Source organism: Kaistia defluvii (assembly GCF_026343955.1).
GTDB classification, from domain to species: Bacteria; Pseudomonadota; Alphaproteobacteria; order Rhizobiales; family Kaistiaceae; genus Kaistia; species Kaistia defluvii.
This window is the reverse complement of record NZ_JAPKNI010000012.1, coordinates 1-57,102: the sequence shown is the minus strand read 5'-3', so window position 1 is coordinate 57,102 and position 57,102 is coordinate 1. Positions and strand designations below refer to the sequence as shown.

The 57,102-nt window shown below is 66.1% G+C and carries 48 protein-coding genes and 2 tRNA genes (1 of these 50 only partly in view); 14 read left to right on the top strand and 36 right to left on the bottom strand.

What is annotated here, in order from left to right; genetic code table 11:
* From OSH10_RS21635 to OSH10_RS21590, 10 genes are all read right to left on the bottom strand, one after another.
* Positions 1–372: the 5' portion of a tripartite tricarboxylate transporter TctB family protein gene (locus tag OSH10_RS21635; protein WP_266334614.1), read on the bottom strand. Its footprint begins 156 nt before the window's first position; 372 of the gene's 528 nt are visible here — the first part of the coding sequence; the start codon lies at positions 370–372; the stop codon falls past the left edge of the window.
* Between the two features lie 54 nt (positions 373–426).
* Positions 427–1,404, bottom strand: a complete 978-nt coding sequence (locus tag OSH10_RS21630) for a Bug family tripartite tricarboxylate transporter substrate binding protein (protein WP_266334612.1) — start codon at positions 1,402–1,404, stop codon at positions 427–429.
* A 468-nt stretch (positions 1,405–1,872) separates the two neighbouring features.
* Positions 1,873–1,948: transfer RNA gene (locus OSH10_RS21625), tRNA-Asn, on the bottom strand.
* A gap of 95 nt (positions 1,949–2,043) precedes the next feature.
* Positions 2,044–2,119 (bottom strand) — tRNA-Asn (locus tag OSH10_RS21620).
* A gap of 379 nt (positions 2,120–2,498) precedes the next feature.
* Positions 2,499–2,732 carry a formate dehydrogenase subunit delta gene (locus tag OSH10_RS21615; protein ID WP_266334610.1) on the bottom strand — a complete coding sequence of 78 codons (234 nt, stop codon included), beginning with the start codon at positions 2,730–2,732 and terminating at the stop codon, positions 2,499–2,501.
* Complete coding sequence (fdhD, locus tag OSH10_RS21610; protein ID WP_266334608.1) at positions 2,725–3,540, bottom strand: formate dehydrogenase accessory sulfurtransferase FdhD; 816 nt, start codon at positions 3,538–3,540, stop codon at positions 2,725–2,727. The genes OSH10_RS21615 and fdhD overlap by 8 nt, the downstream gene beginning before the upstream one ends.
* Positions 3,541–3,543: 3 nt before the next feature.
* On the bottom strand, positions 3,544–6,390 hold the full coding sequence (gene fdhF / locus OSH10_RS21605) for a formate dehydrogenase subunit alpha (RefSeq protein WP_266334606.1): 2,847 nt from the start codon (positions 6,388–6,390) through the stop codon (positions 3,544–3,546).
* Between the two features lie 112 nt (positions 6,391–6,502).
* On the bottom strand, positions 6,503–8,059 hold the full coding sequence (locus tag OSH10_RS21600; RefSeq protein WP_266334604.1) for a formate dehydrogenase beta subunit: 1,557 nt from the start codon (positions 8,057–8,059) through the stop codon (positions 6,503–6,505).
* Positions 8,056–8,529 (bottom strand): formate dehydrogenase subunit gamma, encoded by a 474-nt coding sequence (locus tag OSH10_RS21595; RefSeq protein WP_266334602.1) that lies wholly within the window; start codon positions 8,527–8,529, stop codon positions 8,056–8,058. Before OSH10_RS21595 ends, OSH10_RS21600 begins: the two co-directional genes overlap by 4 nt.
* 172 nt (positions 8,530–8,701) lie before the next feature.
* On the bottom strand, positions 8,702–9,373 hold the full coding sequence (locus OSH10_RS21590; protein ID WP_266334600.1) for an invasion associated locus B family protein: 672 nt from the start codon (positions 9,371–9,373) through the stop codon (positions 8,702–8,704).
* Positions 9,374–9,622: 249 nt separating this feature from the next.
* Between OSH10_RS21590 and OSH10_RS21585 the strand changes: the two genes are divergently transcribed.
* Positions 9,623–11,455, top strand: a complete 1,833-nt coding sequence (locus tag OSH10_RS21585) for an extracellular solute-binding protein (protein WP_266334598.1) — start codon at positions 9,623–9,625, stop codon at positions 11,453–11,455.
* A 139-nt stretch (positions 11,456–11,594) separates the two neighbouring features.
* Here OSH10_RS21585 and mfd read toward each other — a convergent pair whose 3' ends face one another.
* Both mfd and OSH10_RS21575 read right to left on the bottom strand, forming a co-directional pair.
* Positions 11,595–15,098: a transcription-repair coupling factor gene (gene mfd, locus OSH10_RS21580; protein ID WP_266334596.1), complete on the bottom strand. Its 3,504-nt coding sequence runs from the start codon at positions 15,096–15,098 to the stop codon at positions 11,595–11,597.
* A 5-nt stretch (positions 15,099–15,103) separates the two neighbouring features.
* Positions 15,104–15,391, bottom strand: a complete 288-nt coding sequence (locus tag OSH10_RS21575) for an FAD assembly factor SdhE (protein ID WP_266334594.1) — start codon at positions 15,389–15,391, stop codon at positions 15,104–15,106.
* 493 nt (positions 15,392–15,884) lie between these two features.
* Between OSH10_RS21575 and OSH10_RS21570 the strand changes: the two genes are divergently transcribed.
* Entirely contained in the window at positions 15,885–16,469 is a 585-nt protein-coding gene (locus OSH10_RS21570) for a DUF6101 family protein (protein ID WP_266334592.1), read from the top strand.
* A gap of 7 nt (positions 16,470–16,476) precedes the next feature.
* Here the strand turns inward: OSH10_RS21570 and OSH10_RS21565 are convergent, their stop codons facing one another.
* Positions 16,477–17,502, bottom strand: a complete 1,026-nt coding sequence (locus OSH10_RS21565; RefSeq protein WP_266334590.1) for a class I SAM-dependent methyltransferase — start codon at positions 17,500–17,502, stop codon at positions 16,477–16,479.
* A gap of 133 nt (positions 17,503–17,635) precedes the next feature.
* Positions 17,636–18,562 carry a 4-hydroxybenzoate octaprenyltransferase gene (ubiA, locus tag OSH10_RS21560; RefSeq protein WP_266334588.1) on the bottom strand — a complete coding sequence of 309 codons (927 nt, stop codon included), beginning with the start codon at positions 18,560–18,562 and terminating at the stop codon, positions 17,636–17,638.
* Between the two features lie 216 nt (positions 18,563–18,778).
* On the opposite strand from ubiA, the gene purD reads away from it, so the two are divergent.
* The 4 genes from purD to OSH10_RS21540 all read left to right on the top strand — a co-directional run bounded on the left by purD (position 18,779) and on the right by OSH10_RS21540 (position 22,887).
* Positions 18,779–20,041, top strand: a complete 1,263-nt coding sequence (purD, locus tag OSH10_RS21555) for a phosphoribosylamine--glycine ligase (RefSeq protein ID WP_266334710.1) — start codon at positions 18,779–18,781, stop codon at positions 20,039–20,041.
* 116 nt (positions 20,042–20,157) lie between these two features.
* Complete coding sequence (locus OSH10_RS21550; RefSeq protein WP_266334586.1) at positions 20,158–20,382, top strand: alkylphosphonate utilization protein; 225 nt, start codon at positions 20,158–20,160, stop codon at positions 20,380–20,382.
* Between the two features lie 184 nt (positions 20,383–20,566).
* Entirely contained in the window at positions 20,567–22,393 is a 1,827-nt protein-coding gene (mutL, locus tag OSH10_RS21545) for a DNA mismatch repair endonuclease MutL (protein ID WP_266334584.1), read from the top strand.
* A gap of 269 nt (positions 22,394–22,662) precedes the next feature.
* Positions 22,663–22,887 (top strand): DUF2093 domain-containing protein, encoded by a 225-nt coding sequence (locus OSH10_RS21540; protein ID WP_266334582.1) that lies wholly within the window; start codon positions 22,663–22,665, stop codon positions 22,885–22,887.
* Positions 22,888–23,110: 223 nt separating this feature from the next.
* Here OSH10_RS21540 and OSH10_RS21535 read toward each other — a convergent pair whose 3' ends face one another.
* The 14 genes from OSH10_RS21535 to OSH10_RS21470 all read right to left on the bottom strand — a co-directional run bounded on the left by OSH10_RS21535 (position 23,111) and on the right by OSH10_RS21470 (position 39,860).
* Positions 23,111–24,772, bottom strand: a complete 1,662-nt coding sequence (locus tag OSH10_RS21535; protein WP_266334580.1) for a hydantoinase B/oxoprolinase family protein — start codon at positions 24,770–24,772, stop codon at positions 23,111–23,113.
* Positions 24,772–26,850 (bottom strand): hydantoinase/oxoprolinase family protein, encoded by a 2,079-nt coding sequence (locus OSH10_RS21530; protein WP_266334578.1) that lies wholly within the window; start codon positions 26,848–26,850, stop codon positions 24,772–24,774. Before OSH10_RS21530 ends, OSH10_RS21535 begins: the two co-directional genes overlap by 1 nt.
* Position 26,851: 1 nt before the next feature.
* Positions 26,852–27,409, bottom strand: coding sequence for a GAF domain-containing protein (locus tag OSH10_RS21525; RefSeq protein ID WP_266334576.1), 558 nt, complete (start codon positions 27,407–27,409; stop codon positions 26,852–26,854).
* A gap of 12 nt (positions 27,410–27,421) precedes the next feature.
* Positions 27,422–28,252, bottom strand: coding sequence for an ABC transporter ATP-binding protein (locus OSH10_RS21520; protein WP_266334574.1), 831 nt, complete (start codon positions 28,250–28,252; stop codon positions 27,422–27,424).
* Positions 28,249–29,154 carry an ABC transporter ATP-binding protein gene (locus tag OSH10_RS21515; protein ID WP_266334572.1) on the bottom strand — a complete coding sequence of 302 codons (906 nt, stop codon included), beginning with the start codon at positions 29,152–29,154 and terminating at the stop codon, positions 28,249–28,251. Before OSH10_RS21515 ends, OSH10_RS21520 begins: the two co-directional genes overlap by 4 nt.
* Before the next feature lies 1 nt (position 29,155).
* A complete protein-coding gene (locus tag OSH10_RS21510) occupies positions 29,156–30,028 on the bottom strand; it encodes an ABC transporter permease (protein ID WP_266334570.1) in 873 nt (290 codons plus the stop codon).
* A gap of 1 nt (position 30,029) precedes the next feature.
* A complete protein-coding gene (locus OSH10_RS21505) occupies positions 30,030–31,058 on the bottom strand; it encodes an ABC transporter permease (RefSeq protein WP_266334569.1) in 1,029 nt (342 codons plus the stop codon).
* A gap of 253 nt (positions 31,059–31,311) precedes the next feature.
* Positions 31,312–32,910 carry an ABC transporter substrate-binding protein gene (locus tag OSH10_RS21500; protein WP_266334567.1) on the bottom strand — a complete coding sequence of 533 codons (1,599 nt, stop codon included), beginning with the start codon at positions 32,908–32,910 and terminating at the stop codon, positions 31,312–31,314.
* A gap of 4 nt (positions 32,911–32,914) precedes the next feature.
* A complete protein-coding gene (locus OSH10_RS21495) occupies positions 32,915–33,571 on the bottom strand; it encodes a helix-turn-helix domain-containing protein (RefSeq protein ID WP_266334565.1) in 657 nt (218 codons plus the stop codon).
* A gap of 432 nt (positions 33,572–34,003) precedes the next feature.
* Complete coding sequence (recJ, locus tag OSH10_RS21490; protein ID WP_266334563.1) at positions 34,004–35,818, bottom strand: single-stranded-DNA-specific exonuclease RecJ; 1,815 nt, start codon at positions 35,816–35,818, stop codon at positions 34,004–34,006.
* Between the two features lie 10 nt (positions 35,819–35,828).
* A complete protein-coding gene (gene glpX, locus OSH10_RS21485) occupies positions 35,829–36,830 on the bottom strand; it encodes a class II fructose-bisphosphatase (RefSeq protein WP_266334561.1) in 1,002 nt (333 codons plus the stop codon).
* 15 nt (positions 36,831–36,845) lie between these two features.
* Entirely contained in the window at positions 36,846–38,171 is a 1,326-nt protein-coding gene (locus OSH10_RS21480; protein WP_266334559.1) for a homoserine dehydrogenase, read from the bottom strand.
* 24 nt (positions 38,172–38,195) lie between these two features.
* Positions 38,196–39,416 carry an LL-diaminopimelate aminotransferase gene (locus OSH10_RS21475; RefSeq protein WP_266334557.1) on the bottom strand — a complete coding sequence of 407 codons (1,221 nt, stop codon included), beginning with the start codon at positions 39,414–39,416 and terminating at the stop codon, positions 38,196–38,198.
* A 90-nt stretch (positions 39,417–39,506) separates the two neighbouring features.
* On the bottom strand, positions 39,507–39,860 hold the full coding sequence (locus OSH10_RS21470) for a hypothetical protein (protein WP_266334555.1): 354 nt from the start codon (positions 39,858–39,860) through the stop codon (positions 39,507–39,509).
* Between the two features lie 178 nt (positions 39,861–40,038).
* Here OSH10_RS21470 and OSH10_RS21465 point away from each other — a divergent pair, with 178 nt between their 5' ends.
* Entirely contained in the window at positions 40,039–41,871 is a 1,833-nt protein-coding gene (locus OSH10_RS21465) for a PHA/PHB synthase family protein (protein WP_266334553.1), read from the top strand.
* A 209-nt stretch (positions 41,872–42,080) separates the two neighbouring features.
* Here the strand turns inward: OSH10_RS21465 and OSH10_RS21460 are convergent, their stop codons facing one another.
* From OSH10_RS21460 to OSH10_RS21445, 4 genes are all read right to left on the bottom strand, one after another.
* Positions 42,081–43,367, bottom strand: coding sequence for an O-acetylhomoserine aminocarboxypropyltransferase (locus OSH10_RS21460; RefSeq protein ID WP_266334551.1), 1,287 nt, complete (start codon positions 43,365–43,367; stop codon positions 42,081–42,083).
* 160 nt (positions 43,368–43,527) lie between these two features.
* Entirely contained in the window at positions 43,528–43,956 is a 429-nt protein-coding gene (locus tag OSH10_RS21455) for a CoA-binding protein (RefSeq protein WP_266334549.1), read from the bottom strand.
* Positions 43,957–43,960: 4 nt separating this feature from the next.
* A complete protein-coding gene (locus OSH10_RS21450) occupies positions 43,961–44,776 on the bottom strand; it encodes an SH3 domain-containing protein (protein ID WP_266334547.1) in 816 nt (271 codons plus the stop codon).
* On the bottom strand, positions 44,773–45,222 hold the full coding sequence (locus tag OSH10_RS21445; RefSeq protein WP_266334545.1) for a VOC family protein: 450 nt from the start codon (positions 45,220–45,222) through the stop codon (positions 44,773–44,775). The genes OSH10_RS21450 and OSH10_RS21445 overlap by 4 nt, the downstream gene beginning before the upstream one ends.
* Before the next feature lie 703 nt (positions 45,223–45,925).
* Here OSH10_RS21445 and rplM point away from each other — a divergent pair.
* From rplM to gfa, 4 genes are all read left to right on the top strand, one after another.
* A complete protein-coding gene (gene rplM, locus OSH10_RS21440) occupies positions 45,926–46,390 on the top strand; it encodes a 50S ribosomal protein L13 (RefSeq protein WP_266334543.1) in 465 nt (154 codons plus the stop codon).
* 2 nt (positions 46,391–46,392) lie between these two features.
* Complete coding sequence (gene rpsI / locus OSH10_RS21435; protein WP_266334541.1) at positions 46,393–46,863, top strand: 30S ribosomal protein S9; 471 nt, start codon at positions 46,393–46,395, stop codon at positions 46,861–46,863.
* Positions 46,864–47,018: 155 nt separating this feature from the next.
* Entirely contained in the window at positions 47,019–47,969 is a 951-nt protein-coding gene (gene argC / locus OSH10_RS21430; protein WP_266334539.1) for an N-acetyl-gamma-glutamyl-phosphate reductase, read from the top strand.
* A 188-nt stretch (positions 47,970–48,157) separates the two neighbouring features.
* Positions 48,158–48,733: an S-(hydroxymethyl)glutathione synthase gene (gene gfa / locus OSH10_RS21425; RefSeq protein ID WP_266334537.1), complete on the top strand. Its 576-nt coding sequence runs from the start codon at positions 48,158–48,160 to the stop codon at positions 48,731–48,733.
* A gap of 16 nt (positions 48,734–48,749) precedes the next feature.
* Here gfa and OSH10_RS21420 read toward each other — a convergent pair whose 3' ends face one another.
* The 4 genes from OSH10_RS21420 to OSH10_RS21405 are packed head-to-tail and all read right to left on the bottom strand — an operon-like array spanning position 48,750 to position 51,980.
* Positions 48,750–49,100 (bottom strand): VOC family protein, encoded by a 351-nt coding sequence (locus OSH10_RS21420; protein WP_266334535.1) that lies wholly within the window; start codon positions 49,098–49,100, stop codon positions 48,750–48,752.
* A gap of 11 nt (positions 49,101–49,111) precedes the next feature.
* The gene (locus OSH10_RS21415) at positions 49,112–50,308 is read right to left on the bottom strand and encodes a BaiN/RdsA family NAD(P)/FAD-dependent oxidoreductase (RefSeq protein ID WP_266334533.1); all 1,197 of its coding nucleotides are present in this window, start codon (positions 50,306–50,308) and stop codon (positions 49,112–49,114) included.
* Positions 50,305–51,066 (bottom strand): pseudouridine synthase, encoded by a 762-nt coding sequence (locus OSH10_RS21410; protein WP_266334531.1) that lies wholly within the window; start codon positions 51,064–51,066, stop codon positions 50,305–50,307. The genes OSH10_RS21415 and OSH10_RS21410 overlap by 4 nt, the downstream gene beginning before the upstream one ends.
* Positions 51,063–51,980: a class I SAM-dependent methyltransferase gene (locus OSH10_RS21405; RefSeq protein WP_266334529.1), complete on the bottom strand. Its 918-nt coding sequence runs from the start codon at positions 51,978–51,980 to the stop codon at positions 51,063–51,065. The genes OSH10_RS21410 and OSH10_RS21405 overlap by 4 nt, the downstream gene beginning before the upstream one ends.
* A gap of 101 nt (positions 51,981–52,081) precedes the next feature.
* Between OSH10_RS21405 and recG the strand changes: the two genes are divergently transcribed.
* The 3 genes from recG to OSH10_RS21390 all read left to right on the top strand — a co-directional run bounded on the left by recG (position 52,082) and on the right by OSH10_RS21390 (position 56,941).
* Entirely contained in the window at positions 52,082–54,190 is a 2,109-nt protein-coding gene (gene recG / locus OSH10_RS21400; RefSeq protein WP_266334527.1) for an ATP-dependent DNA helicase RecG, read from the top strand.
* A 51-nt stretch (positions 54,191–54,241) separates the two neighbouring features.
* Positions 54,242–56,020: a chloride channel protein gene (locus OSH10_RS21395; protein ID WP_266334525.1), complete on the top strand. Its 1,779-nt coding sequence runs from the start codon at positions 54,242–54,244 to the stop codon at positions 56,018–56,020.
* A 126-nt stretch (positions 56,021–56,146) separates the two neighbouring features.
* Positions 56,147–56,941, top strand: a complete 795-nt coding sequence (locus OSH10_RS21390; RefSeq protein ID WP_266334523.1) for an outer membrane protein — start codon at positions 56,147–56,149, stop codon at positions 56,939–56,941.
* Positions 56,942–57,102 lie beyond the last annotated feature (161 nt).

Sequence of the window (57,102 nt, the reverse complement as noted above, 5' to 3'; positions counted from 1 at the left end):
ACTCATCGGAATGAAACCGACCGTCTCGGCAAACAGGATGTAGCAGGCGATGACCGCAATGCAGCCAAGCGCTGCGATCGCTAGACGCGGCTTGCGCACCCAGTCGGCCAAATGCGGCCTCAGCATCTCCGGCAGGTTCTTCAGGCTCGTCGCCACCATGAAGCAACCGAGCAGAATGGCGCACCAGCCGATCAGCCTCGGCATGGTGCCGGCGCCATAATCCTGTCCGGGAAGGGCGCCGAAATTCGCCGACGCAAAAAGCAGGATCATGCCGCCAAGAGCGGTCAAAAATCCCAGATGAAGTTCACTGAGCTTGATCATGGCCGTTCCGTGCAAAGTTTTCCGGTCGAAACCGGGGAAGCGGCGCGACAAGGGCTATCTGCCCTCGCCGCGCCGCAAGCATGGAGATCGAAGAACCGAGGCCGCCTATTTGGCGAGACCGGCTTCCTTCATGATGTTGCCGAGGGTCGCGTCGTCTTCGGCGACGATACGGGTCGCTTCCTTGCCGTCAGCCCAGCGCATGCCGAAGCCGCGCTCGGTCATGAACTTCTTGTATTCTGGGCTGTTATAGGCCTTCTCCAGCGCCGCTTCGAGCTTGGCCTTGACGTCATCCGGCAAGCCGGCAGGTGCCGCGACGGTACGCCAGACGGCCAGCGTCCAGTCGGAATCGACCGCTTCCTTCAGCGTCGGCACGTCCGGGAAAAGTTCCTGGCGCTCGGCCGACATCGAGCCGAGACCCACGACGCGCTTGGCGTCGATCATCGAACGGCCTTCCGCAAGCGCGGCGGGTACGAGGTCGACGCCGCCGGCCACCATGTCGGTGATCCCGGGAGCTGCGCCCTGGCTCGGCACCCAGGTGACCTGGTCCGGCTTCAGGCCGTGCGACATCATCCAGCCGGCAAGGCCGAGATGCCAGATGCCACCCTGGCCGGTGCCGGAGGCCTTGAAGGTGCCAGCCGGCTTCTCCTTGATGGCGGCCAGCAACTCGGGAAGCGTCTTGAACGGCGAATCCACCGACACCATGACGCTGCCGGGATCGGCATTGACCATGGCGAGGAAGTCGAAGTCCTTGTAGGTCAGGTCCGTCAGGCCCTGCCAATGCATCATGTCGATCTCGATCGTCACGACGCCGATGGTGTAGCCATCCGGCTTGGCCTTGGCGATGGCGCTATGGCCGACGACGCCCGATCCGCCGGTGCGGTTGACGACATTGACCGGAACGCCGAGTTCCTGCTGCAGAAGCGTGCCGAGAATGCGCGCCACGGCGTCGGTGCCACCGCCGGCGCCCCACGGCACGAGCATCTGGATCGGCCGGTCGGGATAAGACGACTGTGCCATCGCAGGGGCAGTGACAGCGACCGACGCAAAGGCGAGCGCGGTGCAAAGAAGTGTACGTCGCAGCATGGTATCCTCCCAGAATGCTGACAATACCGAACCATCGCGATCGAGCCGCCTGCCCGAGTCGCCGGAAAACCCGATCGATCGTCCGGAATGTATGATCAAACTATTCAGTCCATGCGGTTGTCTGTCAACGCAAACATCGTATTACGGAACGGCAAGACACAATCTATCTTGCCGCGCCGCAGGGGATACGCGCGCTGAACTGTCTAAGAAATAGACAGTTTTTCCGATACTGTGCACTGCGGAAATTTGTACTGCAATGCAGCGTAGCCGTGGAAAAAGTGGCGGGATCTGGGCCGGCCGCGCACCGATCGATGCGTCGCGGCCCCAGGCGTCCGGTGCGGGATTCGAATCCGCCCCAAGGGACACGACCGGGACGCCGTGCCCGGCAGGACTTCCACCGCCCCGATTTCAGCAGTTGAAAACAATCAAGGGGCCGGATGGCAACCCATCCGACCCCTTGATCAAAACTGGCTCCGCGAGTTGGACTCGAACCAACGACCCGGTGATTAACAGTCACCTGCTCTACCAACTGAGCTATCGCGGAACAGCGTTTGCGGCCCCTGCCCCAAAGCCTCGGCGCCGAGGCATGGAAACAATCAAGGGGCTAGATGGCGATCCATCTAACCCCTTGATCAAATTTGGCTCCGCGAGTTGGACTCGAACCAACGACCCGGTGATTAACAGTCACCTGCTCTACCAACTGAGCTATCGCGGAACAGCGTCGCCGCTGCTGTGAGCGAGGCTATAGCAAAGCCTGTGTCGGCTTGCAAAGTCCTAAAACGCATGTTTTCCGCGCCAGGGCGGCCGAACGCCCGAAAACGTAGCGTTCCTGCCGGTTTGGCGTGGGGATAACTCGGGCGGGGCTACAGGGTGCGAGCCGTTGAATTTCACACGGACGGTTCATGGCAGATTCTCGAAGAGCCGCGCCGGCCGGTCGCGGTTTGGCTCCCCGTTCCCAATCCACTGGCGTCATCCCGGGCGAAGCCCCGGGATCCCTACTTCCCGGCGTGCGGGATGACGACGGAGCGCGTGGGATCGGACTGGACCACTCCCTAACGCAACTCGCCTCACTCAGCCCTGGCGCCGTGACCGCGTCACCGGGCCGCCGTCATCGTCCGCAGCCGCTCGACCGCCTGGCGCACCAGCGGGTCCAGGTCGGCGCCGCCGGCTTCCAGATGGGCCAGGATTCCGGCCCGCATCCTGGGGTCCCAGAACTTGCGCAGATGATCGGCGATCGCGGCCGGCGCCTGCTCCGCGCCCTGGCTGGCGAAGAACGTTCCAATCTGGTTCGCCATGTGGACGAGCTTTTCGGACGAGCGCTCAGACATGGGCGGCGGCTTCCTCGGCAATGCGGTCGGGGTGGGTGAAAACTTCAAAGCCGTCGCCCCGTGCGATGGCGACAAGCGTGATGCCGGCGGCATCGGCCGTGCGGACGGCAAGCGCGGTCGGCGCGGAGACGGCGACAATCAGCGGCGCGCCGATCATCGCGGTCTTCTGCACCATCTCGACCGAGACGCGGCTGGTCAAAAGCACCATGCCCGAGGACGCGTCGAAGCCGCCGCGCGCCAGCGCGCCGCAGAGCTTGTCGAGCGCATTGTGGCGGCCGACATCCTCGCGCAGCGCCACGACGCCTTCGCCGGCCCGCACAAAGGCGGCGGCATGCATCGCGCGGGTCTCGCGGTTGAAGCGCTGGAGCGGCCCCAGCGCGGCCAGGGCGGCCCGGATTTCCGAAGCACTCACACGCATCGCCTCGCCAAGGACAGGCAGAGGGCGCATCGCCTCGCTGAGGCTGTCGATGCCGCAGAGGCCGCAGCCGGTAGGCCCGGCCATGTAGCGCCGGCGGCTCGCCAGCGCCTGGCCGCGCGAGGCTGCGAGCCACATGCGCAATTCGACGCCGATCGCCTGCTCCACGATCTCGAAGCGCTCGATCTCGGAGGGATGCTGAATGATCCCCTCCGACAGGCTGAAGCCGACGGCGAAATCCTCCAAATCCGACGGCGTCGCCATCATCACGGCCTGGGTGCTGCCGTCATAGGTCAGCGCGACGGCGACCTCCTCGGGAATCGCGCGCTCGCCGGCCGACGCGCCCTCGGCGCGCCAGAGCGTTCTCGGCACGCGGAGAAAGGGCGGTTGCATCCCCTACTCCGCCGCCTCGACATGCGGCGCGATCCGGCGGCTTTGGCGGGCCTGCTCGTCATAGTCTTCCTGCCAGGCGGTCGGACCGTTGGAAGGCATGACCTGTACCGCCGTCACCTTGTATTCCGGGCAATTGGTGGCCCAGTCGGAGAAGTCGGTGGTGACGACATTCGCCTGGGTGCCGGGGTGATGGAAGGTCGTGTAGACGACACCCGGCGCGACGCGCTCGGTGATCAGCGCGCGCAGGCTGGTCTCGCCGGACCGGCTGGCGAGCTTGACCCACTGGCCGGCCTGGATGCCGCGCTGCTCGGCGTCGTGCGGATGGATCTCCAGCCGGTCCTCGCCATGCCAGACGACATTCTCGGTCCGCCGCGTCTGCGCGCCCACATTGTATTGCGACAGGATGCGCCCGGTGGTGAGCAGCAGCGGGAAGCGCGGGCCGGTGCGCTCGTCGGTCGCGACATATTCGGTGACCATGAAGCGGCCCTTGCCGCGCACGAAGCCATCGATATGCATGACCGGCGTGCCCAGCGGCGCCTTCTCGTTGCAGGGCCACTGCACCGAGCCCTCGGCGTCGAGCTTGGCGTAGGAGACGCCTGAAAAACTCGGCGTCAGCGCCGCGATCTCGTCCATGATCTCGGACGGATGGGCGTAGTGCATGTCGAAGCCCATGGCCTGGGCGATATCGAGCGTGATCTCCCAGTCCGCCTTGCCGGATTTCGACGGCATTACCTTGCGCACGCGCTGGATGCGCCGCTCGGCATTGGTGAAGGTGCCGTCCTTCTCCAGGAAGGTCGAGCCCGGCAGGAAAACATGCGCGTAATTGGCCGTCTCGTTCAGGAACAGGTCCTGCACGACGACGCATTCCATCGCCGCGAGGCCGGCCGCGACATGGCGGGTGTCCGGGTCGGACTGCAGGATGTCCTCGCCCTGGACATAGAGGCCCTTGAAGATGCCGTCGACGGCTGCGTCGAGCATGTTGGGGATGCGCAGGCCCGGCTCGCTGTCCAAGGCCACGCCCCAGAGCGATTCGAACAATTGCCGCGTGTCGTCGCCCGAGACATGGCGATAGCCGGAGAACTCGTGCGGGAACGAGCCCATGTCGCATGCGCCCTGGACGTTGTTCTGGCCGCGCAGCGGGTTCACGCCGACGCCGGGGCGGCCGATATTGCCGGTTGCCATGGCGAGGTTGGCGATCGCCATCACCGTGGTCGAGCCCTGGCTGTGCTCGGTGACGCCGAGGCCGTAATAGATCGCGCCATTGCCCCCGGTGGCGTAGAGCCGGGCCGCCGCGCGAATGTCCTCGGCCGGAACGCCGCAAAGCTCGGCGATCGCCTCCGGGCTGTGGCGCGGGTCGGCGACGAAACTGGCCCAGTCCTGGAACTCGTCCCAGTCGCAGCGCTCGCGCACGAAGGCCTCGTCGGCCAGCCCCTCGGTCACGATGACATGGGCGAGTGCCGTCAGCACGGCGACGTTGGTGCCAGGGCGCAGCGGCAGGTGATAGGACGCCTCGACATGCGGCATGCGCACGAGGTCGATGCGGCGCGGATCGAGCACGATCAGCTTCGCGCCCTCGCGCAGACGCTTCTTCATGCGCGAGCCGAAGACGGGATGCGCGTCGGTCGGGTTGGCGCCGATCAGCAGGATGACGTCGGACTGCTCGACCGAATCGAAATCCTGCGTGCCCGCCGAGGTGCCATAAGTCTGGCTCAGGCCATAGCCGGTCGGTGAATGGCAGACCCGGGCGCAGGTATCGACATTGTTGTTGCCGAAGCCGCCGCGGATCAATTTCTGGACGAGGAAGGTCTCCTCGTTGGTGCAGCGCGACGAGGTAATGCCGCCGATCGACAGCCGGCCATATTTGGCCTGGATGCGCTTGAACTCGGACGCCGTGTGGGCGATCGCCTCTTCCCACGACACTTCGCGCCAGGGCTGGTCGATGCTTTCGCGGATCATCGGGTTGAGGATGCGCTCCTTGTGGCTGGCATAGCCCCAGGCGAAGCGTCCCTTGACGCAGGAATGGCCCCGGTTCGCCTTGCCGTCCTTCCAGGGCACCATGCGGACGACCTCGTTGCCGCGCATCTCGGCCTTGAAGGTGCAGCCGACGCCGCAATAGGCGCAGGTGGTGATGACCGAATGCTCGGGCTGGCCGATCTCGATCACCATCTTTTCCGTCAGGGTCGCGGTCGGGCAGGCCTGCACGCAGGCGCCGCAGGAAACGCATTCCGAGCCGAGGAAGCTCTCTTCCATGCCGGGAGAAACGACGGAATCAAAGCCGCGCCCGGCAATCGTCAGCGCGAAGGTGCCCTGCACCTCCTCGCAGGCGCGCACGCAGCGCGAGCACACGATGCATTTGGACGGGTCGTAGGTGAAATAGGGGTTCGACTCGTCGAGGCCCGGATTGGGGTGGTTGTGCCCCTCATGGCCGTAGCGAACGTCGCGCAATCCGACCGCGCCCGCCATGTCCTGCAGTTCGCAATCGCCATTGGCGGCGCAGGTCAGGCAGTCGAGCGGATGGTCGGAGATGTAGAGCTCCATCACGCCCTTGCGCAGCCGCTTCAGCCGGTCCGTCTGGGTCTTCACCACCATGCCTGGCATCACCGGCGTGGTGCAGGAGGCGGGCGTTCCCGCCCTGCCCTCGATCTCGACCAGGCAAAGGCGGCAGGAGCCGAACGCCTCGACCATGTCGGTGGCGCAGAGCTTCGGGATCGCCGTGCCCATCTCGCTGGCGGCGCGCATGATCGAGGTGCCTTTCGGCACGGTCATGGTCTCGCCATCGATGGTCAGCGTCACCATCGTTTCGGACTTGGAGCGCGGCGTGCCGTGATCGATCTCGTGGATGAGCGACATGGCGATCTCCTAAAAGCGTTTTCAAGCGAAGTGTGTAACGGTTCGCGTGAAGAAAACGCGTCAAAGCAAGGAGCTAGATTATCTCGCCGTTTCTCCGAAACGGCGAGATAATCTAGCGTGCGGCTTCGAGGACCGGCGTCGTGGCGCCGAAATCCTCGGGGAAATGGTGGAGCGCACTCATGACAGGATAGGGCGTAAAGCCGCCAAGTGCACAGAGGGACCCGAATTTCATCGTGTGGCAGAGGTCTTCGAGCACGACGAGGTTCTTCTCGCGGTCTTCGCCACGCATGATCCTGTCGACCGTCTCGACCCCGCGCGTCGAACCGATGCGGCAGGGCGTACACTTGCCGCAGGATTCGAGCGCGCAGAATTCCATCGCGAAACGCGCCTGCTTCGCCATGTCGACCGTGTCGTCGAAGACGACGATGCCGCCATGGCCGATCAGGCCGTCCTTGCCCGCGAAGGCTTCGTAGTCGAACGGCGTATCGAACAGGGCGCGCGGGAAATAGGCGCCGAGCGGCCCGCCGACCTGCACGGCCCGAACCGGCCGGCCGGACGCCGTGCCACCGCCGATCTCGTCGACCAGTTCGCCGAGCGTGACGCCGAAGGCGACCTCATAGAGGCCGCCATGCTTCACATTGCCGGCGATCTGGATCGGCATCGTCCCGCGCGAGCGGCCCATGCCGAAATCGCGATAGGCCGCAGCGCCCTCGGCGAGGATGATCGGCACGGTGGCCAGCGAGATGACGTTGTTGATGACGGTCGGCTTGCCGAACAGGCCCTTGTGCGCCGGCAGCGGCGGCTTGGCCCGCACGACGCCGCGCCGGCCCTCGAGGCTCTCGAGCAGCGCGGTCTCCTCGCCGCAGACATAGGCCCCTGCACCGACCCGCACTTCCATGTCGAAGTCGAAGGCGGAGCCGGCAACCGCCCGGCCCAGATAGCCCGCCGCGCGGGCAGTCCGGATCGCTTCTTCCATCCTCGCGACGGCATGCGGGTATTCCGAGCGGATATAGAGATAGCCGCGCGTCGCGCCGACGGCGATACCTGATATCGTCATGCCCTCGATCATCACGAACGGATCGCCCTCGATGATCATGCGATCGGCGAAGGTGCCGCTGTCGCCCTCATCGGCATTGCAGACGATGTATTTCTGCTCGGCTTGGGTCGCGGCGACCGTGCGCCACTTGATTCCGGTCGGGAAGCCTGCGCCGCCGCGACCGCGCAGGCCGGATTGAACGACCGCCTCGATCGTCGCTTCCGCGCCAAGGGCGAGCGCGTTCTCCAGCCCCTTGTAGCCGCCATGGGCGCGATAGTCCTCCAGCGAACGGGGATCGACGATGCCGCAGCGCGCGAAGGTCAGGCGCGTCTGGCGCTTCAGCCAGGGGATCTCTTCCGTTGGCCCGAGCAGAAGCGCATGCGGCTCACCGGCTAGCATGGCCTCGAGCAGCGCCGGGACGTCGTCGGCCGAGACCGGGCCATAGGCGACGCGGCCGGCGGCCGTCTCGACCTCGACCATCGGCTCCAGCCAGTACAGGCCGCGCGATCCGTTGCGGACGATGTCGAGCGTCAGCCCCTTGGCCGTCGCCGCCGCCTCGAACGCCGTGGCGACCTCGTCCGCGCCGACCGCGACCGCACCGGCATCGCCGGGAATGAAGAACCGCGCGCTCACGCCTGCGTCTCCGAAACCAGGCGATCCAGCCGCCGCGCGTCGAGCCTGCCGATCACGCGGCCATCCAGCATGGCGGAGGGCGCGGTGGCGCAAAGCCCGAGGCAATAGATCGGCTCCAGGGTGACGCGACCGTCCGGCGTGGTCTCGCCGAACCGGATGCCGAGCGCCTGTTCCGCGCGGGTCGCGAGCGCATCGGCGCCCATCGACTGGCACGCCTCGGCCCGGCACAGCTTCAGCACGTGGCGCCCGGCCGGCTTGCGGCGGAAGTCATGATAGAAGGTGACGACGCCATGCACCTCGGCGCGCGACAGGTTCAGCGCTTCGGCGATCATCGGTTCGACGGCTTCCGGCACGAAGCCGAACGTCGCCTGGATGGCATGGAGGATCGGAAGGGCCGGACCCTCGCAATCCAATTGGGCTGCGATGATCTCGGCGGCGCGCGCTGCGCTCCATGGCTCGGGGGAATTCACGACGAACGACCACTCCCAAATTAGAATCGTCGCAAGGTGCCGCTAATCCCCGACGCAATCAACCGTCCGATCGCTCCGGCAAGCGATGCGACGCCAGGTTGTACCCTGTTGGCCCTGAAACAAAAAAGGCGCGCCCTCGCGGACGCGCCTTTTCGATCGAGGGATCGGCGGCTCAGTTGGCGGAGCCGCGTTCCTTGTTCTGCTGCTCGATGAGCTTCTTGCGGTTCTCTTCGGCGTTCTTCTGCAACTGGTCCTGCAGGGCGTCGCGGCGCGCCTTGCCGGCAGCGCGGTCGAGGCCCTCGCCATCCACCACCTTGGTGAAGCCGGCGAGCGAGAACGGGAAGACCATCGGCTTGCCCTGCGGGTTGAGCGAGATCGCGGTGACCTTGCCGCCCTTCTTCATCGATGCGACGAAGGCCGCGTCGATCTCGGCCTGGGCGTAGCAGACGCTCGGCTCGCAGACGACGTATTTCAGCTCGGCCGGCTTGTTCTGGTCAACCTGAACGCGCAGGCCCGGCTGGATCAGCTGGCCGGTGAGCACGACGGCGGTCAGCGCCATCTTCGGCTCGCCCTCGAGCTGGCGGATCTGCAGCGAAGCGATGAACTGGTTCGTCTCGGCGCGAAGTTCCTGCGAGGTGATGCAGAGCTTCTTCTTGGACTGCGGGTCCTGGCCGCACTCCTTGACCCAGGGAGACGCCGGCGGCGCTGCGTTGGCAGCAGCGGCGGGCGCCTTGGCGGCGGGAGCGTCCTGGGCGAAAGCCACCGGAGCGGACAGCGCCATGATCAGCGCGGCAGCAGCCAGATGCGGCACCCGAACCAGGCCAGAATTCCAACGATGCGACATCGAGCGTGTCCTTGCGTTTATCTCAAAACCCTGCGCTTCGGCGACCGACGGTTCCTGCTGATGTCACAGGCTGCCATGCGCCGAGGCTGGATGACCAGCAATTGAGGCGACACGGTGACGGAGAAGCTTCGGCGCATCAATAGCCGGACCACGCTTGGATTTCTAGCTGGCACAAGATTGCCCCAGTGCTCGTGCTACGCTTTTTTTCATTCGATTCGAGGCCCGAGGCCTTTTCGGGAGGAGTTTGTCATGCCGATCGGCACCCTTTGGCCCAAGGCCGCTATCCTTGCTTTCGCAGCTTTTGCTACCTTGCCGTGCGTCGGGACCGCCCTGGCGGAGCCGCGCCATGGGCTCGCCATGCATGGCGAGCCCAAGCTGCCGGCGGATTTCGACCACCTGCCCTATGCCGATCCCGCCGCGCCGAAGGGAGGCAGAATCACCTACGCCTTCGTCGGCAGCTATGACAGCCTCAACCCGTTCATCGTGAAGGGCGCGGAGACGACGGCGCGCGGCATCTGGGACGTTTCGCTCGGCAACAACGTGTTCGAGGCGCTGATGACGCGCAACCGCGACGAGGCCTTCACGCTTTACGGCCTGCTGGCCGAGAGCGTCGACGTCCCGGATGATCGCAGTTCGATCACCTTCAACCTCAATCCCAAGGCGCGGTTCTCGGATGGCCAGCCGGTGACGCCCGAAGACGTCATCTTCACGCTCGAGATCCTGCGCGACAAGGGGCGCCCGAACTACCGCTCCTGGTATTCCAAGGTGAAGACGATCGAGAAGGTCGGCGAGCATGGCGTCCACATGACCTTCGGCGACGGCGCCGACCGCGAATTGCCGCTGCTGATCGGCCTGATGCCGATCCTGCCGAAGCACGCCACCGACGTCGAGAATTTCGACCGCTCAACCCTGAAGCCGCTGATCGGCAGCGGCCCCTATCTGATGGGCGACATCAAGCCCGGCGAGCGCTTCACGCTGAAGCGCGATCCGAACTACTGGGGCAAGGACCTGCCGATCAAGCGTGGCTTCGACAATTTCGGCGAGATCCGCATCGACTATTACCGCAGCCGCAGCTCGATGTTCGAGGCTTTCAAGAAGGGCCTTTACGACGTCAACGCCGAGGCCGACCCGGCCACCTGGCGCAGCGGCTATGACTTCCCGGCCGTCGCCGACGGGCGCGTGGTCAAGGAGAGCTTCGAGACCGGCGTGCCGAAGGGCATGCTCGGCTTCGCCATGAACACTCGCCGGCCGATCTTCGAGGATGTGCGCGTGCGCAAGGCGCTGGCCTCGCTGCTCGATTTCGAATGGCTCGACAAGAACCTGTTCTTCGGCGTCTACCAGCGCAATGCCAGCTATTTCGAAGGTTCCGAGCTGTCGTCGATCGGCATCCCGGCTTCCGACAAGGAAAAGGCGCTGCTGGCCGAATTCCCAGGCGCGGTGGAGCCCGACGTGCTCGACGGCACCTACCGCCCGGCGAAGAGCGACGGCACCGGCGGCGACCGCAAGCTGCTGCGCTCGGCGCTCGACCTGCTGCAATCCGCCGGATACGAGCTGAAGGGCAATACGCTGATCAACACGGCCACCGGCCAGCCGCTGGCCTTCGAGCTGCTGCTCAAGGACCGCGAGCAGGAGCGCGTCGGCCTCGCTTATGCCCGCACGCTGGCGCGCGTCGGAATCAAGGCGACCATCCGCACGGTCGATTCGGCGCAATACGAGCGCCGCGTGCAGGAATTCGACTTCGACATGATCATGACGTCCTGGCCATCTTCGCTGTCGCCCGGCAACGAGCAGAACTTCCGCTGGTCCAGCACCCAGGCGGACGTGATCGGCTCCTACAATTATGTCGGCGCCAAGAGCCCGGCGATCGACGCGATGCTGAAGGACATTCTCTCGGCCGAGAAGCGGGAGGATTTCATCGAGTCGGTCCGCGCGCTCGATCGCGTGCTGATCTCGCAGCACTATGTCGTGCCGCTCTATTACCTGCCGGAGCAGTGGGTCGCCCGCTGGGCCCGCGTCGACCACCCCGAAAAGCAGGCGATCGCCGGCTACACCTACCCGACCTGGTACCAGACGGCGCCGTGAGGCGGGCCTGGACGCTTTCTCAGCCTGGGCGGACGTGGCGGCATCGTCAGTGCCGGACCTTCACCTCTCCCTGAGGGATAGGTGAAGGTTGTGCCCGGTACGGACCCGCCGTGCGTCCCACGCTTATCTGTAGCCAAGCCTAAGCTGCCTTCTTGCGGCCTTCCTCGGCCATGCGGGCGAGCTGGGTCAGGATCACGGCGGTGCCCTTGAGGCGCTGCTCCGGCTTTTCCCAGTCGCGGATCAGCACGATCTTCTGGTCCGGGCGAACCTTGGCCAGGCTGCCCTGCTCGCCGATATAGCGGATCAGACCGGCCGGATTGGCGAAGGTCGAGTTGCGGAAGGCGATGACGATGCCCTTGGGGCCGGCATCGACCTTCTCGACATTCGCCTTGCGGCACAGCGCCTTGATGTAGACGATCTTGAGCAGGTGCTCGACCTCGTCCGGCAACGGGCCAAAGCGGTCGATCAGCTCCGCGCCGAAGCTGTCGATCTGCTCCGGCTCTTCCAGGTCGCCAAGGCGGCGATAGAGCGACAGGCGCAGCTGCAGGTCCGGCACATAGGTCTCCGGCAGCATGACCGGCGTACCGACCGTGATCTGCGGCGACCAGCGGCCATCGGATTCCGTCTCCTCCGTGCCGCCATCGCGAAGCGCCGCCACGGCCTCCTCCAGCATCTGCTGATAAAGCTCGAAGCCGACTTCCTTGATATGGCCCGACTGTTCCTCGCCGAGCAGATTGCCGGCGCCGCGAATGTCGAGATCGTGGCTCGCCAGTTGGAAGCCGGCGCCCAGCGTGTCGAGCGACTGCAGCACCTTGAGCCGGCGATCCGCCATCGCCGTCAGGCGCTTCTCGGCCGGCACAGTGAACAGCGCATAGGCGCGCGTCTTCGAGCGGCCGACGCGGCCGCGCAGCTGGTAGAGCTGCGCCAGGCCAAACATGTCAGCGCGGTGCACGATCAGCGTATTGGCGGTCGGAATATCGAGCCCGGATTCGACGATCGTGGTCGAGAGCAGCACGTCATAGGCGCCCTCGTAGAACGCCGTCATGATGTCCTCGAGCTCGGTCGGCGGCATCTGGCCATGCGCAATGGCGACCTTCACCTCGGGCACGAACTTTTCCAGGAATTCCTTGCGGTCGGCGAGGTCGGAGAGGCGCGGACAGACATAGAAGCTCTGGCCGCCGCGATAGCGCTCGCGCAGCAGCGCCTCGCGAACCACCAGCGCGTCGAACGGCGAAATGAAGGTCCGGACCGCCATGCGGTCGACCGGCGGCGTGGTGATCAGCGACAGCTCGCGGACGCCCGTCAGGGCCAGCTGCAGCGTGCGCGGGATCGGCGTGGCGGACAGCGTCAGCACATGCACGTCGGCGCGGATCTCCTTCAGCCGCTCCTTGTGCTTGACGCCGAAATGCTGCTCCTCGTCGATGATCAGCAGGCCGAGGTCGCGGAACTCGATGCCCTTGCCAAGCAGCGCATGCGTGCCGACGACGATATCGACCTGGCCTTCCTTGATGCCCTTCTTGGTTTCCGCCAGATCCTTGGCCGAGACGAGGCGCGAGGCCTGCTCGACGCGGATCGGGAAACCGGCGAAGCGGGCCTGGAAGGTGCGGAAATGCTGGCGCGACAGCAGCGTCGTCGGCACGACCACCGCCACCTGCTTGCCGCTCATCACCGCGACGAAGGCCGCGCGCAGCGCCACTTCCGTCTTGCCGAAGCCGACATCGCCGCAGATCAGACGGTCCATCGGCGTGCCGGCGCCGAGATCCGAAATGACCGCCTCGATGGCGGCGAGCTGGTCTTCCGTCTCCTCATAGGGGAAACGGGCGGCGAACTCGTCATAGAGGCCATCGGCCGGCGCCAAGGGTTCGGCATGACGCATGGCACGCTGCGCGGCGACCTTAATCAGCTGCCCCGCCATGTCGCGGATGCGCTGCTTCAGCTTGGCCTTGCGCGCCTGCCAGGCGACGCCGCCGAGCTTGTCGAGCGTCGCCTCGGTATCTTCCGAGCCATAGCGCGACAGCAGCTCGATGTTCTCGACCGGCAGATAGAGCCGGTCGCCGCCCTGATAGACGATCTCCAGGCAATCATGCGGCGCGCCGGCGGCCGTGATCGTCTTCAGCCCGGTGAAGCGGCCGATGCCGTGGTCGACATGGACGACGATGTCGCCCTCCGAAAGGCCGGTCACTTCGCTGAGGAAGTCGGAGGCGCGCTTCGAGCGCTTGCGCGGGCGCACCAAGCGGTCGCCCAGGATGTCCTGCTCGCCGATGATGACCATGTCCGGCGTCTCAAAGCCGGCTTCCAGGCCGAGCACGCCAAGTCCGACGACGCCCTTGCCGAGCTTTTCGGCAGAGGCCCAGTCGTCGATCCGCTCCACCCGCTTCAGGCCGTGATCGTCGAGCACCTGGGCCAGGCGGTCGCGCGCGCCGTCGCTCCAGGAAGCGATGATGACGCGCTTCTTCTCGCGCAGCCCGCCGATATGGGCGATGACCGCGTCGAAGACGTTGACGTCGCCGGCGGTGCGTTCGGCCGCGAAGGTGCGGCCATGCCGGCCGCCGAGATCGGCGACCATGGTGTCGTCGGGCTCGGCGAACGGCGTCATGCGCAGCAGCGGCGCCGTCTTCTCGCGGTCCTGCCATTCCTCGCGGGTCAGATAGAGCTGGTCCGGCGGCACCGGCCGGTAGGGCACGCCGCCCTGCGCCTGCCCCATGCCGCTCTTGCGCGCGTCGTAATGGTCCTTGATGTCGTCGAAACGCTCGGCGATCGCTTCCTCGACCAGATGGTCGAGCACCAGCGGCGCATCGGGCAGGTAGTCGAAGATCGTGTCGAGACCGTCGACGAACAGCGGCAGCCAATGCTCGACGCCGGTATAGCGGCGGCCATCGCTGACGGACTGGTAGAGCAGGTCTTCGCGGTCGGTCGCGCCGAACATCGCCACATAGCGCGCGCGGAAGCGGGCGATCGCCTCGGGCGAGAGCACCAGTTCGCTCATCGGGACGAGGTCGAGGCGCTTCTTCTGCGCCACGGTGCGCTGGCTCTCGACATCGAAGGAGCGGATCGAATCAACGGTATCGCCGAAGAAATCGACGCGGACCGGCTCGCCCTGACCGGCGGCGAACAGATCGATGATGCCGCCGCGCACGGCATATTCGCCGGCCTCGCGCACGGTCGAGGTACGCAGGAAGCCGTTGTCCTCCAGCCAGCCGACAAGCCGGTCCATCGACATCTGGTTGCCGCTGGCGATCGAGAGGCTCTGGCGCGCGACCTGGTCGCGGCGTGGCAGGCGCTGCACGGCGGCATTGACGGTGGTGAGCACGACCAGCGCGCGCCCCTTCACCGGCTGGTAATTGGCGAGATAGGAAAGCGCCGCCATGCGTTGCGCCACGACAGCCGTATTCGGCGACACGCGGTCATAAGGCATGCAGTCCCAGGCCGGCAGCGCCACGACCTCGGTCCCGGGCGAAAAGAAGCGCATCGCCTGTTCGAGATCGGCCATGCGGTTGCCGTCACGCGCGACGACCAGGACGAAGGGCAGCCCTTCGCGTGCGGCGAGCGCTGCGATATCGGCGACGACCTTACCGTCAAAACCGTCGGGAACGCCCGAAAGCACCGTCGACGGACGGCCGAGAATGTACGGGAATGTGACCATTACGCCTAACGGGGAGTGGCGCCGGTAAAGGCGGCGAGCTTCTGGAAGAATGCGGTATTGACGTCGTCCGGCGTCGGGGCTTCTCCCGTCAGCCAGATCAGCAGATCGCGATCCTGTTCCTCCATCAGACTTTCCAGGAGGTCGAGTTCGCCATCATCAAGCGTTGCGATATGGGCATCGGCGAAGCGGCCGAGGATCAGGTCCATCTCGCGCATGCCGCGATGCCAGCAGCGAAAATGGGTACGCCGGCGGCGAACGTCCAGCCCGTCGCTCGACAATGTCGTGCCGCTCATCCTTCACTCCGCCGCTCATGTCCGATGCGGCGTGATATAGCCCCCCGGCAGCCCGTTGTCAGCCTCGCAGGCCCGATGCCGATCAACGCCGCTGCGCGAGCCTCGGGCATTCACGCATCGAAGGCGGGTCCGCGACAAAAGTTGACGCTCCCCGACCGGCAGCCGGCCTTGCCCACAGGCACGGCGCGAGAGACGTCCCCCACCCCTCGCCTTGTCCCCCGCCAGACCATAGGAAGCGCCTCCCGGCGCAAACCGCAGGCTACCGCCATTGCCGCGCCGCGCGCCTTATTTCAGCAAGTTTTCGTCAACCGTCTTCGATCACCAGACGCTAACCCTGCCCGTCATCGCCGGGCCGTTAACCATGTCTCTTAAGCTCTGGGGGGCGGATCGCATGGCATTGTCGCTTCAACGAAGAGCGGCCCAGCCAACCGGGCCAACCCCTTTAAGGTTCCGTTAACCGGACCGAAGCGAGGCAGTGATGGAGTGCAAGGCAATGGCAAACGCAACGGTTCAGGCGGCACATGGCGCTCGTGGCAACGACCTGCGCCTCGACCCCTTCGCGCTGCCGGTCCGCTACTCCGCCACTCTCGCCGGTCCGGCTTCCGCCACCACGCCGGCCGTCTACATCGATCGTGAACTCGCCATCGTCAAGCGTCGCCTCGGCGGCATCCCGACCACCCTCTCCACCCCGGTCAGCGCCTTCCGCGGCGTCGCCGTGCGGATGACCGGCGATGCCGAGACCGGGGCGATCCGCACCACCGTCGAACTGATGCACCGCGATCCCGCCATGTCGCTGCCGCTGGTCGTCGTCGAAGACCTCGGCGATGGCGAGGACGTGGCCGCCGATTGGCAGGCCTGGGGTCGCGCGCTCGGTCTGCCGCTGCTGATCGTCGACACGGACGGCACGATTCGCGCGCCGCTCGACCAGATGGGTCCGCTCGTGGTCGGCCAGCCCAAGTCCCGCCGCGCACCCTCCTCGCTCAAGGGGCGCCGCCCGCGCTTCCTCAAGCGTCGCAAGACCGGCTTCTACAAGGAAGTCGAGACGCTCTACGGCCGCGAGATCATCGCCCGCGACTGAACGTTCCCTACGGTTCGAACAGCACCAGGCTCGCGGGCGAATGCGCCAGCGGGCGCACGGAGACGCCGCTGAAGCCGGCGGCCCGCGCGATCTCTCCCAGTCCGCTCGCCGTATAGGCGTCCCCCTGCGGCGTCGTCGCCAGCATCACCAGCGCAAAAGCCGCCGGGAATGGCGGCGAGACCCGATCCTCGTTCGGCACGAATTCGACCGCGAGCACCCGGCCGCCCGGCGCGAGACTGGCCCGCACCTTCTGCATCAGCCTGGCGCAGGTCGCGATGTCGAAGTGGTGCAGGAAGTTCGGCAGCATCACGAGATCGTAGCCACTGCCCCAATCGACATCGAAGGCGCTGCCCGCGACCGTCCGGTAGCGGGACGCCACGCCGGCCCGTTCGGCATTGCTCCGGGCGAGTTCGAGCACGGCCGCCCAGTCGACGGCGGTGATCTCCGCATCCGGCAGCGCCTTGGCGACCTCGATACCGAACATGCCGTGGCCGGCGGCAATATCGAGGATTTTGCGCGGCCGATCCGGCCAGCTTGCCACCTCGGCGGCGACGCCGCCGGCGCTGGCGACCACGACGGGAATCATCGCCTCGGCAAATTTCAGCCATATCGGATGATCCGGCGCCATGTTGGCGAGACCCATGGAGCCGCCATGGCGCACATAGGTCACCGGATCTTCCAGGAAGAGATCGAGTTGTTCCGGCGCGCTCAGGAAATCGACGACGCTGCCCATATAGGCGGGCGACCTGCGGTCGAGGAAAACCTGGCTGGATGGCGTCAGCCGGTAGTGCGCGCCGGTCTTGCTCATGAAGCCATGCGCGGTCAGGAAATCGCACAGGATGCGGACGCCGCGTTCCGAAGCCCCGGACTTCGCCGCGATCCGCTCGCTGGTATCGTCACCCGCCGCGATCGCCGTGAACAGTTCCAGATCGATCGCCGCCTTCAGCGCGGCTGTCTTGTGGAAGCCGAGAATGGCGTCGACGATGGCGGCGGGATTGATATCGGCGACGGCTGCATCGGGCATTGCGGACATGCGCATTCCCTCCCACACAAATCGGTTCTGAAGATCCGTCCAGCACTGCAATCTGTCGCGCAATTAGCGCGCCAGCCCCGCTGGATCTTCAAGTGACGTGTTCGTGAAGGCGCGGCGCGGTCTCGCGTGGCGTTCAAACGAGGCCGTTGATCACCAGGCCGGCGAACAGGATCAATCCGGCCTCGCGGTTGGACTTGAACAGGCGCAGCGCCAGCGCCTCGTTGTCGAGCCGCACGCGTGCGACCTGCCAGCCGAGATGGGCGGCGGCGAGCGCCAGCCCGAGCCAGGCGACCCAGCCGATGCCGGCGGCCCAGAAGGCCCCCGCCCAGAGCAGCACCGCGCCGGCATAGAGCAGGCCGACGATCTGCGGCGCGCGGTCGCCGAACAGCCGCGCGGTCGAGCGCACGCCCATGATCTTGTCGTCCTCGATGTCCTGCAGCGCGTAGATCGTGTCATAGCCGATCGTCCACAGCACGCCGCCGGCATAGAGCAGCACCGGCGCCAGCGCCAGGCTGCCGAACCAGGCCGACCAGCCCATCAGCGCGCCCCAGGAAAAGGCGAGGCCGAGCACCAGCTGCGGCCAGTCGGTGATCCGCTTCATGAACGGATAGGCGGCGACGACCAGCAGCGAACAGAGCGCCAGCACGACCGAAAACCAGTTGAACGACAGGAGCACCGCAAGCCCGGCCAGCGCCTGGAGCACGAGGAAGATCTTGGCGCCGCGAACGCTGACCTGGCCGCTCGGGATCGGCCGCGACCGCGTGCGGGCGACGCCGGCATCCAACTCGCGGTCGACGATGTCGTTATAGGTGCAGCCGGCGCCGCGCATCGCGACCGCGCCGATCCAGAACAGGACGAGATGCGCCAGATCGGGCCAGGTCGCGCCGGCGACGTTGCTGGCCAGCGCCGACGACCACCAGCAGGGCAGAAGCAGCAGCCACCAGCCGATCGGCCGGTCCCAGCGCGCCAGCCGCGCATAGGGACGCAGCCAGGCCGGCGCATGGCGATCGACCCAATTGCCCCGGGCGGCGTCGGCGACGGTTCCAGGACTGAGGCTCATCGGGACTCTCTCGCGATTTCGGATTTCCTGGCCTGTCATACCGCCAGTTGCGAAGCCGCGCCAAGCCCATGCGGCGCTACCGCCGCGCCGGATCGCCGCGCGACGGGGAGGAAAACCCACCGCGCCAGCGCTTTCCGGATTCGACAAGCGAGCCCCTGCTTGCTAAGCGCCGCGCTAGGAATTCAACCACGGGCAGCTGGCATGACCGAGACGCGCATCAACATTCTCCTGATCGGATCGGGCGGCCGCGAGCACGCGCTGGCCTGGGCGCTCCGGAAATCGCCTCGTCTCGGCCAGCTTTTTGCCGCCCCCGGCAATCCCGGCATCGGCGCGCTCGCGGAACTGGTGCGGCTCGATCCGTTCGACCATCACGCGGTGATCGACTTCTGCCGCCACAACATGATCGATTTCGTCATCGTCGGCCCGGAAGCGCCGCTGGTCGCCGGCCTTGCCGATGCGCTCGACGGCGCGAACATCCGGGTGTTCGGCCCCGGCCAGGAGGCAGCCCGCCTCGAAGGCTCGAAGGGCTACACCAAGGATCTCTGCGCCGAGGCCAACATCCCGACCGCCGCCTACCAGCGCTTCACCGAGGCAGCGCCCGCGCGCGACTATGCGACCAGGATGGGCGCGCCGATCGTCGTCAAGGCGGACGGCATCGCCGCCGGCAAGGGCGTCGTCGTGGCGGAAACGCTGGACGAAGCGCATGCGGCGATCGACGCCTGCTTCGACGGCGCGTTCGGCTCGGCCGGCGCCGAAGTCGTGGTCGAGGAATGCCTGGTCGGCGAGGAGGCGAGCTTCTTCGCCATCTGCGACGGCGTGAACGCCGTGCCGCTCGCAACCGCCCAGGACCACAAGCGCGTCGGCGACGGCGACACCGGCCCCAACACCGGCGGCATGGGCGCCTATTCGCCCGCCCCGGTGATGACGGAAGCGATGATCGAGCGCACCATGGCCGAGATCATCCGCCCGACCATGGCCGCGATGGCCGCCCGCGGCGCCCCGTTCAAGGGCGTGCTGTTCGCCGGCCTGATGATCACCGCCAAGGGCCCCGAACTGATCGAATACAATGTCCGCTTCGGTGACCCGGAATGCCAGGTGCTGATGATGCGGCTGGAGAGCGACCTGCTCGAACTGCTGCTCGCCGCGGCCGAAGGCAGGCTCGACGGCGTCACGACGCAGTGGCGGGACGAAGCCGCGCTGACCGTCGTCATGGCCGCCAAGGGCTATCCGGGCGACTATGCCAAGGGCACGCCGATCGCCGGCATCGACGCCGCCGATGCCCTGCCCGGCACCAAGGTGTTCCAGGCCGGCACCGCGCTGGTCGACGGCAGGCTGGTCGCCAATGGCGGCCGCGTCCTCAACGTCACCGCGCTTGGCGCGAGCGTCGCCGAAGCGCAGAAGCGCGCCTATCAGGCCGTCGACACGATCGACTGGCCGGACGGCTTTTCCCGCCGCGACATCGGCTGGCGCGCCGTCTAGGCACTCGCGGCGGGAGACGGTTTCCCGATCCCGCCCGACCCGTTCCCTACCCCTCACCCGGAGCGTCGCTCCACCCCTGTCTTTGGGAGAGGTGAAACAGAGCAAGGAGATACCCCATGTCGGACGAGATCATCGTGCGCGACAGCAACGGAACACAGCTCAAGGACGGCGATTCCGTCTCGCTGATCAAGGACCTCAAGGTCAAGGGCACGTCGGAGACGATCAAGCGCGGTACGGTGGTGAAGAACATCCGCCTGACCGACGACCCCGACACCTTCGAGTGCAGCACCAAGCAGGTAAAGGGCCTCGTGCTGCGCGCCGAGTTCGTCAAGAAGGCCTGAGTTCGCCTCGACATCGGACCAGCAAGACCCTCGGGACCAGCAAGACCCTCGCCGCATGCGGGCGAGGGTCGGTGCGAAGGCCTTGCCTGACGCCCGCCACAGGCGATCCGCGTCCCTCGCATGTCGGCTTCCCTCGCCTTGGCGAATCCGGCACGATCGCCGGCCAACAGCCAGATTGACCGCCATGACCACCGTTCGCCGCCTGACCGAAGACATGATCAACCGCATCGCCGCCGGCGAGGTGGTCGAGCGGCCGGCGAGCGTCGTCAAGGAACTGGTCGAGAACGCCATCGACGCCGGCGCGAAGCGGGTCGAGATCGTCACGGCCGGTGGTGGTGCGTCGCTGATCCGCGTCACCGACGATGGCGGCGGCATGACCCATGACGATCTCGGCCTCGCCATCGACCGCCACTGCACTTCCAAGCTCACCGACGATCTGCTCGATATCCGCACGCTCGGCTTTCGCGGCGAGGCGCTGGCCTCGATCGGCGCGGTGGCGCGGCTGTCGATCGCCTCGCGCCATGCCAGCGAGCCGCATGGCTGGGAGATCGTGGTCGAGGGCGGTCTCGTCCATCCGCCGCGCCCGGCCGGCCTCAATTCCGGCACCCGGGTCGAGGTCACGGACCTTTTCTTCTCGACCCCGGCCCGACTCAAGTTCCTCAAGGGCGAACGGGCCGAATCGAGCGCCATCACCGACATCGTCAAACGCCTCGCCATGGCGCATCCCGAGGTGCGCTTCTCGCTCGCCGGCAGCGACCGGGGCGCGATCGACTATCCGGTGGCCCATGGCGACGAGCCCTTCGTCGAGCGGCTCGGCCAGATTCTGAGCCAGGACTTCGTCGACAATTCGCTGGCCATCGAGGCGGAACGCGAGGGCGTCCGCCTTTCCGGCTATGCCGGCCTGCCAACCTACAACCGCGCCAACGGGCTGCAGCAGTTCCTGTTCGTCAATGGCCGACCGGTGCGCGACAAATTGCTGATGGGGGCGCTGCGCGCGGGCTATGCCGACGTGATGTCCAGGGACCGCCATCCCGTCGCGGCGCTCCGCATCGACCTCGAGCCGCATGGCGTCGACGTCAACGTCCACCCGGCCAAGTCCGACGTGCGTTTCCGCGACCCGGGCCTGGTGCGCGGGCTGATCGTCGGCGCGCTGCGCAACGCCATCCACCAGGCCGGCCACCGTTCGGCGACGACCGGCGGCGGCGCCACCATCGCCGCCTTCCGTACCGGCGCACCGTCATCCTCCACCGCATGGCGTCCCTCGGCGCCGATGCCTTCGTTCGGCAACACCGCCGCCGCGCCGTCCTGGCGCGACTGGGCCACCACGCCCGCGCCCCAGTTCAGCGAAGCGGCGCAGCCGGCTTTTGCAGCCGTGAGCCAGCCCTCGGCCGATGCGCGCGCCAATGCCGTCGCCGCCAACGACCCGACCGATCGGCCGCTGGGCGCCGCCCGGGCGCAGGTGCATGAAAACTACATCATCGCCCAGACCGACCACGGCATCGTCATCGTCGACCAGCACGCCGCGCATGAGCGCCTCGTCTATGAGCGGCTGAAGACAGCGCTCGCCCGCTCCGGCGTGGCGCGGCAGATCCTGCTGATCCCCGATGTCATCGACCTGCCCGAGGACGACGTGGCGCGGCTTTTGAAGCGCGCCGACGAACTGGCCGAACTCGGCCTCGCCATCGAGAGCTTCGGCCCCGGCGCGGTCGCCGTGCGCGAGACGCCGGCCCTGCTCGGCGAACTCGACACCCGCTCGCTGCTGGTCGACCTCGCCGACGATCTGGCCGAATGGGACGACACGACGCGGCTCAAGGAAAAGCTCGACCATGTCGCCGCAACCATGGCCTGCCACGGATCGGTCCGCTCCGGCAGACGCCTGCGCCCCGAGGAGATGGACGCGCTGCTCCGCGAAATGGAAGCAACGCCCGGCTCCGGCCAGTGCAACCACGGCCGCCCGACCTATGTCGAGCTGAAGCTCGCCGACATCGAGCGCCTGTTCGGGCGAAGGTAGGCTCCGCCGTGTCTTTCTTCACCTCCGCCTGAGGATCGCGTCTGGGCATGAACCTCGATCGCCCCGGCGAAGGCCGGGGCCCATGAACACCGTCCGACGAATCCTTGGCTCAGCCCATTGGCCCTATGCCAGCACGCCTGGATGCCGGGCTCCGCCGGGATGACGCCAGAGCTTGTGTCCGACATGCCCATGCCGAAAAACGACACAGGTCGTGCAAAGCGAGATCCACGCTGTTGCACATGGCGGCGTTCCGCACGATATTCCCGCTCATGAACCGTATTGATCCAGCCGGGCGCGGCGGCGAAGCGCGCATTCGTTATCTCGATGGCGACTACCAGATCCTGTCCCCGGGCGCCTTTGTGCGTTGCGCGGTGACCGGCGGCGTTATTCCGATCGACGAGCTCAAATACTGGAACGTCCAGCATCAGGAGGCCTATATCGACCCGGCCACCTGCGTCGCACGCCACAAGCAGCTCGGCCTGACCTGGCGCTGAGACCCGTCGCGGGCCCTTTGAGCCCGCGCCATTTCGCCGGCAAGCAAGCCCCTCACCCAACCCTCTCCCGCAAGCGGGCGAGGGCTTTTTTTTGTGCCCGTGCGGTTACAGCAGCGGGCTCGACCTGCCCCCTCTCCCGCGCGCGGGAGAGGGCTGGGGTGAGGATCTTCCCTAACGACAAAACCGGTGCGGCGAACCCCACCGGCCCCTGCTCACTCCGATATCAGACCTCGACGCCGTAGACCGTTCTGGCCCGTTCCACGCTCAGATAGCCGTTCTTGACGTCCTCGATCACCGCCGCACGGTCGCGCTTTTTCGGGTCGCCATAGCCGCCGCCATTGCCGGTCACCACCCGCACGATGTCGCCCTGGTTCAGTTCGACGCCGGTCGCAAACGCGTAGCGCTTGCGGCTGCCGTCGGTCTTGATGACGTCGACATGGTTTGCCGTGCCGTCATGGCCGCCTTCCATGCCCCAGGGCAGGATGCGCGAGCGCGTATAGCCGCAGGTCAGGAAATTGCCGTCGGCACGGACGCGGTAATCCATGCGGATGCCCTTGCCCCCGCGCCACTGACCCTCGCCGCCCTCTTCCGGGTTCAGCGCCAGCTGGTCGACGAACAGGCCGTAACGCGCCTCGGCGATTTCGGCCGGGCAGTTGAACGTCTCGCCGTGGAAGCCGGAGAAGATCGCATTGTTGCCATCGCGGCCGGGCATGGCGCCCCAACCGCCGATCTCCGGCTCGACGATCGTGTAATGACGGCCAGTATCGGGATGCGGGCCGCCGACGACGGTGCCGCAGATCGAGGCGAAGCTGCCGGCCGAGAGCTTTTCCGGCAGATGCTGCGCCAGGCAGCGCAGGATCAGGTCGAACACCCGGATCTCGACCTCGTAGTAGAAGGCGTGCGCCGCCGGCTCCTGCGCGTCGAAGATCGAGCCGGGGCGCGTCTTGACGACGAGCGGACGGAACGATCCGCCATTGGCAGGGGCCGAAACGTCGGTCACCGCCTTGATCGCCATCTGGCAGGCGACGATGACGCCGTCGCGGCTGGCATTGTTGGGCGTCGGCGTCTGGTCGGGGTTGTCGATCAGGTCGACGATGAATTCGTCGTCGGTGATCTCGACCGTCACCTTGTAGATCTGGCCGCTATCCTGTTCCTCGGCGAAGGAGAACTTGCCCTTGGGCAAGTCCTTCAGCGCCTTCAGCGTCACCTGCTCGCCATAGTCCATGAAATGGTCCATGGCGGCGACGAAGGTGTCCTTGCCGTATTTGTTGACGAGATCGAGGATGCGCTTGTCGCCGATGCGAACGGCCGCGATCGCCGCCCACATGTCGCCCTTGAGATAGGCCGGCAGGCGGGAATTGACCATCATCAGGTCCATCACCGCCTGGTTGGACACGCCCTTCTCGATCAGCTTGATCGCCGGGACGCGCAGGCCTTCCTGGAAGATCTCCTTGGCGTCGGTCGACATCGAGCCCGGCACCATGCCGCCGACGTCGTTCCAGTGCGCGATGTTCGCGGTCCAGGCGACGATCTCGCCCTCGGCGAAGACCGGCATGACCAGGACCATATCGTTCAGATGGGTGACGCCGCCATAGAACGGGTCGTTGGTGGCGAAGACGTCGCCCGGATAGATCGCGGTGACGGGATGCTTGCGCAGCACCGCCTTCACCGCCTTGTCGAGCACACCGATGAAGGCCGGAATGCCGGCGCCGGACGAGGCGATCTCGCCATCGGCGGCACAAATGCCGGTGCCCATGTCGAGCACCTCGTAGATGATGGCGCTCATCGCCGTCTTGCGCATCGCCGCGAACATCTCGTCCGAAATTGCCTGCAGCGAGTTCTGGATGATGTCGAAGGTGACGGGATCGTGGGTCGGGTTGCTCATCACTTGGCCCCCAGTTCGATGTGGGTGTTGCCGTAGGCGTCGATCGACACGCGATTGCCCGGATGGATCACCACCGTGGTGCCGGGGTCCTCGAGGATGGCGGGGCCGGCAAACGACATGCCGGGCCCCAGCTTCTCGAGGTCGTAGATCACGGCCTCGTGGACGCCTTCGAGCGCATAGTCGACGTCGCGGCGGCCCTTGACCGCCTGCTCGATCGTCGCGCCGGTCTTCGGCAGTGCGATCATTTCCAGCTTGCCGACCTCGGCGGAAGCCACGAGATGCAGGCCGACGATCTCTACCGGCGCGTCGAGGCGATAGGTGTATTCGCGCTCATAGGCGGCGTGGAAATGCTCGATCATCGACTGGATCGCCGCATCGTCGACAAAGGTCGCCGGCAGCTCGACCTCGACGGCGTGTTCCTGGTTCTGGTAGCGGCACTTGATGAAGGGCACGAGCTTGACCTTGTCGGCCAAGACCCCTTCCGCCTCGAACTGGCGCAGCGCCCGGTCGCGGGTCTCGCCGACCAAATTCGCCAGCGCCGTGGTGCGACCGTCGCCACCCTCGATCAGGCGGGTGACAAAGTAATCGCGGCGCAGGTCGGACATCATCATGCCCCAGGCCGAGAATACCGACGCGCCGCGCGGGATCACGACCTTTTTCATGCCGAGCTCGGTGGCGAGCGCCACCGCATGCATCGCGCCGCCGCCGCCGAAGGCGACGAGCGTGAAGTCGCGCGGGTCGTGGCCGCGGTTGAGCGAGACCAGCTTCAGCGCGTTGATCATGTTGTTGTTGGCGATGCGGACAATGCCGCGCGCTGCTTCGATCGGCGACAGCCCGAGCTTCCCAGCCAGGGCGCCGAGGGCGCCGTTGACCGCGGCCATGTCGGCCTGGATGGTGCCGCCGCAGAAATAGTCCTTGTCGATGCGGCCGAGCGCCAGATTGGCGTCGGTGGTCGTCGCCTGCGTGCCGCCGCGCGCATAGGCGGCGGGACCCGGCTTGGCGCCGGCCGATTGCGGGCCGACATGCAGCTTGCCGAAATCATCGACCCAGGCGATCGAGCCGCCGCCATTGCCGATCTCTACGAGATCGACCACGGGCACCATGATCGGATAACCGGAAGACGTGCGATCGCGCTCGATCCAGTAGTCGGTCATGATCTTGACGTGGCCGTTCTCAATCAGCGAGCACTTCGCCGTCGTGCCGCCAATGTCGAGCGCCAGCACGTTGGGCTCGCCGATGATGCGGCCAAGCTCGGCCGCGCCCCAGAAACCCGAGGCCGGGCCGCTCTCGACCATGGTGATCGGGATCTCGCGCGTCGCCGAAAGCGAATCGACGCCGCAATTCGACTGCATGACGTAGAGCTGGCCGCCGAAATTCTTGGAAGCCAGGCCGTCTTCGAGCCGGCCGAGATAGCGGCTGGCGACGGGCTGGACATAGGCCGACAGCACGGCCGTCGAGGCGCGCTCATATTCGCGCCATTCGCGGGTGATCTGGTGCGAGGCGACGACGGAGACTTCCGGCCAGAGCCGGCGGATCTCGGCCGCGACGGCTTCCTCATGGCGGGGGTCGGCATAGGAATGCAGCAGGCAGATCGCGATCGCCTCGACGCCCTCGGCGCGGAAGTCTTCCAGGATCGCCGGCAGGCCCGAGAGGTCGAGCGGCGAGCGCTCCGCGCCGGTATAGGCGATGCGGCCCGGCACTTCGCGGCAGAGGTAGCGCGGCACGAAGGGTTCGGGCTTCACATATTGCAGGTTGAAGAAGTCCGGCCGGTTGCCGCGTGCGATCTCCAGCACGTCGCGGAAGCCTTCCGTCGTGATCAGCGCCGTGCGGGCGCCCTTGCGCTCGGTCAGCGCGTTGATGACGACGGTGGTGCCATGCGCGAAGAAGGCGATGTCGGCGGGGCCGACATCGGCCTTGGCGAGCACGTTGAGCACGCCCTGCTCGAAATTCGGCGGCGTGGTGTCGGATTTGGCGGTGCGGACCGTCTGGCGGCCGGTCGCCGTATCCGTCTCGAAGTAGACGAGGTCGGTGAAGGTGCCGCCGACGTCGGTCGCGACGCGGATCGTCTTGTCGGTCATGTCAGGCCTTCTCGTCGCGGATCTTCGACGCCTGTTCGGTGACGGTGGCGGCCAGGATGCCGATCGCCGCGAAGGGGCGCAGCGCCATGGCGCGCTCGACCTTTTCGGGCGTGTAGGCGCCGGCCTTGTCGAGGATGTTGATGGTGCCAAGCACGCTGCCCTCGAACACGACCGGCACATTGATGCAGGAGCCGCAGCCGAGCGACTGGATCAGCTCATGATCGTGGAAGACGGTGGCGATCTCCTCGATCGTGTTGGCGACATAGGGCTTCTTCTCGCCGAAGACGAGATCGTTCCACGTGCCGGCGGCCGACTGCTTGTAGCCGGAGGTCGGGTATTCCTGCGGATGGTTGGAATAGAGCCGGCGCGACATGCCGGTGTCGAAATCCGCGCTCATCACCGTGAAGATGATCGCGCCGACTTCGCGCTGATAGAGTTCCTCGACCTTGGCGAGCGTCGCGGTCGGCTGGTCCTGCTCGCCCAGCGCCGCGATCAGCGCGTCCCAGGCCTTGGGGTCCAACACGGGATCGGCGGCGTTCCGCTCTGCGGTGGTGCTCATGCTGTTTCCTTCCTATTCGGCCCCGGCCGGAACTGGCGCCCCGGCACGGATGGCGGCGCGCAGCGCCGCCTCGGCCTCCGTCACGACGGGAATGGCTCCGATCAATTCGCGCGTATAGGCGCTCTTCGGATCGGAGAAGAGGGTTTCGACCGGCCCGGTCTCGACGAGGCGTCCCTTCTGGAACACGCTCACCCGGTCGGCGATGGCGCGCACGACGGCGAGGTCGTGCGTGATGAAGAGGTAGGTCAGCCCCCGCTCCTGGCGCAGCCGCTGCAGCAATTGCAGCACGCGCGCCTGCACCAGAACGTCGAGGGCCGAGGTCGGCTCGTCGAGCACCAGCAGTTCCGGCTCGCAGGCAAGCGCCCGGGCAATGGCGATGCGCTGGCGCTGGCCGCCGGAAAGACCGCGCGGCGAACGGCGGGCATGTTCCGGCTCCAGCCCGACCTCCTGGAGCAGCGAGGCCACGCGCGCATCGCGCTCGCTTCTGCGGCCGAGGTCATGCACGTCGAGCGGCAGGCGGATGGAAGCGCCGACGCTGCGGCGCGGATTGAGCGCCGAAAGCGGGTTCTGCTGCACCAGCTGGATCGCGCGCTTCTGCTCGCGCGTCCGGCTTCGCCCAAGGGTCGCGCCATCGAAGCGGATTTCGCCCGAGGTGGCGCCGATCAGGCCGAGCACGAGGTTGGCGAGCGTCGTCTTGCCGGATCCGCTCTCGCCTACAATGGCGTGGCACTCGCCGCGCGTGAAGGCGAGCGAGACATCGTCCAGCGCCGCGACGCTGTGGCCATCGGCGGAGAACACCTTGCCGAGGCGGTCGAGTTCGAGAATGGGGGCGTTGCCAGTCATGCGAAGGCCTCCGTCGGCTCGCCGCAGCCCTCATGCACGATGAGTGGGCTCTCGAATTCCGGGCTGCGCTCCGGCAGGTCCGGCAGGCCGCCGCCCGAGATCTTCGGGATCGCGGCGAGCAGCGCCCGCGTATAGGGATGGCGCGGATCGTTGAAGAGCTGGGCCGTCGTGCCGTGCTCGACGATCCTGCCGCGATAGATGACATAAACCCGGTCGGCGAATTCGCGGACGACGCCGAGATTGTGCGAAATCAGCAGCACCGAGGTGCCGGTCTTCTCGGTCAGTTCATGCATCAGGTTCAGCGTCTGCGCCTGCACCGTGACGTCGAGCGCCGTGCCCGGCTCGTCGGCGATCAGCAGTTGCGGCCGGTTGGCGAGCGCCATGGCGATCATCACGCGCTGGTTCATGCCACCGGAAAGCTGGAAGGCGTAGCTGTCGAGCGCGCGCTTCGGATCGGGGATCGAGACCTCGGCAAGCGCCGCCTCGGCGCGAAGGTCGGCTTCGTCGTTGGAGATCGATCGATCGCCGGAGCGCAGCACGTCGCGGAACTGGCCGCGGATCTTGAAGGTGGGGTTCAGCGCCGAGGTCGGATCCTGGAAGATCATGGCGACGCGGTTGCCTCGTCGCCGCGCGATTTCCGGTCCACCCTTGGCGGCATCGATGCCGTCGAAGAAGATCGAGCCCGACACATGCACCCGCTTCTGGTCCTGCAGCAGGCCCATGGCGAGGCGCGCGGTCACCGACTTGCCGGAACCGGATTCGCCGACAAGGGCCACCTTCTCGCCCGGCCGGATATGCATCGAGATGCCGTGCAGCACCGGCGTCGGGTGACGGCGGTCGCCAAAGGCAAGGCGCAGGCCGCGGATGGCAAGGACCGGCTTCTGGAGCGTGTTGCTGGCCATCTCAGCTCTCCGCCTCGAAGGCTTCGCGCAGGCCGTCGCCGACCAGGTTGAAGCCGAGCACCACGAGCAGGATCGCGATCGCCGGGAACACCGTCAGCCACCAGGCATCGGGCATGTATTTGGCGCCATCGGCGACCATCGAGCCGAGATCCGGCGTCGGCGGCTGGACGCCGAGACCGAGGAAGGAGAGCGAGGACGCCATCAGGATGACGAAGCCGATATCGAGCGTCATCTTGGTCAGGATGGACGGCCAGCAATTCGGCAGGATCTCACGGAACAGGATATGCGCCGTCGACGCGCCGACCGTCTCGGCGGCCAGCACATAGCCCTCCTGCGCCTCGGCTCGGGTGACGTTGTAGATCAGCCGCGCATACCAGGGCCACCACATGGCGGTGATCGCCAGCATGCCGTTCAGCAGCGTCGGCTCCAGGAAGCCCATGATCGCCATGGCCAGCACCAGAGGCGGCACGGCCAGGAACACATCGGTGATGCGCATCAGGATGTAGTCGGTCCAGCCGCCCTTGTAGCCGGCGACCAGCCCGACGATGACGCCGATCGGCGTCGCGATGGCGAGCACGACGATCGCCATGATCAGCGACAGCCGGTAGCCGTAGATGATGCGGGTGAACAGGTCGCGGCCGATCACATCGGTGCCGAACCAGAAATCGGCGCTCGGCGCCGCGTTCATCGCGGCGAAATCACCCGTGGGCCCGACATGGTCGGGATAGGGCGTGACAAAGGGGGCGAAGATCGCAAGTCCCACGATCGCCACGACGATGACGAGGCCGATCACCGAAAGCGGATCGGCGCTATAGGCGGTCCAGGCCTTGGAGCGGGTGCGCGAAGCGAGGACCGGGGAGCCGGGTTCCGACATCTTATGCCCTCCCCGCTGCGAGACGGATGCGCGGATTGATGACGTTCACCAGGATGTCGACGATGATGTTCACGATCAGGAAGGCGGCGGCGATGATCAGCACCGTGCCGACGATGGCATCGAGATCCTTGCGGAGGATGACCTCGACGCCGTAGCGCGACAGGCCGGGCCAGCCGAACACCTTCTCGACCAGGAAGGCGTTGCCGAGCATGGCCGCGAATTCAAGGCCGAGGATGGTCAGGGTCGGGATCAGCGCCGGCCGGAAGGCATAGCGGGTGGCGATCCGCCGGGCGGGAAAGCCATAGGCGCGCGCCATCTCGACATAGGGCCGCTCATAGACCTCGTTCATGTTGGAGCGCGTCAGCCGCGCCGTCTGGCCAAGGCCCGACATGGCCAGCGCCAGGGATGGCAGGATCAGGTGGTGCAGCGCGTCGAGGAAGGCCGCGCCATCGCCGGCGAGCAGCGTGTCGATCAGCATGAAGCCGGTCACCAGCGGCGGCGCCACGGTCGATTGGGCCAGCTGGCCTTCGATCGGGAACCAGCCCCAGAAATAGCCGAGCACCAGCTGCAGGATGACGCCCCAGACGAAGGCCGGCGTGCAGACCCCGAGCAGCGCGATGAGCCGGCCGACATGATCCGGGAAACGGCCGCGGAAATGGGCCGACAGGATGCCGAGCGGCAGGCCGATCAGCACCATCAGGATGCCGGAGACAAGGACCAGCTCCAGCGTCGCCGGCAGGAACTGCGCGATATCCGTCGTGACCGGGCGGTTGGTATAGAGCGAGGTGCCGAGATCGCCTCTGGCGAGCGACTTGACGAACTCAAAATACTGCACCGGCAGCGAGGCATCGAGATGGCGCTCCAGCCGGAGCGCGGCGACCTGCTCGGCGGTCGCGTTGGGTCCGAGCGCGATACGGGCCGGGTCGCCCGGCATGACGCGGGCGATCGCGAAGATCAGCATCGAGATGCCGATCAGGACGATCAGCGCGGCACCGAGACGATGCAGAAGGGATCGGAGGATGTTCGCCATGGTCTACCCGCTCGCTGGGCCTTTTTCTTCACCTCTCCCTGGTGGGAGAGGTCGGAGCGAAGCTCCGGGTGAGGGTTTAGGAACCTATCCGGTGAGGCCGTAACCCCTCACCCGCCGGCCTCCGGCCGTCGACCTCTCCCTCCAGGGAGAGGTGAAAGCACCGCGCCCAGCCCATGCCCTGCTCCGAAGAAGAGGCTCGCGGGCGCGCGCCCAAGGAAGGCGCCCGCGAGCCGGATCGGAGGAAGGCGGCGCCTTACGGCGCCATCTCCATTTCGCGGAAAGAGAAGGAGTAGCCCGACAGCGCATAGCGATGCGCATCATCCGACAAGGCCGGCACCGTCACCGCCTTGCGGGCCGGGAACACGGCGACCTGGTCATAGGCATAGATCGTCGGGGCGAGGTCGCGCAGGCGCTGGCTCAGATCCTCGTAGATCTTCTGCCGCTTGGCCGGATCGACTTCGGCGCGGCCGGCTTCGAGCAGCTTGTCGACTTCCGCGTCCTGCAGGTATTCCGGCGACTGCCAGGTGCCCTTGGCCGAGGAATGGTAGGTGTTGAACAGCAACGAATCCGGATCCGGCGTCGTCGCGCTGTTGAAGATCTGCGAGATGTTCGGCGTCGTCTCGGGCTTGGTCACCATGTCGGTGAACAGCGCCCAGGGCACCCGCTTCACTTCCGGCTTGAAGCCGAGCTTGGAGAAATTCGCCTGCATCAGCAGGGCGAAACGCTCTTCCAGCGGCACCTCGGCGATCCAGGAGATCTCCAGCGGCGTCTCTTCCGGCTTGTACTTGCACTGCGCCAGTTCGGCCTTGGCCTTCTCCAGGTCCTGCGCGTAGTTCGGAACCTCGCTGGAGGAACCGAGCATGCCATGCGGGATCGGGCCGTTCGCCGGCTTGCCGAGAGAGACGGTATCGCTCACCGCGACCATCTTGGCAGCGGTCGCATAATCGAACGCATAGGTAAGCGCGCGGCGGCAATGGACGTCGTCGAGCGGCGCCTTGGCCGTGTTCAGCTTGATGTAGAAGACGTTGGTGCCGGTTTCGGTCAGCAGCTGCATGGTGTCGTCGGCCGCGAGCGCCTTGGCGACTTCCGGCGGCAGCCACTGCGAGCCGATGTCATGCTCGCCCTTGGACAGCAGCGCGCGGACGGTCGAGGCCTCGAGGCCGTAGCGGAAGCGGACCTTGTCGGGTGACTTCGGCGTCGCGCCGAGGAAGTAGCCCGGGAACTTGGCGAGCGCCGTCTCCGACTGCGGGTTCTGCGTCTCGACGAGATAGGCGCCGGAGCCGGCGTCGTTCGCCGACAGCCAGGCTTCCGAATAATCGCCGAATGCGCCGTACTTGCCGGCGGCCTGATGCTGCCTGGCGAGCTTCGAATCGAGGATCGGCAGGCGGACGAGCGCCGACAGGAAAGGCGCGTAAGGGCCCTTCAGCGTGAACTTGACCGTCTTGGCATCGACGGCCTCGGCCTTCTCGACATCCTCGACGAACAGGTTGGAGAAGCCCTGCCCGAGCGCGATCATGCGGTCGAAGGAATAGACGACGTCGTCCGCCGTCAGCTTGTTGCCCGAATGGAACGTGACGTCGTCGCGCAGCGTGAAGGTGTAGACATTGCCATCGACCGTCCAGCTCGACGCCAGATGCGGCTGCATGCCCGGCTTGCCCGCCGTCGGCACGACCAGCGTGTCATAGACGTTGAACATCAGGATCGAGTCGGCATAGTCCGACGCCTTGCCCGGATCGAGCTCGCCAACCGGCGCCTCGTCGAGGCGAAGGACCGTCTCGGCAAAGGCCGGCGCCGTGCTCAGGGCCGTCGTCGAAAGCGCCGCCAGCAGCAGCGTTGCACGCAACATCTTCATCTTGTTACCTCGTTTCACCCTCGGCTATGTCGTTCGCAGCGCTGTTGTCCTGGCTCTTGGCGAGATCCGGCGCCCCGGCATGGGACGGCCCGCGATGGCGGGGTGTATCCGAGAAGAGTTGCTGCGTTCCGACAGAAAGAACCTCGGCGACATGATCCGCGGGGTTGTGCACCCGGTGCGGACGATGAGCCGAGAAATGCAGGGTATCGCCTGCATGCAGTTCGTAGATGGTCTCGTCGATCACATAGCGGATCGAACCGCTCAGCACATAGACGACCTCCTCCCCCTCATGCGACGAGGTCTCGGAGAGATAGCGTGGCGGCACGTTCATCTTGACGGCGTTGAGCATCTGGCCCGGAAACGTCGTCGAAAGCCGCTCATACGAAATCCAGGCCGGATTGATGCCGTATGTCACCCTGCCCTCGCGCCGGGACACCGCGTTCGGCAGGTCCGGCTGATGCAGCAAGGCGCTCACCGGCAGGTCGAGCGCCTTGGCGATCGTGACCAGCGAGGATAGAGACGGCGTGGTGATATCGCGCTCGACCTGACTCAGGAAGCCGATCGAAAGACCCGTCGCCTCGGCCACCCGTTGCAGGGTGAGCCGGCGCTGCTTGCGCGCGTCTCGGATCTTCAATCCTACTTTCAAGGGATCGCTGCTCATGCCGGTTCTCCCCGCCGCTTCTAACGGCGTTGCAATTATTTCACCATAGCTAAAATCTTAAGGCAAGATTCTTCGCCCGCGTCGTCATACGGCCTTGTTCCGCCGACCGGTTTGGCACTGTCGCTTGATCGACCGGCAGAACGGCATGCCTGGTACATTCCTGTCCCCAGTTCCCGGCGAACGGATCAGGGGCGGCGCCCGACTATGCGTCACACACTCGGCGCCCGACAGGGCGAGGGAGCGGTGGTCGAGAAACGCCACAATCCATGCGTGTAATTGGAACGACTCTCAATCAGGACGGATTTAGTTCATCAGTCTGATGAAAGAAATGCAACCATGATGATGAGACGCGCGGCAGGGTTGTCCAAGGCGGTGAAAACGGACCGGCCCGATGACGCAGGGCTAACGGGGCGTTAACGCGAAAGGGCGCCGTTAACGCAGCGGCTGTGGCTGCGCGACGTCGAGAATGCGGAAGCTCGATTGCCGCCTGCCCTGCCAATGATCGATCGACAGCGTTCCGGCGACATGCAGCGGCCGGCCGCGGGACCCGAGCAGCATGCGGCCAAGATCATTGTCGGCGGCGCGGAAAGCGATCGCCTTCAAGTTCTGGTCGCCACCGGAAAGCGTGACCTTCACATGGCCATTGCCGACGGTATCGGCATAGCCGACGATATGGGCCGGCAGCGCGAAGACCGGCTCGGCATGTCCCGAGCCGAACGGCCCCGCCTTCTCCACCATGTCGATGAAATCGGGCGTGGCGGCGCGCGCCGTCAGCGCACCGTCGACCAGAAGCTGGTCGGCCTGGCGCGCGCGACGCGAGGCTTCCGCCGCCCCGGCCTCGAGAAAGGCGCGGAATTCCGCGAATTTCGACGGTTCGATGGTGAGGCCCGCCGCCATGGCGTGCCCGCCGCCCTTGACCAGGAGCCCCTGCTCGACGGCGCCGCGAACCAGCCCGCCGAGATCGACGCCGGCCACCGACCGGCCCGAGCCGGTACCGAGCCCGTTCGGCATCAGGGCGATCGCGAAAGCGGGACGGCGGAAGCGCTCCTTGAGGCGCGCGGCGATCAGGCCGACGATCCCGGGATGCCAGCGATCGCTGGCGGTGACGATGACGGCCGGCCCCTCGCCGGAGCCGATCTCGGCATCGGCTTCGGCGATCGCCTCTTCCAGCATCGAAGTTTCAATGGCTTGGCGCTGCTTGTTGAGATCGTCCAGTTCGACGGCAATGCGCTCGGCCTCGGCGGGATCGTCGAGCGACAGCAATCGGGCGCCCAGCGCCGCGTCGCCGATCCGGCCGCCGGCGTTGATGCGGGGCCCGAGCAGGAAGCCAAGATGATAGGGCGCAACCGGCGCGTCGATGCGTGCGGCCCGTGACAGCGCCGCCAGACCCGGATTGGCCCGGCGGCGCACCGCCAGCAGGCCCTTGGTGACGAAGGCTCGGTTGAGGCCGATCAGGGGAACGACGTCGCAGACCGTGCCGAGCGCCACGAGATCGAGCCATTGCAGCAGGTCCGGCTCCGGCCGGCTTGGGCCATACCAGCCGCGCTTGCGGAGTTCGCGGTTGGTGGCGACGATCGCCAGGAAGGTGACGCCAACGGCGGCGAGATGGCCAAGGCCGGAGAGATCGTCCTGGCGATTGGGATTGACCACGGCGAGCGCCGGCGGCAGCTCCGCGCCCATCTGGTGGTGGTCGAGCACGACGGCGAGCCGGCCGAGATCGCGCGCGACCGCCAGCGATTCATGGCTCGTCGAGCCGCAATCGACGGTCACGATCAGCTGCGCGCCCTCTTCGACGAGGGTGCGGATGGCGTCGGGATTGGGGCCGTAGCCCTCGAAGATGCGGTCGGGAATATAGATGCGGGTCTCGACGCCCTGATGGCGCAGGAAGCGGGCCAGCAGCGCCGACGACGTTGCGCCATCGACGTCATAGTCGCCGAAGATCGCGACATGCTCGCCGGCTTCGACCGCATCGGCAATGCGCGATGCCGCGGCATCCATGTCGGTCAGGACCGAAGGGTCCGGCATCAGCCGGCGGAGGCTCGGATCGAGGAAATGCGCGGCATCGTCGAGCGCGATGCCCCGCCCGGCCAGCACCCTGGCGACGAGCTCGGGGATCTCATGGCGCTGGGCCATGGCGGTTGCGACCAGGCTCGAGGCCGCATCGACCCGTTCGGTCCAGCGGCGCCCAGTCACGGATCCTTCTACGCCCAGAAAGGCGCGCCGTGCGTCGCTGGATGACATGGACATGGGAGCTGGATCAGCCCTCGTTGTCGAACTTTTCGAGATCGCGATGCGTCGCCTTGATCCAGCGAACCGTGCCGGAGGACGAACGCATGACGACCGTGTCGGTGGTGATCTCGCCATTGCGGGCGAAACGCACGCCGGAAAGCAGGTTGCCGTCCGTGACGCCGGTTGCCGCGAACAGCACGTCGCCGCGGGCCATCTCGTCATGGGTGAACTTCTTATCGAAGTCCTTGACGCCCATCTTCGCCGCGCGCTCGCGCTGGGCGTCGGACTGCGTCACCAGGCGGCCCTGCATCTGGCCACCGATGCAGCGAAGCGCCGCCGCGGCCAGCACGCCCTCGGGCGCGCCGCCGATGCCGAGATAGATGTCGATGCCGGTCTCGTCGGGATTGGTGGTGTGGATGACGCCGGCGACGTCGCCGTCACCGATCAGGCGGAGCGCCGCGCCGGTGGCGCGCACGTCCTCGATCAGCTTGGCGTGGCGCGGACGGTCCAGGATGCAGGCGGTGATCTCGTTGACCGGAACGCCCTTGGCGGCTGCCAGCGCCTGGATGTTTTCCATCGGCGAGGCGTCGAGGTCGACCACGCCGGTCGCATAGCCGGGTCCGATGGCGATCTTCTGCATGTAGACGTCGGGCGCATAGAGCAGGCTGCCACCCTCGGCGATCGCGATCACGGCCAGCGAGTTGGGCTGGTTCTTGGCGCAGATCGTCGTGCCTTCGAGCGGATCGAGCGCGATGTCGACGCGCGGGCCAGAGCCGCGACCGACCTTCTCGCCGATATAGAGCATCGGCGCCTCGTCGCGCTCGCCCTCGCCGATGACGACGGTGCCTTCGATCGGCAGACGGTTGAGCTCGCGACGCATGGCGTCGACGGCTGCCTGATCGGCCGCCATTTCGTCGCCGCGGCCCCGCCAACGCGCCGCCGCAACGGCCGCGCGCTCGGTAACGCGCACCAGCTCCAGCGTCAGGATCCGGTCCAGACCCGCTGCCTTCGCATTCCCCGTCATCGCCATAGTGCTGCTCCGCTCTCAGGCCAGTTGTTCAATGCGTATCATTTGCGGCTGCTCCGCAATATGACCATCCGCCGTAATCCGATCGAGCGCTTCCTTGACCTGCGACTCGGTGGTCTCATAGGTGATGAGCATAACCGGTTGCGGCTCGAGCGGCTGCAGATGCTCCGGCGCATCGGCCTTCGGCGCGCGCCGCCGCTGGACGATCGATTCGAGCGAAATGCTGTATTCGGCCATACGCTTGGCGATGGCAGCGAACGCGCCGGGCCGGTCGTAGACGGCAAGGCGGATGTAATAGCCGCCCGCATGCGCCCGCATCACGGCCTGCTGGTAGGGCTGCAGCGTATGGGCGGGGCGACCGAACGTGCCGACCACGTCGCCACGCGCCAGATCGGCGATGTCGCTCATCACGGCCGAGGCCGTGGCGTCGCCGCCGGCGCCGGGACCGGAGAGCACCAGCCTGCCGACGAAATCCGCTTCCACCGCCACCGCATTGGTAACGCCGTCGACACGCGCGATCGGCGAGGATTTCGGCACCATGGTCGGATGAACGCGCTGCTCGATGCCGCTGTCGGTGCGCGTCGCCACGCCCAGAAGCTTGATGCGGTAGCCGAGTTCGTCCGCCGCCTCGATATCGGCGGTCGTGATCGAACGGATGCCCTCGACATAGATGGCATCGGAATTGATCTCGGTGCCGAAGGCGATCGCCGTCAGCAGCGCCAGCTTGTGGGCGGTGTCGAAGCCATCGACGTCGAAGGTCGGGTCGGCCTCGGCATAGCCAAGGCGCTGGGCCTCGGCGAGGCAGGCGTCGAAGGCGATGCCTTCCCGCTCCATGCGCGTCAGGATGTAATTGCAGGTGCCGTTGAGGATGCCATAGACGCGGCTGACACGGTTGCCGGCAAGCGACTCCCGCAGGGTCTTGATGATCGGAATGCCGCCGGCAGCGGCGGCCTCGAAATTCAGCGAGACGCCGTTGTTCTCGGCGCGACGCGCGAGCTCGGTGCCGTGCTTGGCCAGCAGCGCCTTGTTGGCGGTGACGACATGCTTCTTGGCGTCGAGGGCCGCGCGCACCGAATCGGCGGCCGCGCCGTCCGCGCCGCCCATCAGTTCTACGAAGACGTCGATGTCAGGCGACTGCGCCAGCGACATCGGATCGTCGAACCAGGTCACGGTGGAAAGGTCGAGGCCGCGATCGCGGAAGCGATCGCGGGCCGTCACGGCAGTCACGACGACCGGCCGGCCGCAGCGCAGCGCCAGTTCATTGGCATGGCGCTGCGTCAAACGCAGCAGGGACGCGCCGACGGTGCCGAGACCGGCGACGCCCAGCCGAAGTACTTGATTCATATAACCGCCCCAGAGGGGCCCGGCTTATCGCCGGGCGCTGCTGATAGGGACGACGTTGTGCAACGTTTTGTCCGCTGTTTCAAGGAAGCGACGGACATTGCGCGCGGCCTGACGAATGCGCTGCTCGTTTTCGACCAGGGCGATGCGAACATAGTCATCGCCATGTTCGCCGAAGCCGACGCCGGGCGCGACGGCCACATCGGCCTTCTCGATCAGAAGCTTCGCGAATTCCAGGCTTCCCAGCGGCTTGAAGGCGTCGGGAATTGGCACCCAGGCAAACATCGAGGCGCGCGGCGCGGGAATCTGCCATCCGGCGCGGCCGAAGCTGTCGACCAGCACGTCGCGGCGATGCTTGTAGATCTGGCGCATCTCCTCGATGCAATCCTGCGGGCCGTTCAGCGCGGTGGTGGCCGCGACCTGGATCGGCGTGTAGGCGCCGTAGTCGAGATAGGATTTCACCCGCGACAGCGCGGCGATCAGGCGCTCATTGCCGACCGCGAAGCCCATGCGCCAGCCGGCCATGGAATAGGTCTTCGACATCGAGGTGAACTCGACGGCGACGTCCATGGCGCCCGGGACCTGCAGGATCGAGGGCGGCGGAACGTCATCGAAATAGATCTCGGAATAGGCGAGGTCCGACAGCACGAACAGCTCGTGCTTGCGGGCGAAGGCGACGACATCGCGATAGAAATCGAGATCGGCCACATGCGCCGTCGGATTGGACGGATAGCAGAGCACGACGGCGAGCGGCTTCGGGATGGAGTGCATGACGGCACGTTCCATCGCGTGGAAGAATTCAGGGCCGGGCTCGACCGGCACGGAACGGATCACACCACCGGCCATCAGGAAGCCGAAGGCATGGATCGGATAGCTCGGGTTGGGTACGAGAATCACGTCGCCGGGCGCCGTGATCGCCTGCGCCATGTTGGCGAAGCCTTCCTTGGAGCCGATCGTGGCGACGATCTGCGTGTTCGGGTCGAGCTTCACGCCAAAGCGGCGATCGTAATAGGCGGCCTGAGCCTTGCGCAGGCCGTTGATGCCGCGCGACGCCGAATAGCCGTGCACGTCGGGACGCGCCGCCGTTTCGGCGAGCTTCTGGACAATATGCGCCGGGGTCGGAAGGTCGGGATTGCCCATGCCGAGATCGATGATATCGGCGCCCGCGGCTCGAGCGCTCGCCTTAAGCCGGTTGACCTGCTCAAAGACGTATTGCGGCAGACGCCGCACGCTGTGGAACTCGCTCATGACTCCGAATCCATCTTTCCTGGATAGTCGTTATGCGCCTCACCTGGCGCGGGGCGGTTCTACACCGAACCGCCGTCTATGAAAGCACCCTTATTGCGGGCATTTCGTGGCGTCTGCGCCAGGCTCGCCGCATCGCTCCTGAATTTCGGAGAGCGTCTTGTTGGCATGCGTGGCGGCGGCCTTCTCCAAGGCCGCATTGGTGGTGGCACTATGCTGCCGCGCGGCCTCGGCGGTGCGCGGGTCGTTGCGCGCGCCCTTGGCCTTCAGGCTCGCCGTGGCGCTCTGCAACTCCGCCGGCGTCATCAGCTTGCCGGGCGGCTCGCCCCCGGCGACATTGATGTTGGGAAACACGCCCGGACGGTCCAGCTCGGGATCGGGCGAATTGTCCAGCGTCTTGGAAAGCTGCTGCGAGCATGCCGCCAGAGAGACGGCAAGGGCCAGCATGAGGACGAGCGACGCGGAACGGGACCGCTTGATTCCGGACGGATTCATCATGAACTCATTGTGGTAAGCGGGTCGATAGCATGCGCATCATATCCCTGTGAGCGCGAAGCTATTACACTCCGCGCGTCGGGGAAAGCAGCGCCGCCTTCCCGATCGCAGAATGGCATTCGGGGATACGATGGCCAAAGACAAAATCGGAAGCGACGGCACCAGCTCCGGCAGTGCGCCGATCAGCCTGATCATCAAGGACCCCGAGAAATTCGCCCAGAACATCGCCAAGATGATCGAGGGCATGACCCGGGCCGCGAACGCCTTCCTGAAGCCGCGCGAAGACGGCAAGCTCTCCGCGGATCTCACCGACGAGATCGCCGAGATCGTTCGCACGCTGGCCAAGGTGATCGAGTACTGGACGGCCGAGCCTGGCCGCAGCATTCAAGCGCAATCAAAGCTTTACGGCCAATATTTCATGCTTTGGACGAGCATGATGCAGCGCATGTCCGGCGTGCCCATGCCGCCGGTGGTCGAGCCCGATCCGCGCGATCGCCGCTTCAAGGACCCACAATGGTCGGAGAACCAGTTCTTCGATTTCGTGAAGCAGTTCTACCTGATCACGACGCGCTGGGCCGAGCAGATGGTCGACGACGCCATCGACCTCGACCCGCATGTCCGGCTGAAGGCCGGCTTCTACATCCGGCAGATCGCCAATGCGATCTCGCCGTCGAATTTCCTGTTCACCAATCCTGAAATCCTGCGCGACACGCTCGATTCGAGCGCCGACAACCTGGTGCGCGGCATGGACATGCTGGCCGAGGACATCGCGGCGGGCAATGGCGAACTCATCATCCGCCAGTCGGACAATTCCCACTTCGCCATCGGCAAGAACCTCGCCCTTTCACCGGGCAAGGTCATCCTGCAGAACGAGGTCTGCCAGTTGATCCAGTACAAGGCGGCGACAACCGAGGTGTTGAAACGGCCTCTGCTGATCGTGCCGCCCTGGATCAACAAGTTCTACATCCTCGATCTGAACCCTGAAAAATCCTTCGTCAAATGGGCGGTGGAGCAGGGCCATACCGTGTTCGTCGTCTCCTGGATCAATCCGGACGAACGCCAGGCGGAGAAGAGCTTCGAGCACTACATGCGCGAAGGCATCCTCGAATCGGTCGATACGATCCAGAAGATCACCGGCGAGAGCGAGATCAACGCCATCGGCTATTGCGTCGGCGGCACGCTGCTCTCGTATACGCTCGCCTACATGGCCGGCGCCGGCGACACGCGGATCGCCTCGGCGACGCTGTTCGCCACGCAGGTCGACTTCACCCATGCCGGCGACCTCAAGGTCTTCATCGACGAGGAGCAGATCGAGGCGGTCGAGAAGAAGATGAGCGTGCGCGGCTATCTGGAGGGGAAGAACATGACCTCCTCCTTCAACATGCTGCGCTCGAATGACCTGATCTGGTCCTATGTCGTGAACAACTATTTCCGCGGCAAGGAACCGATCCCGTTCGACCTGCTCTACTGGAATTCCGACGCCACGCGCATGCCGGCGGCGAACCATTCCTTCTATCTGCGCAACTGCTATCTCGACAACAAGCTGGCGAATGGCGAGCTGTCGGTCGGCGACAAGGCGCTGTCGCTCGGCGACGTGACCATCCCAATCTACAATCTCGCCACCCGTGACGATCACATCGCGCCGCCGCGCTCGGTGTTCTACGGATCGTCCTTCTTCGGCGGGCCGGTAACCTTCGTGCTGGCGGGATCCGGCCATATCGCCGGCGTCATCAACCCGCCCTCGCGCGGCAAGTACCAGTACTGGACCGGCCCCGCGCCGAAGGGCGACGGGCTGGACGACTGGCTCGGCCATGCCAAGGAACATCCGGGGTCGTGGTGGCCGCATTGGCAGGCCTGGATCGAGCAGCAGGACGACCGCCGCGTGAAGGCACGCACCCCCGGCGGCCGCAAGGTCAAGGCGATCGAGGACGCGCCGGGCAGTTATGTCAAAGTCATGGCCTAGCCTGGGCGCTTCCTGACGAAGGAAAGCCCCTCACCCTACCCTTTCCCGCGAGCGGGCGAGGGTTTTCGGCCGGTGCGCGTCCCCAGGCATGAGTCGTTTCCGACTGCCTTATCAAGGTGAGCGCAGCGCATCGACCGGGTCTGCAGAACTCCCTCTCCCGCCGCGCGGGAGAGGGTTGGGGTGAGGGTCTACCCCACGCAAAAAGCAGATCAGGTGCCGGCGAGCGCCTGCTCGAGATCGGCGATGATGTCTTCCTTGTCCTCGATGCCGATCGACAGGCGGACGACATCGGGACCGGCGCCGGCCTTCGTCTTCTGCGCATCGTCCAACTGGCGATGCGTGGTCGAGGCCGGGTGGATGATCAGCGAGCGCGTGTCGCCGATATTGGCGAGATGCGAGAACAGCTTGACCGTCGAGACAACCTTGACGCCGGCGTCATAGCCGCCCTTGAGGCCGAAAGTCAGCACGGCGCCCGCGCCCTTGGGAACGTAGCGGCGCGCAAGGTTGTGGTAGCGGTCGCCCGGAAGGCCGGCATAGCTGACCCAGGCGACGGCCGGATGGTCGATCAGATATTCGGCGACGGCGCGGGCATTGTCGGAATGCTTCTGCATGCGCAGCGGCAGGGTCTCGATGCCCGTCAGAATCAGGAAAGAGTTCTGTGGCGAGATCGCGGGCCCCAGATCGCGCAGGCCGAGCACGCGACAGGCGATGGCAAAGGCGAAGTTGCCGAACGTCTCGGCCAGCACGACGCCATTATATTCGGCCAGCGGCTGCGACAGCTTGGGATAGCGCGCCTCGCGGGTCCAGTTGAAGCGACCGCCGTCGACGATGACGCCGCCCATCGAATTGCCGTGGCCGCCGAGGAACTTGGTCAGCGAGTGCACGACGATATCGGCGCCATGCTCGAATGGCTTGCAGAGATAAGGCGTCGCGAGCGTGTTGTCGACGATCAGCGGGACGCCGGCGCGCTTGGCGACCGCGGAAATCGCTGCGATGTCGACGACGATGCCGCCCGGATTGGCGATCGACTCGATGAAGATCGCCTTGGTCTTCGGGGTGATCGCCCGCTCGAAAGAGGCGATATCGTCGGGATCGGCCCAGACGACGTTCCAGCCGAAGCTCTTGAACGAGTGGTTGAACTGGTTGATCGAGCCGCCATAGAGCTTGGTCGAGGCAATGAACTCGTCGCCGGGCTGCAGCAGGGTGTGGAAAACCAGAAGCTGCGCGGCGTGACCGGAGGCGACGGCAAGCGCGGCGGTGCCACCCTCCAGCGCCGCGACGCGCTCCTCGAGCACGGCGGTCGTCGGATTGGTGATGCGCGTATAGATGTTGCCGAAGGCCTGCAGGCCGAACAGCGACGCGGCATGGTCCACATTGTCAAAGACGAATGCGGTCGTCTGGTAGATCGGCGTGATGCGCGCGCCCGTGGTCGGGTCGGGCTGGGCGCCGGCATGGACGGCCAGCGTTGCAAAACCGGGAAGCCTGTCTTCGGACATTCGTGTCTCCTCCACTCTCGTTCTTGATGGGTATGGCCGGATCGATCGTCGGACCTACACGGATAGCGCGGTAGCGCCGCAAATCGCAGCCATACGTTTCGCCGGGAGCAGCCTCCCGGCGAATATTCATCCGCTGCGGCGGCTTCGGCCGCAAAATCCCTCAACCGATCAGGCGTGGTCGCTCGATCGCGGGGCAGCGGTCCATGACAACCTGGACGCCCCTCGCCTCCAGCCGGGCCGCCTCGACATCGTTGCGGATGCCGAGTTGCAGCCACATCACCCTGGGCAGAACCGGCAGCGCGAGGATCTCGTCGACGACGCCGGCGATCGCATCGGAATTGCGGAAGACGTCGACCATGTCGATCGCGACCGGCACGTCGGCCAGGCGCGGATAGACCATACGGCCGAACAGTTCCCGTCCGGCGATGCCCGGATTGATCGGATAGGTCTCGTAGCCCGCACGCGTCAGATAGCCCAGCACGCCATGGCTGGCCCGGGCCGGATTGGGGCTCGCGCCGATCAGCGCGATGGTCCGGGTGGCCGTCAGGATGCCCCGGAGGTAATCATCGTCATAATGATCGTGGTTCATAGGGTCAGAGACCCGGAACGATGACGGCGGTGACCATCCACTTGCCCTCGATCTTGCCATAGCAGACGCTGGTCGCCTGGAAGCCGAGCGAGATGTCGTTGGTCGAATATCCGAGCTTGCCGGAGGGAAGCGCCACCGAGTACCAATCGGCGGTGCCGTCCTCGCCGTCGACCGAACCCTCGATGAACGGCACGATCGTGCCGGCAGGGAGCTTCGTCAGCACCGGCGATGTCTCGGTCGGCTTCTCGTGGAACTCCGTGTCCTCGGACAGGATCCAGAGGTTGCCGGCGGGAACGCCTGCCGCCTCGGCAATGGCCAGCGCCTTGTCACGGTCGAAGATCGGCTCGGCCGGCGAGCAGATCGCGCCCCTCGCCGTCTTGGAATGGCCGATGGTCCCCGAATCCAGCGCATTGCCGAACAGGTCGACGACCAGGCCGTCGAGATCCTCGCGGCTGTAATCGACGTCGCCGGTGGACGACATGGTCGCCGCGCTGTCCAGCCGCTCGTCGCCCGGGCGCTTCTCCGGATCGGGCAAGGCATCGGCCGGCGTCGCGTCCGGGAAGCCGATCATCGGCGAATAGATCTTCACCTCTGGTGCCGCGCTCGCCTTCAGCGTCGCCACGTCGCCGGTCGAAATCGCCACCTTCAACGTTTCGATCAGAGCCTTGAGATCGGCGTCGTCGGTGCCGGTCGTATCATAGGTGACGGCGAGCGCTTCATAGGGCTTCGGCTGGATCGCCGGATCCTCCGCCGCGAAGGCTGTCGATCCGAAGAAAGCCAGCATCGCGCAAGCGGCCGAGCTGCAAAGAAGGTTCTTCATGATTGTGGACCTGGCAGTGCGAGGCGACCGGCCTCGTCGAACGGGAAGAATGGATTGTAGGCCACCTCCCAGAGATGGCCATCCGGATCAGAGAAATAACCGGAATAGCCGCCCCAGAACACTTTGGTGGCCGGCTTGACCAGTCGCGCGCCGCAGTTCTCGGCATGCGCCAGCGCCGCATCGACCTCGGCTTCGCTCATGACGTTGTGCGCCAGGGTGATGCTGCGAAATCCGTCGCCCGCCGGCGCGACATTCGCGTCGTCCGCAAGCGCATTGCGCTGGAACAGGGCCAGCACGACGCCGGAGAGCTGGAAAAATGTGATCGCCTCCTGGCTTGCGGCCGAGGCCTGCCAGCCGAGCGACTCATAGAATGCACGTGCCTTGGGCACGCTGGCGACACCGAGCGTCACAATGCTGAGCCTGGGTGCGAGGCCTGCTTCCGTCATATTGTCTTCCCCGTCACGATTGGGCCGACAGCATAGCCGATCGCCCGGCGCGGTACAGATGCCGTTGCGGTCATGCCACCCTTGGCGGAGCGCGCAATCGGCCGGAAACCGGCCCGTTCCATCGCGGGCCGCCGGCAGGAGAGCGACAATCCGCCCCTCTGTCGATACGGCAGCCCCGTGACAGTTCCAAGGCAGCGGCGGACGGCCGCGGCCCCGGACGGCGCCCTCGCCTTCAGCTCGTCGCCACGATGAAGGCGCCCGTCGCAAAGAGCAGCACAACCAGGATTCCCCACTTCACGAGCGGGTGCTTCCAAACCGTCCACATCGTCCAATCCCCCAATATTGCCACGTAAAGCCGCCAATCCGGCCCGATGCGACTCCCATACCATGCTTCGTGCCTGCCGCCGCCCCCATCCTGGTTCAATCCACCAGCCGGAGGTTCGCCGGCCCACGTTTGCCGCCAAAAGTGAGATTCTTCGGCCTGCAAGCATGCCTGAGGATGTCCGAAATCTCGTTCCGCTAGAGGTATAATAATACCATATATATAAGCTATTGATTTCGCTATGATAATCCGCGCGTCATCGTTTTCTGCGCGCTTGACGGAATCTGTGGCGCAGGCTACACACCGGCACGATCGATGGGACCGTGTGTCCCGTTGCCGCTAATCCTGCCCGAACGGGGCACGAGAAAACGAGTTCAACCAATGAGCACAATTTCCACCAAGCCGGCGGACGTCGTGAAGAAGTGGATTCTGATCGACGCTGAAGGGCTGGTCGTTGGCCGCCTCGCCAGCATCGTGGCGAACCGCCTTCGCGGCAAGCACAAGGCCAGCTTCACGCCGCACGTCGATGATGGCGACAACGTCATCATCATCAACGCCGAGAAGTGCGTCTTCACCGGCGCCAAGTACACCGACAAGCGGTACTACTGGCACACCGGCTATATCGGCGGCATCAAGGAGCGCAGCCCGCGCCAGATCATCGAGGGCAAGTTCCCCGAGCGTGTTCTGGAGAAGGCCATCGAGCGCATGATCCCCGAGGGTCCGCTTGGCCGTCGCCAGCTGAAGAACCTGCGCGTCTATGGCGGTTCAGAGCATCCGCACGAAGCACAGCAGCCCGAGACGCTCGACGTCGGCGCCCTGAATGCCAAGAACAAGAGGATTGCCTGAACATGGCTGATCTCCAGTCCCTCCAGGACCTCGCCGTCATCTCGACCGAGAACGCGGCACCTGTCCATGTGCAGAAGCTTGACGCCCAGGGCCGCGCCTACGCGACAGGCAAGCGCAAGAACGCCATCGCTCGCGTCTGGATCAAGCCGGGCACCGGCAAGATCGTCGTGAACGGCAAGGAATACCGCGGCTACTTCGCTCGCCCGGTTCTGCAGATGCTCGTTCAGCAGCCGATCGGCGTCGCTTCGCGCACCGACCAGTACGACATCAACGCCACGGTTGCTGGCGGCGGTCTCTCCGGCCAGGCCGGCGCGCTCCGTCACGGCATCTCGAAGGCGCTGACCTATTACGAGCCCGAGCTGCGCGGCGTCCTCAAGAAGGGCGGCTTCCTGACCCGCGACAGCCGCGTCGTCGAGCGCAAGAAGTACGGCCACGCCAAGGCCCGCCGCAGCTTCCAGTTCTCGAAGCGCTAATCGGCGTCCACGCGACGTTTTCGAAGGGGCGCTTCGGGCAACCGCAGCGCCCTTTTTCTATGCGCGTCTGTCTTATTGCGGTTTCACGACCGTGCGAGATCCTTGCGGGTGGCGATGATGCCCCCATCTACTGATGCCCGAACGGAGGCGAGCCCATGGTATCCACGGTCTTCATCGACGGCGAAGCCGGCACGACGGGTCTGCAGATCCGCCAGCGCCTGGAAGGCCGCGACGACATCCAGCTGCTGTCGATCGCGCCCGAGCGTCGCAAGGAGACGGCTGCCAGGGCCGAGCTGCTGAACGGCGCCGACGCCGTCATCTTGTGCCTGCCGGACGCAGCCGCCAAGGAGGCCGTGGGGCTGATCGACAACCCCGACGTCAAGGTGATCGATGCGTCGACCGCCTACCGGACGGCGGCAGACTGGACCTATGGCTTCGCCGAACTCGACAAGGCGCAGCGCGCCAGGATCGCCGCCTCGACGCGGATCTCCAATCCCGGCTGCTATGCGACCGGCGCGATCGCGCTGCTGCGCCCACTGGTGTCCGCAGGTCTCCTGCCCGGCTCCTGGCCGGTGACGATCAATGCCGTCTCCGGCTATTCCGGCGGCGGCAAGTCGATGATCGCGGAGTTCGAAGATCCGAACGCCGCGAACTATACCCATGAGAATTTCCGCATCTACGCGCTGCCGCTGCAGCACAAGCATGTGCCGGAGATCCAGAAGCACGGCCAGCTCGACCTCCGTCCGATCTTCGCGCCGGCCGTCGGCCGCTATGCGCAGGGCATGATCGTCGAGATCCCGCTCCATCTGGACGCGATCCCGGGCAAGCCGTCGCTGGCTGCGCTGAACGACGCCCTCTCGGCCCACTATGCCGGCGAGCGCTTCGTTACCGTGGCGAGCCTAGCGGAGTCCGGCGCGATGACCGGCCTGGATCCCGAGGGGCTGAACGGCACCAACCGGATGAAGCTCTTCACCTTCGGCACAGAAGGCGCCGGGCAGGCCCGTCTCGTCGCCCTGCTCGATAATCTCGGCAAGGGCGCGTCGGGCGCCGCCGTGCAGAACCTGAACCTGGTTCTCGGCCTGGACGAAGCCAGCGGCCTCAACTAGAGGGGCGCTCCGGGCTCCCGTTTTGACGGCCATGTCGTTCCGGCGACATGGCCGTTTTCGCTTCGGCCGTGACGCGCATCCCGCCGAATTCGACGGGCATGACGCGCGCAGCGGTTTCCTTGACGCTACGTCAGCGCTACCTTCGATCGATCCGGATCCTCCGGCAAGAACGAACGAGGGAGCCTGAAATGCCTGCCACGGTCCTTCTCCATCCCACGATCGATCACGGCATCCGCAAGGGCGCCGATGATTTCGCTGGCGGAACACTCGTCTGCCATTGCCTCGACAAGCCGGTGAAGGTCGAGATCCAGGGGCAGGTCGCGCATAACCATGCCTGCGGCTGCACGCAGTGCTGGAAGCCGGAAGGCGCGATCGTCTCGGTTGTCGGCGTGGTACCGACCGATCATGTGAAGGTCGCTGCCAATGGCGACAAGCTGGCGGTGGTCAACCCGGCCGCCACCATCCTGCGCCATGCATGCCAGGTTTGCGGCGTGCACATGCACGGCCCTGTCGAGAAGGATCACGCCTTCCGGGGGCTCTCCTTCGTGCACACGGAGCTGTCACGCGAGGAGGGCTGGCAGGCGCCGCAATTCGGCGCATTTATCTCGTCGCTGATCGAGGGCGGCGTGAAGCCGGACCGCATGGGCGCGATCCGCTCCCGCATCCGCGAGCTTGGCCTGGAGCCCTATGACTGCCTTTCGCCGCCGCTGATGGACGCGCTGGCGATCTTCGCGGCGAAGAAGTCCGGTGTTCTGGTCGAATGACGCCTGCCCAAGGATCTCAGGCGTGGCTGAGAATGTTCACCAGCCGGCCGAACGGATCGCGCACATAGAAGCGCCGCACGCCCCACGGCTCCGTCGCAGGGCCATATTCGATCGGGAGGCCGGCGCCGCGAATGCGAGCCAGCACAGCGTCGAGATCGTCCACCTCGATGGAGAGATCCGGCACGGCGGTGCCGGATCCGCCTTCGCGGGCGATGCTCACCTGCGGGGTGGTGGCGATATCGCTCGCGAAACTGACGATCCAGCCATGGTTCATGACGATCTCCATGCCGAGAATGTCGCCGTAAAAGGCCTGAGCACTTGCCGGATCCTGGGCCGCGATATTTGCCACGATGCGCCGGACCGCCATGGAATCTCTCCCTACGCCGCCTGCCCCGCCACCCAGCCGGATGACCAGGCCCACTGGAAATTGTAACCGCCGAGCCAGCCGGTGACATCAACGACCTCGCCGATGAAATAAAGGCCGGGGACTTCCCTGGCTTCCATCGTCTTCGGATCCAGCTCGTTGGTGTCGACACCGCCCAGCGTCACCTCGGCCGTGCGATAGCCCTCTGAACCCGACGGCTTGACGCGCCAGGCATTGATCGCCGCCTCGACGCGGCGCAATGCCTTGTCGGAAAAGTCGGCGAGATTGCCTGGCCCCTTCTCGTCCTCGGCGATCAGTTGCGCCAGCCGCTTCGGCAGCAGCGTCGCCAGCACCGTATGCAGCGCCTGCTTGCCGCGCTCGGCCTTGGCCGCCTTCAGCGTCGCGAACACGTCTGTCTCCGGCAGCATGGAGAGCGTGATCTCGTCGCCCTCGCGCCAGTAGGACGAGATCTGCAGGATCGCCGGGCCGGAAAGGCCGCGATGCGTGAACAGCATTGCCTCGGCGAACCGCGTCTTGCCGTGCTGGGCGACCGCGTCGACGGCGATGCCGGCAAGCGGCTCCAGCCGCGCCAGCGTGGCGGGATCGAAGGTCAGCGGCACCAGACCCGGACGCGTCTCGACCAGCTTCAGGCCGAACTGGCCAGCGATCTCATAGCCGAAGCCGGTCGCTCCCATCTTCGGGATCGACTTGCCGCCGGTCGCGATCACCAGCGACTTGCAGACGACGTCGCCCGTGGAGAGCGCCACCCGGTAGCCGCCATCGACCCGATGCTCCACCCGCTTGATGGTGGTGCCCAGCCGCAGCTCGACCCCGGCCCGCAGCATCTCGGACACCAGCATTTCGATGATCTGCTTGGCGGAGCCGTCGCAGAACAACTGGCCCAGCGTCTTCTCGTGATAGGCGATGCCATGCCGCTCGACGAGGGCGATGAAATCGCGCTGCGTGTAGCGCGACAGCGCCGAGATGCAGAAGCGCGGGTTCCGCGACACGAAGTTCTTGGCCGAGGCGTGAATGTTGGTGAAGTTGCAGCGGCCGCCGCCGGAAATGCGGATCTTGTCGCCGGCCGAGGGCGAATGGTCGATGATGGCGACCGAGCGGCCGCGCTTGCCCGCCTCGATGGCGCACATCATGCCGGCAGCACCGGCGCCGAGCACGACGACGTCGTAAAATTTCGATCCGGGAAGCGTCACACTGAGGCTCCGAACACCGCGTCGATGTCAGCGGGAGTCAACAGGCGGTACGAACCGGCCTCCAGATCGCCAGGCAGCTCGAGCAGGCCGATCCGGTCGCGATGCAGCGCCACGACATGGTTGCCGACAGCGGCGAACATGCGGCGGACCTGGTGATAGCGCCCTTCATGCAGGGTCAGCGTCGCCTGCTTCGGGCCCGAGGATTCCATCTCGGCCGGCAGCAGCGGCTTGTCGTCGCCCTCGAGCAGCAGCCCGCCGGCGGCGAATATCTCGGCCTCGTCGCCATTCAGCGGCCGGTCCAGCGTCACCTGGTAGCGCTTCGGCACATGATGGCGCGGCGAGATGATGCGGTGGAGCAGCGCGCCGTCATCGGTCATCAGCAGCAGGCCCGACGTCTCCTTGTCGAGACGGCCGACCGTGGAGATGACGGGATCGCGGCGACGCCAGCGTTCCGGCAGCAGCGAATAGACCAGCGGGCCGCTCTCCTTGTGCGAGCAGGTCACGCCGAGCGGCTTGTGGATCATCAGCGCCATGCCGGGCGCCGGGTCCAGCGGCTCGCCCGCGACGGTCATGCGGGTGACCAGATCCGGCTTCACGTAGATGTGCTGCGCCGGATCGGTCTCGGCCTCGCCATCGAGGATGACCCGGCCGCCCTGGATCAGGCCCTGAACCTCCCGACGCGAGCCGTAGCCGAGATTGGCGAGCAGCCGGTCGAGCCGCGCGGAGGGGAAGGCCTGCTTGCCGCCGGGCTTGCTCATTTGCGCGCCTCATAGACTTTGAAGCCATCGGCTTCGACGACCAGCACGGCGCGGGCGAACAGGTCCTTCAGGTGATCCTCATAGGGCAAATGCCGGTTGGCGGTCAGCCAAAGGCGGCCGCCCTTGCGCAGGCTTTCGGCGGCGCGGCGGACGAAGGACTGGCCGAGCGAGCGATCCTCGGCGCCGCCATCATGGAAGGGCGGGTTCATCACGATGAAATCGAGCCCTTCGGGAATCGTTCCGGCCTTGCGCACGTCCGCCCAATGGATGCTGGCGCGCGGATCGGTGATGTTCTTCGCGGCGGCCTCGACGGCGCGCCGGTCGATATCGACCATGTGCAGCGCCTCGACGGTCGGCATGGCGAGCACGGCGCGCGCGAGATAGCCGACGCCGCAGCCGAGATCCGCGCCGCGTCCGGAAAGCTGCGGCAGGTGCTTCAAGAGCAGCGCGCTGCCTGGATCGACGCGGTTCCAGGAGAAGACGCCCGGCTGCGACCAGAGGCCCGTTTCCTCGACCTGTCGCGGCGCGCCGTCGTCGATCGGCGCCTGGAGCGCGGACAGGTCCGTGGGCCGGGTCGAGACACAGATGCGGTGATGCCGCAGCGCCGTTTCCTCGAATTCGCAGCCAAAGGCCTTCAGTTCCTTGGCGAGCCGCGAGCCGCCCTTGTCCTTCGGCGCCATCACCGTCAGCTGGCCGCCCGGCCGCAGCGCGCGCAGCGCCTGGGCGATATCGTGTCGCCTTTCGATCGTGCCGGGCGGCGCCAGCATCACCATGGCCGCGAGCGAACCTTCCGGCTGGCGCTCCAGCGCCGGGCTCCCGGGCAGCAGCGGCGAAAACTGCACCGCGTCGCGGGGCACGTCCGCCAGTTCCGCCGGGGGGTTGCCATAGACGCCGGTTGTTGCTTCTTGGGTCATCGATCTCTCACGCACAATTTGTGCTGTTCCTACCCTGCCCGACGCCATGGCGAAAGGTTGGCGGGACGTTCTAATCTCCCGGCCAGGAGAATCATGCCCCGATGCGCCCCGAAATCCTGAATCCGCTGTTCCGCCCCGTCACGAGTCTGACCGGCGTCGGCCCCAAGATCGGCGAGGCCATGGGGCGGTTGCTGCTGGGTGGCGACGCACCGGAACCGCCGCGGGTGGCCGATCTTCTGCTGCATATCCCCGTGGGCCTGATCGATCGCCGCAACCAGCCGGGCATCGCGCTGTCGCCGGAAGGCGCGATCGTCACGCTCGAGGTGCGCATCGACCGCCATCTGCCGGCGCCGCGCGGCAACAAGCGAATCCCCTACCGGGTCATGGCGCATGACGACACCGGCGAAATCGCACTGGTCTTTTTCCGCGCCGAGCAGACCTTCCTCGAACGCACCATGCCGGTCGGCGAGACGCGCTTCGTCAGCGGCAAGGTCGAGTGGTTCAACGGCCGGCCGCAGATGGTCCATCCCGATCATATTGTCGACCGCGAGGCGTTCGAACAATTGCCGATGGTCGAGCCGGTCTATCCGATGACGGCCGGGCTGGCGCGCAAGACGCTGGGACGCGCCATGCGCGGCGCCCTGGACAGCCTGCCAGACCTGCCGGAGTGGCAGGATCCGACGCTGATGTCGCGCCAGCGCTGGACCGGCTTCAAGCCGACGCTGGAGACGGTGCACGCCCCCACGACGCCGGCCGAACTCGCGCCCGAGGGGCCGGCCATCAGCCGCCTCGCCTATGACGAGTTCCTCGCCAACCAGCTTGCCCTGATGCTGACGCGCGCCAATCTGCGCCGCGCCACCGGCCGGGCGCGGATCGGCGACGGGCGGATGCGCCGCGCCATCACCGCCGCCCTGCCCTTCACGCTCACCGGCAGCCAGCAGGCCGCGATCGCCGATATCGAGAAGGATCTCGCCTCCGGCGAGCGCATGCTGCGCCTTTTGCAGGGCGATGTCGGCTCGGGCAAGACCATGGTCGGCCTGATGGCGGCGGCAACCGTCATCGAGGCAGGCAGCCAGGCCGCGCTGATGGCGCCGACCGAACTGCTCGCCCGCCAGCACGCCAAGACGCTTCAACCGCTCGCCGACGCCGCCGGCATCCGCATGGCGATCCTCACCGGCCGCGAAAAGGGCCGCGAGCGCGCCGAGATCCTGGCCGGGCTGGACGATGGCAGCATCGATCTCGTCGTCGGCACCCATGCCGTGTTCCAGGCCGGCGTCGAGTTCCGCGACCTGGCACTGGCCATCGTCGATGAACAGCACCGTTTCGGCGTGCATCAGCGCCTGGCGCTTTCCGCCAAGGGAGCCGCCACCGACATCCTCGTCATGACGGCGACGCCGATCCCGCGCACGCTCGTCCTGACCGCCTTCGGCGACATGGACGTGTCCAAGCTGCCGGACAAGCCGGCCGGCCGCCAGCCCATCGAGACCCGGACGGTCCCGCTCGAGCGGCTCGACCAGGTGGTCGAGCGCATCCGCGCCGCGATCGCAGAGGGGGCCAAGGCCTATTGGGTCTGCCCACTGGTGGAAGAATCGGAAGAGGTCGACGCCGCCGCCGCGCAGGATCGCTTCGTCGACCTGCAGCAGGCGCTCGGTCCGGTCGTCGGCCTGGTCCACGGCCGCATGAAGGCGGCCGAGAAGGACGAGGCGATGCAGCGTTTCCAGCGCGGCGAAACCCGGATCCTCGTCGCCACCACGGTGATCGAGGTCGGTGTCGACGTGCCGGATGCGACCATCATGGTGATCGAGCATGCCGAGCGCTTCGGCCTCGCCCAGCTGCACCAGTTGCGCGGCCGGGTCGGGCGCGGCTCGAGAGCCTCGACCTGCCTGCTGCTCTACAAGGGACCGCTCGGCGAAGTGGCGCATGACCGGCTCGCCATCATGCGCGACACCGAGGACGGCTTCCGCATCGCCGAGGAGGATCTTCGCCTGCGCGGCGAGGGCGAACTGCTCGGCACCCGCCAGTCCGGCACCCCGGGTTTCAAGATCGCCCGGTTCGAACACCACGCCAACCTGCTCGAAATCGCCCGTGACGATGCGCGCCTGATCGTCGAGAAGGATCCAGCGCTACAATCGCCACGCGGCAAGGCCTTGCAGCTGCTGCTCTATCTTTTCGGCCGCGATGAGGCGATCAAGCTGTTGCGCGCCGGCTGAGACAACACGCGCGACGCTTTTGACGGCAGGAGCGCCAATTGAACGGCCAGCATGGGCATCGCGACTGACATGGGACTTTCCACCCTCCCCGAACGCGCCATGAGCCGCGCCCGCGCCCTGATCCGGACGCGGGAGCCCTCGCTTCTGATCGTCGCGGCTGTCATTGGCTGTCTCGCCGGCCTCGCCGTGACCGTGATGAGCCGGATGGCGCAATGGCTGCACGTGGTGCTGTTCTCGATCGAGCCGGATGGCTTCCTCAGCGCCACCGCGATGATCTCGCCCCCCTGGCGGGCGGCGGCCACGGCGGGCGGCGGCCTGCTGCTCGGCGCGCTTTTCCTTCTCTTCTTCCGCCGGGCCCGCCAGATCGTCGACCCGATCGAGGCCAACGCGCTGCATGGCGGGCGGATGTCGCTGCGCGACAGCCTGCGCGTCGCCCTCGAGGCGATCATTTCCAACGGTTCGGGCGCTTCGGTGGGCCTCGAGGCTGGCTATACCCAGGTCGGCAGCGCCATGGCGTCGCGCATCGGCCAGCGGCTGCACCTGCGCCGCACGGACCTGCGCACCGTCGTCGGCTGCGGCGCCGCCGGCGCCATCGCCGCGGCCTTCAGCGCGCCATTGACCGGAGCCTTCTACGGCTTCGAATTGATCATCGGCGTCTATACGGTCGCGAACATCGCGCCGGTGATGACCGCGGCGATCGCCGGATTCCTCGTCGCCCAGGGCTTGGGCGCCGCAGCCTACACCATCGAGGTGCCGAAGGCGCTGGCGCTGCATGCGGTCGACTATCCGCCCTATCTGCTGCTCGGCGTCATCGCGGGCTTCGCCGCCATCGGCATCATGCGATTGGTGACCCTGGTCGAGGTGATCTTCCAGAAGAGCCGGCTGCCGCGCGCCATCCGCCCTGCCATCGGCGGCGCGATCATCGGCGGTCTGGCGCTCTATAGCCCGCAGGTGCTCGCCGCGGGCCATGGCGCGCTGCATCTGAACCTGGTCGAGGTCGTGCCGGTCGGCCTGCTCGTGACGATCCTTCTGCTGAAGATCGCCGGCGTTTCGATTTCGCTCGGCTCGGGCTTTCGCGGCGGCATGTTCTTCGCGTCGCTGTTTCTCGGCGTCATCGTCGGCAAGCTGTTCGCGATCGCCGTCACCTGGCTTGCCCCGTCCGCCGGCATCGACCCGGTGGCCGCCGCGATCGTCGGCATGAGCGCGCTCGGCGTCGGCATCGTCGGCGGGCCGCTCACCATGACATTCCTGGCGCTGGAGGCGACCGGTGACCTCGCCATCACCGGCATCGTGCTCGCCGCCTCGATCCTGTCCGCCATCACGGTTCGCGAGTTCTTCGGCTATTCCTTCTCGACCTGGCGTTTGCATCTACGCGGCGAAACGATCCGCAGCGCGATCGACGTCGGCTGGCTGCGCGGCCTCACGGTTGGCCGCATGATGCGAACCGACGTGCGCAGCGTGCTCGCCACCATGCCGGTCGACGCCTTCCGCAGCCTGTTTCCGCTCGGTTCGACCCAGCGCGTCGTCGTCACCGACACCGATGGCCGTTATGCGGGCATCATCCTCGTCGCGGAGATCCATTCGAACCCGGTCGAAGGAACGGAGGCGACAATCGAATCCTTCTGCCGCCAGCCCGAGAAGATGCTGTTTCCCAGCATGAGCGCCCAGACCGCGGCCAAGGTGTTCGACGAGTCGGAGAGCGAAGAACTGGTCGTCGTCGACGACGCGTCGAGCCGGCATGTCATCGGGCTGCTGACGGAGGCGCACCTGTTCCGGCGCTACGCGGAAGAGCTCGACAAGGCGCGTCGCAGTCTCGCGGGCGAGGCGTAGCACCACCCGTCGCGGCAACATTGCGTCAACCATATAGTCTCGCGATTAATATCGTTGCCTTAGTGCAACAGCATTTCGATCGAGTTTTGCTACGATGGATTCACAATCCCGCTGGTGGAGCTCATCATGACCGCTTCGAAGTTTGCCCTGCTTGCCACGACCGTGCTCATTGCTTCTCCCGCCCTGGCGGCCGACCTGACCTATGAGCCCGCGGCCCCTGTGGCAGTCGCCGCACCCTTTTCCTGGACGGGCTTCTATGTCGGCCTGAACGCCGGCTACGGCTGGGGTGACATCGACACGACCGAGAACTCTATGACCACGACCGGCCCGCTCGTCGGCCTTAGCCCCGGCAACTTCACACCGGCCGCGACGTTCCTTGGCGCCGACAGCTCGGCCAGCGCCGATGGCATCCTGGGCGGCGCACAGATCGGCTACAATTATCAGGTTGGTACCTGGGTGTTCGGCGCGGAAGCCGATTACCAGGCTGCGGACATCAAGAGCTCGGACAGCTTCCTGGGTTCGCCGCAGGGTCCCTACTACCAGACCTCGGCTGAGTTGCAGTCGTTCGGCACGCTGCGCGCGCGCGTCGGCTACGCCATCGACAATGTGCTGATCTATGGCACGGGCGGTCTCGCCGTCGGCCAGGGCAAGGCCGGCCTCACCATCCAGGGCGGCGTTCCCGGTGGCTTCACCGGTCCGGAATATTCCCAGACGGACACCAAGACCATGGTCGGCTATGCCATCGGCGCCGGCGCGGAATGGGCGATTGCCCACAGCAACTGGTCGGTCAAGGCAGAATATCTCTACACCGACTTCGGCTCCAAGACCTTCGACTTCGATTTCGGCGCCGCCGGCAGCGCTTCGAGCCGCGGCGAAATTGACGCCAGCATCGTGCGCGCGGGCCTGAACTACCGCTTCTGATCGCGACGCGATCCCATGTGAAAGGCCCGGTCGTGACCGGGCCTTTCTTGTAGATAGATCTAGAGCCTTTCGTCGTTTCTCTGAAACGGAGAAAGGCTCTAACTCCTTGTGGGATCGCGTTTTCTTCACGCGAACCGGTACCCACTTCGCTCGAAAACGCT

Excerpts from the sequence above, each read along its gene's own strand:
- OSH10_RS21630 (WP_266334612.1), bottom strand. The coding sequence starts at position 1,404 with ATGCTGCGACGTACACTTCTTTGCACCGCGCTCGCCTTTGCGTCGGTC.
- OSH10_RS21615 (WP_266334610.1), bottom strand. The coding sequence starts at position 2,732 with ATGTCTGAGCGCTCGTCCGAAAAGCTCGTCCACATGGCGAACCAGATT.
- fdhD (WP_266334608.1), bottom strand. The coding sequence starts at position 3,540 with ATGCAACCGCCCTTTCTCCGCGTGCCGAGAACGCTCTGGCGCGCCGAG.
- fdhF (WP_266334606.1), bottom strand. The coding sequence starts at position 6,390 with ATGTCGCTCATCCACGAGATCGATCACGGCACGCCGCGCTCCAAGTCC.
- OSH10_RS21590 (WP_266334600.1), bottom strand. The coding sequence starts at position 9,373 with ATGTCGCATCGTTGGAATTCTGGCCTGGTTCGGGTGCCGCATCTGGCT.
- OSH10_RS21585 (WP_266334598.1), top strand. The coding sequence starts at position 9,623 with ATGCCGATCGGCACCCTTTGGCCCAAGGCCGCTATCCTTGCTTTCGCA.
- mfd (WP_266334596.1), bottom strand. The coding sequence starts at position 15,098 with ATGGTCACATTCCCGTACATTCTCGGCCGTCCGTCGACGGTGCTTTCG.
- OSH10_RS21575 (WP_266334594.1), bottom strand. The coding sequence starts at position 15,391 with ATGAGCGGCACGACATTGTCGAGCGACGGGCTGGACGTTCGCCGCCGG.
- OSH10_RS21570 (WP_266334592.1), top strand. The coding sequence starts at position 15,885 with ATGGCAAACGCAACGGTTCAGGCGGCACATGGCGCTCGTGGCAACGAC.
- OSH10_RS21565 (WP_266334590.1), bottom strand. The coding sequence starts at position 17,502 with ATGTCCGCAATGCCCGATGCAGCCGTCGCCGATATCAATCCCGCCGCC.
- ubiA (WP_266334588.1), bottom strand. The coding sequence starts at position 18,562 with ATGAGCCTCAGTCCTGGAACCGTCGCCGACGCCGCCCGGGGCAATTGG.
- OSH10_RS21550 (WP_266334586.1), top strand. The coding sequence starts at position 20,158 with ATGTCGGACGAGATCATCGTGCGCGACAGCAACGGAACACAGCTCAAG.
- mutL (WP_266334584.1), top strand. The coding sequence starts at position 20,567 with ATGACCACCGTTCGCCGCCTGACCGAAGACATGATCAACCGCATCGCC.
- OSH10_RS21540 (WP_266334582.1), top strand. The coding sequence starts at position 22,663 with ATGAACCGTATTGATCCAGCCGGGCGCGGCGGCGAAGCGCGCATTCGT.
- OSH10_RS21535 (WP_266334580.1), bottom strand. The coding sequence starts at position 24,772 with ATGAGCAACCCGACCCACGATCCCGTCACCTTCGACATCATCCAGAAC.
- OSH10_RS21530 (WP_266334578.1), bottom strand. The coding sequence starts at position 26,850 with ATGACCGACAAGACGATCCGCGTCGCGACCGACGTCGGCGGCACCTTC.
- OSH10_RS21525 (WP_266334576.1), bottom strand. The coding sequence starts at position 27,409 with ATGAGCACCACCGCAGAGCGGAACGCCGCCGATCCCGTGTTGGACCCC.
- OSH10_RS21520 (WP_266334574.1), bottom strand. The coding sequence starts at position 28,252 with ATGACTGGCAACGCCCCCATTCTCGAACTCGACCGCCTCGGCAAGGTG.
- OSH10_RS21515 (WP_266334572.1), bottom strand. The coding sequence starts at position 29,154 with ATGGCCAGCAACACGCTCCAGAAGCCGGTCCTTGCCATCCGCGGCCTG.
- OSH10_RS21510 (WP_266334570.1), bottom strand. The coding sequence starts at position 30,028 with ATGTCGGAACCCGGCTCCCCGGTCCTCGCTTCGCGCACCCGCTCCAAG.
- OSH10_RS21505 (WP_266334569.1), bottom strand. The coding sequence starts at position 31,058 with ATGGCGAACATCCTCCGATCCCTTCTGCATCGTCTCGGTGCCGCGCTG.
- OSH10_RS21500 (WP_266334567.1), bottom strand. The coding sequence starts at position 32,910 with ATGAAGATGTTGCGTGCAACGCTGCTGCTGGCGGCGCTTTCGACGACG.
- OSH10_RS21495 (WP_266334565.1), bottom strand. The coding sequence starts at position 33,571 with ATGAGCAGCGATCCCTTGAAAGTAGGATTGAAGATCCGAGACGCGCGC.
- recJ (WP_266334563.1), bottom strand. The coding sequence starts at position 35,818 with ATGTCCATGTCATCCAGCGACGCACGGCGCGCCTTTCTGGGCGTAGAA.
- glpX (WP_266334561.1), bottom strand. The coding sequence starts at position 36,830 with ATGGCGATGACGGGGAATGCGAAGGCAGCGGGTCTGGACCGGATCCTG.
- OSH10_RS21480 (WP_266334559.1), bottom strand. The coding sequence starts at position 38,171 with ATGAATCAAGTACTTCGGCTGGGCGTCGCCGGTCTCGGCACCGTCGGC.
- OSH10_RS21475 (WP_266334557.1), bottom strand. The coding sequence starts at position 39,416 with ATGAGCGAGTTCCACAGCGTGCGGCGTCTGCCGCAATACGTCTTTGAG.
- OSH10_RS21470 (WP_266334555.1), bottom strand. The coding sequence starts at position 39,860 with ATGCTGGCCCTTGCCGTCTCTCTGGCGGCATGCTCGCAGCAGCTTTCC.
- OSH10_RS21465 (WP_266334553.1), top strand. The coding sequence starts at position 40,039 with ATGGCCAAAGACAAAATCGGAAGCGACGGCACCAGCTCCGGCAGTGCG.
- OSH10_RS21460 (WP_266334551.1), bottom strand. The coding sequence starts at position 43,367 with ATGTCCGAAGACAGGCTTCCCGGTTTTGCAACGCTGGCCGTCCATGCC.
- OSH10_RS21455 (WP_266334549.1), bottom strand. The coding sequence starts at position 43,956 with ATGAACCACGATCATTATGACGATGATTACCTCCGGGGCATCCTGACG.
- OSH10_RS21450 (WP_266334547.1), bottom strand. The coding sequence starts at position 44,776 with ATGAAGAACCTTCTTTGCAGCTCGGCCGCTTGCGCGATGCTGGCTTTC.
- OSH10_RS21445 (WP_266334545.1), bottom strand. The coding sequence starts at position 45,222 with ATGACGGAAGCAGGCCTCGCACCCAGGCTCAGCATTGTGACGCTCGGT.
- rplM (WP_266334543.1), top strand. The coding sequence starts at position 45,926 with ATGAGCACAATTTCCACCAAGCCGGCGGACGTCGTGAAGAAGTGGATT.
- rpsI (WP_266334541.1), top strand. The coding sequence starts at position 46,393 with ATGGCTGATCTCCAGTCCCTCCAGGACCTCGCCGTCATCTCGACCGAG.
- argC (WP_266334539.1), top strand. The coding sequence starts at position 47,019 with ATGGTATCCACGGTCTTCATCGACGGCGAAGCCGGCACGACGGGTCTG.
- gfa (WP_266334537.1), top strand. The coding sequence starts at position 48,158 with ATGCCTGCCACGGTCCTTCTCCATCCCACGATCGATCACGGCATCCGC.
- OSH10_RS21420 (WP_266334535.1), bottom strand. The coding sequence starts at position 49,100 with ATGGCGGTCCGGCGCATCGTGGCAAATATCGCGGCCCAGGATCCGGCA.
- OSH10_RS21410 (WP_266334531.1), bottom strand. The coding sequence starts at position 51,066 with ATGAGCAAGCCCGGCGGCAAGCAGGCCTTCCCCTCCGCGCGGCTCGAC.
- OSH10_RS21405 (WP_266334529.1), bottom strand. The coding sequence starts at position 51,980 with ATGACCCAAGAAGCAACAACCGGCGTCTATGGCAACCCCCCGGCGGAA.
- recG (WP_266334527.1), top strand. The coding sequence starts at position 52,082 with ATGCGCCCCGAAATCCTGAATCCGCTGTTCCGCCCCGTCACGAGTCTG.
- OSH10_RS21395 (WP_266334525.1), top strand. The coding sequence starts at position 54,242 with ATGGGCATCGCGACTGACATGGGACTTTCCACCCTCCCCGAACGCGCC.
- OSH10_RS21390 (WP_266334523.1), top strand. The coding sequence starts at position 56,147 with ATGACCGCTTCGAAGTTTGCCCTGCTTGCCACGACCGTGCTCATTGCT.